Consider the following 53,650-nt stretch of genomic DNA (forward strand, 5'->3'; position numbering starts at 1 on the left):
CCGCCCGAGCGCCGCGCCGCCGATCACGGGAGGCTCAACGCGCTTCTGGGTCTGGCCGAGGCGCTCGATTGCCGCCGCCGGGTGCTCTTGGGCTATTTCGGCGAAGCGCCCGAGGCCGCCTGCGGCCATTGCGACCTGTGCGACAAGCCGCCCGAGATCTTCGATGCGACCCAGCCGGTGCGCATGGCGCTCTCCGCCGCGCTCAGGACCGACGAACGTTTCGGCGCGGGCCACCTGATCGACATCGTCATGGGCAACGCCACCGAGAAGGTACGCCAGCGCGGCCATGAGGACCTGCCGACCTTCGGCGTCGGCAAGGGGCACTCCAAGGCGCAGTGGCAGGCGATCTTCCGGCAGATCATGGGCCGCGACCTGATGCGCCCCGACCCCGAGCGCCATGGCGCGCTCAGGATGACCGAGGCGGCAAGGCCGATCCTGCGTGGCGAGGAGAGCATCACGCTGCGCAAGGACACGATCAAATCCGCACGCTCCGGCCCGAAGGTGCGCGAGATGGTGTCAGAAGAGGACGCTCCGCTGCTTTCCGCGCTCAAGGCCAAGCGGCGCGCGCTGGCCGAGGCGGCGAGCCTGCCCGCCTATATCATCTTCACCGACCGCACCCTGATCGAGATGGCCGAAAGAAAGCCCGCCACGCTCGATGAGATGGCCCGGATCGGCGGCGTCGGGGCCAAGAAGCTCGAAAGCTACGGGCGCGCCTTTCTTGCCGTGATCACCGGCGAGGCAGAGGAGGTCCACCCGGCGCGGCGCAAGCTCGCCACCCGCGGCGCGGGCTCGCTCTATGACCGGCTGATGGCGGCGCAGGCCGAGCTGCTGCGCGGGCCGGACGGGCATGACAAGCCGATGAGCTGCTCGGCCAAGGAGCTGGCGCGGGTCGCCTCCGCGCATCCGCGCGACATGGCCGACATGGAGCGGCTTCTGGGCGCGCGCCATGCCGAACGCTTCGGCGCGGCCTTCCTGCGGGTGTTCGAAGAGGCGGCCGACGAGGCCTGACCAGACCGCGCAGACGCCGCGCGATCGTGGACAGCATGGCGAAGCCCGTGCCAACATCCTGCAACCCCAGCAGGAGAGTTCCGCGATGACCGGCACCACCGTCGCCAGCGTGATCTGGCACAGGCTCGACCGCGACGGCACCGATCGCTGCCGCCTTGCCCGGCTCGACGAGGGCTGGCTGATCGTCGGCCATGCGCGCTGGGACGAGGCGGGCGAGACGGCGGCGCTCGATTACGCGCTGCGCTGCGATGCGGGTTGGCGCTGCCTTTCGGCGGATGTGACCGGGCTGCACGGCGCGCGGCCCATCGCCTGCCGGATCGTCCGGCAGGAGGAGGGCTTCGCGATCGAGGGGCAGGCACCGGTGCCCGGCACCGATCTCGATCTCGGCTTCACCCCGGCCTGGATGCTGGTGCCGCTGAACCGGCTCGACCTGCCGCAGGCGCGCCCTTTCGAAATCAAGACCGCGCGGCTGCGCGCCACGGATGGCGGGCGGCTGGAGCCGCTGGGGCACAGCTTCGCCCGTGTCCGGGAGGGCATGGATCACGCGATCCCGGCGCTGGGCCGGGATGCGCGGCTGCGGCTGCATGAGAGCGGCTTTCTCATCGAGGACCCGGGCCTGTGGCGCGGCGCGGTGACGCCGGAAGGGTGAGGCGGGCGGGGGAACCCCGGCTTGCCGGCGTCGGTTGAGCCGGGATTGTCCGAGCGTCCGAAGGATCCCCCCGATGCAACTCCAACTCGACGTCAATGGCGAGCGCCATGCGCTCGACCTCGATCCGCGCACCTCGCTGCTCGACGCGCTGCGCGATCACCTCGGCCTCACTGGCTCCAAGAAGGGCTGCGATCACGGCCAGTGCGGCGCCTGCACCGTCATCGTCGAGGGGCGGCGCATCAATTCCTGCCTGACGCTGGCCTGCATGCATGAGGGCGACGAGATCACCACCGTCGAGGGGCTGGGCGCGCCGGACGATCTTTCGCCGCTGCAGCGCGCCTTCGTCGAGCATGACGGCTATCAATGCGGCTACTGCACCCCGGGGCAGATCTGCTCGGCCACCGCCATGCTGGGCGAGATCGAGAAGGGCTGGCCCAGCAATGTCACCGAGGATCTGGAGGCGCAGGTCGAGGCCTCGATCGAGGAGATCTCCGAGCGGATGAGCGGCAATCTGTGCCGCTGCTCCTGCTACCCGGGCATCGTCGATGCGATCCGGCAGGTCGCGAAAGAGGAGGCAGGGGCATGAGGGCCTTCGATTACATCCGCGCGGGCGACACGGCGCAGGCGGTCCGCGAAGGGGCGGGGCAGGAGACGCGCTTCATCGCCGGGGGCACCAATCTTCTCGATCTTATGAAGCTGGAGGTGATGGCGCCCGAGCGGATCGTCGACATCACCCGGCTCGATCTCGGCGGGATCGAGGAGACGCAGGATGGCGGGCTTAGGATCGGCGCGCTGGTCACCAATTCCGACCTCGCCGCCGATGCGCGCGTGCGCCGCGGCTGGCCGGTGCTGAGCCGGGCGCTGCTGGCGGGCGCGAGCGGCCAGCTCAGGAACAAGGCGACCACGGGCGGCAACCTGCTGCAGCGCACGCGCTGCTATTACTTCTACGACCGGGGCGAGCCCTGCAACAAGCGCGAGCCGGGATCGGGCTGCGCCGCGATGGGCGGCACGAACCGCATCCTTGCGATCCTGGGCACCTCGGAGCATTGCATCGCCACCCATCCCTCGGACATGGCCGTCGCCATGCGGGCCTTGGGCGCGCGGGTCGAGGTCGAGGGGCAGGACGGCACGCGCGAGATCGCGCTCGATGCGTTCTACCGCCTCCCGGCCGACACGCCGCATATCGAGACGGTGCTGGCGCCGGGCGAGCTGATCACCGCCGTGATCCTGCCCGCGCCTGCCGGTGGCCGGCAGATCTACCGCAAGGTGCGCGATCGCTCCTCCTATGCCTTCGCGCTCGTCTCCGTCGCCGCGGTGGTGGAGGTCGAGAATGGCCGGATCGCCAAGGCGCAGCTCGCCTTCGGGGGCTTGGGCCCGATGCCGTGGCGCGATGCAAAGGTGGAAAAGGCGCTCGTCGGAGAGGCCCCGTCGCCCGCGCTGTTCGACCGCGCCGCCGACATCCTGCTCGCCGAGGCCAGGGGCCATGGCGGCAATGATTTCAAGATCCCCCTGACGCGGCGCACCCTCGCCGCCGTCCTGAGCCAGGCGACGGAGGCCGCAGCATGAGTTTGGAAACCACGCGCCAGCTGAAGCACGACACCCCCGACCATGACCGCCGCCTCGACGGCATGGCCCAGGGCGTGCTCGGCACCGACATGGACCGTCCCGAAGGCCCGCTCAAGGTCTCGGGCCGCGCCACCTATGCTGCCGAGAGTCGCCCCGAGGGCATGGCCCATGGCTATCTCGTGCGCGCCGCCACGATCGGGCGGATCACCGGCTCGAACGCCGAGGCCATCCGCGCCATGCCCGGCGTGCTGCATGTGCTCGAGGACGAGCGGATGATCCGCAACGCGGCGCAGGGCATGGCCGGACAATCCCCGGTGCAAAAGCAGGGGCAGTCCTGGTATGTCGGCCAGCCCGTGGCCTGCGTCGTGGCCGAGACATTCGAGCAGGCGCGCCACGCCGCGCAGGCGATGATGGTGACGATCGAGCCCGACGGCACCCATGTCTTCGACGCCGAGGCCGAAGGGGCCGAGATCGACACGCCGGAAAAGAAGCAGGTCTCGCAGGGCGATCTCGACAGCGCCATGGCCCAAGCCGCCTTCTCGATCGACCATGATTACCACACGCCCTCGATGTCGAGCGCCGCGATGGAGCCGCATGCCTCGATCGCCCAGTGGGACGATGAGGGCCGGGTGACGCTGCGCGGCTCCTACCAGCTCTTGCGCTTCAACAAGAATGAGCTTGCCGACGTGCTGGGCGTTGCGCCCGACAAGGTGCGCATCCTGTCGCCCTATGTCGGCGGCGGCTTCGGCTCCAAGCTCGGCCTTGCGCCCGAGGCGGTGGCCGCGGCGCTGGCCGCGCAGGCGCTGGGCCGGCCCGTGCGGGTGGTGCTGCACCGTCGGCAGGTGTTCGAGACGGTCACGCGCCGCTCGGAGACGAAGCAGCGCATCCGGCTCGCCTGCGACGCGGATGGCAAGCTGACCGGGATCGGGCACGAGAACCTCGTGAGCCAGCTTCCGGGTGAGGTGTTTTCCGAGCCGGTGGCGCAGGGCACGCATTTCCAATACGCGGCCCCCAACCGGGTCGTGGGCCACAACATCGCCCGCATCCGCCGCTCCGCCGCCGGATCGGTGCGCGCGCCGGGCGAGGCGGTGGGCGTCACCGCCTTCGAGATCGCGGTGGACGAACTGGCCAAATCCGCGGGCATCGACCCGCTGGAGTTCCGGCTCAGGAACGTGCCCGACAAGCACCCCGAGAACGGCAAGCCGTTTTCCTCCTCGACCATGGAGGCGACGCTGCGCGAGGGGGCGAGGCGCTTTGGCTGGCAGCACAGCCAGCCGCGCCAGCGGCGCGAGGGCGAATGGTGGATCGGCACCGGCATGGCGGGCGCGGTGCGGGTCAACATGATGATCGAGGCGCATGCGCGGGTGGTGCTGACCGGCACCGGCGCGCGGGTCGAATGCGACATGACCGACATCGGCACCGGCTCCTACGCGATCCTGACGCAGGTCGCGGCCGAGATGCTGGGCTTCGCGCCCGCGCAGGTCGAGACGGTGCTGGGCGACACCGACCTGCCGCCCGCCTCGGGCTCCGGCGGCAGCTTCGGCGCGGCTTCGACCTCCACCGCCGTCTATCTCGCCTGCATGGAGCTGCGCGAGCGGCTGGCGGCGAAGATCGGCGTCAAGGAGACCGAGCTGACGCTGAAGGACGGGGTGGCGACCCATGAGAACCGCCAGACGCCTCTGGCGGAGGTGTTGGGCGATGAGGAATGGCGCGCGCTGGGCCACCTCAAGCCCGGCCGCGCCGGGCGGGAGGTGCGGCAGGCGACATGGGGCGCGATCTTCGCCGAGGTGGCGGTGAGCGACGTGACCGGCGAGACGCGGGTGCGCCGCATGGACGGCACCTTCGCCGCGGGCCGCATCCTCAATCTCAAGACCGCGCGCTCGCAATGCCATGGCGGCATGATCTGGGGCATCGGCCTCGCGCTGACCGAGGCGCTGGAGCACGATCCGCGCGACGGCCACATGGTCAACCGCGATCTGGCCGAATACCACCTGCCGGTGAATCTCGACGTGCCGCAGCTCGGCGTGCATTTCATCGAGGAGCGCGACGACTGGGCCAACCCGCTTCAGGCCAAGGGCATCGGCGAGCTGTCGATCTGCGGCGCGGGCGCGGCGGTGGTCAATGCCATCGAGAACGCTTGCGGCGTGCGGGTGCGCCGCCTGCCCGCGACGCTCGATCAGGTGATGGAGGGGTTGATCGCGCAGGGCTGAGTCCCGGTTTTGCAAGGCGAAAATCGCCCCGTTCCGACACGATGACGTGTCGGGACGGGGATTGGATGCCCCGCTCCGGCCATATATCTGCTAGGATGATCGGAGCATCGGTCGCTTACGGGTTCAGGGGGATCTCGATGAATTGGCTGGCGCGAAGCATGGCGGTGATGGCGGGGCTGGGGCTCTGGACGATCCCGGCGCAGGCGCAGGACGCGGCCGAGGGCGAACGGCAGTTCGGCCGGCAATGCGTCTCCTGCCACGTGGTACGCACACCGGAGGGCGAGGTTCTGGCCGGGCGCAACGCGCGCACCGGCCCCAACCTGCATGGCATCGAAGGCCGGGTGATCGGATCGGTCGAGGATTTCCGCTACGGCGATGCGATGGACCGGATGCGCGAGCGGGGCGTCACCTGGACCGAAGAGCGCTTCACGGCCTATGTGCAGGACCCGACCGCCTGGCTGCGCGCGGCGCTCGACGACCGGCGCGCGCGCGGCAAGATGGCCTTCCGGGTCCGCGATCCGCAGGCCGCCGCCGACATCTATGCCTATCTCGAAACCCTCGCCTCCCGGCAGCAGGCCGAGAGGGGCGATTGAGCCGCGCTCACAGCGCGAGGCGGTGCTCGGCGAGATAGATCGCAAGCCAGGGCGTGTAGCGTTCGGGCCGCGCCGCGACATCGGCGCGCAGCGCCTCGAACGTCATCCAGGCGGTGCGCTGGACCTCGGCCGGATCGGGGGCGGGGCGGGGTTCCTCCGCAAGCTCGGCCACGAAGACCTCGACCAGCTCGTGCTCGATCAGCTCCGTGCCCACCGGGGCGCGGTATTCGATCTGCCCCAAGGGCCGCAGCGGCAGCCCCCGCAGCCCCAGCTCCTCGCCCAGGCGGCGGCTTGCGCAGTCCTGCGCGGCCTCGCCCCAGCGCGGATGGGTGCAGCAGCTGTTGGTCCACAGCCCCGGCGTGTGATACTTGCCCGCCGCGCGCTGCTGGAGCAGCGTGCGCCCGTTCCAGTTCACGAAGACGCTGATCGCCGGGTGCCGCAACCCGCGCCGATGCACCTCGATCTTGTCGACCGGCACCAGCCGGTCGCCCTCCCAGGCCGGGATCTCGATCTCGTCGCGCGGGTCGGTCATCCGGGGTCTCCTACGGGGCAGGTGATGCGATCAGAAGACCGGGGCGGTCTCGACCGGGGCGGGGCGCGTCTGCACCACCATCCGCGCAGCGGTGGCGTCGCAGGAGACGGTGACGAAATCGCCCTCGTCGCGAAAGCGCACGATCCGGCTGTCGGAGGTCTCGGCCAGCACCGCGGGCGTCTGGCCGATCCGCGCGGCGGTCTCGTCGATCCGCGACAGGCATTCGGAAAAGCCCATCGGCACCGTCTGGTCCGCCGGCGGGGGCACGAGCCTGCCTTCGCAGGCCGCCAGCACCGCCAATGCCGCAAGCCCGGCCATGCCGCGCGCCTTCGATCCGATCATGCCTCGTCTCCCTCGGGTGATACCGGCGGCAGACTGCCCCGGCTTCGCTGCGAGGTCCAGACCGGTTCGCCCAGCCCCCGCCGGGCGCGGTCAGCCCGCCGCCCCCTCGCGCAGCAGCGCCGCGAAGCTCGCCTGCACCGTGCGCTTGGTGAAGGGCTTCTTCAGGATGACCGCGCCGGGATAGGCCTCGGATATCCCGGCCGTCTCGCCATAGCCCGTCGCCAGAAGGAACGGCACGCCGCGCGCCTGCAGCGCCTCGGCCACCGGGACCGAGGTCTCGTGACCGAGATTGACGTCGAGCAGGGCGATGTCGAAGGCCCCGTCCTCGATCAGCCGCAACGCCTCGCCCACGCCGCTCGCCGTGGCCACGTCGTCGCAGCCCAACTCGGTCAGGATGTCGGCGCCATCCATGGCGATGATCATGTTGTCCTCGACGATCAGCGCCCGCCCGGAGAGCCGGATCGGCAGCTCTTCGGGCGCGGCCCGCTCGGTCGCCCCGGCGGCGGGCGCGGCCCGTTCGGGCGCGCTCGTCACGAAGCGGGCCGGCACCTTGAAGCTGGCCTCCGTCCCGGCCAGCGCGAAGCGCAGCTCCGCCGCCCCGCCCAGCTCGAAGGGGATCGCGCGCTCGATCACGGTGGTGCCGAAGCCGCGCCCCTTGGGCGCCTTCACCGCCGCACCGCCGCGCTCGCGCCATTCGATCCCGAGCGCGCCGTCTTCGTGCCGCGACAGCATCACCTCCACCCGCCCATGCGGCTGCTTGAGCGCGCCGTATTTCGCGGCGTTGGTGACCATCTCGTGCATCACCAGCGCGAGGGTCGAGAAGGCCTCGGGCGAGAGCAGCACATCCGCGCCTTTGATGCGCACCCGGTCGGCCCCGGTGGCGACGAAGGCGGTCGCCTCCGTCTCGATCAGCTCGCGCAGCGAGGCGGCCTGCCATTCCGTGCCGGTCAGCTGGTCATGCGCCCGCGCCAGCGCGTCGATGCGCCCGTCGAGGATGCGGCCGTAATCCTCGACCGAGGTGACGTTGGAGCCGCTTTGCGACACCAGGCCGCGCACGAGGTTGAGGATGTTGCGCACCCGGTGGTTCAGCTCGGCGATCAGCAGCTCCTGTCGTTCCTGCGCCCGCTTGCGCTCGGCGATCGAATCATCGGCGATCTTGAGCACCACTTCGAGCAGCGTGATGCGGATCGTCTCGGCGGCGGCGATCTCGCTGTCGCTCCATGGCACGCTCTGGTTGCGCACCGTCTCGGTCCAGGCGGCAAAGCTCTTGCGCGGGGTGAGCCTGAGCCCGTTCGGCCCCGGCTGCGCGGGCTTGTTGGGATCGCCCGCCCAGGTCACCTGCTGCACCTGTTCGCGGCGAAACAGCACGATGTAGTCGCGCGGGCCGCGGCTGATCGGCAAGGAGAGCAGCCCCGCCGCGCGCTCGACGAAGCCGTCGGCCTCGGGGTAGCTGTCGATCAGCCGGTCGGTTTCGTGCACCCGCCCCGCCGCCACGCCGTGCAGGTGGCGCAAGAGCCCCATGAACTCCTCATAGGTGGGGGTCGAGCCCTGGGCGTGGAAGCGGTCGCCGATCCAGATGGCGATGCCGTCGAAGGGGATCACCTCGCCGATCGCTTGGGCGATGGCGTCGAAATTGCGCGAGATGGCGACGGGGTCGGCCATCTGCTCGACCAGCCCGGCATGCAGCTGGCGCGCCTGCAGGGTCTGGCGGCGCTCGGTCTCGGTCTCGACGGCGGCGATCTCGTAGGCGAAGAGCTGGGTGAACAGCTCCACCGCCGAACGCTTTTCGTAATCGATGTAATGCGGCGTGTTGTTGTGGCAGGCGATCAGCCCCCACAGCTTGCCCTCGCGCAGGATCGAGACCGACATCGAGGCGGCCACGCCCATGTTGCGCAGATATTCGAGATGGATGGGCGAGACCGCCCGCGTCACCGAAAGCGACAGGTCGAGCGGCGCGCCCTCCGGGGTCTGCGGCGGCAGGATCGGCTGCGGCTCCGCATCCACGTCCTTGATCAGCCGGATCGGGTTGCGCAGGTAGAGCGCGCGCGCCTGCCGGGGGATGTCGCTGGCCGGAAAGCGCAGGTCGAGAAACGGCGTCATGCCCGGCGCGGCGGCCTCGGCGATCACCCGGCCGCTGTCATCGGGCTGGAACTGGTAGATCATGACCCGGTCGAAGCCGGTCATCGCCCGCATCGCGCGCGCCGCCTCGCGCGCCATGGCGGGGATCTCGCGGCGGCGGCGCACCCGCGCCAGCAGCGGCTGCACCAGCGACATCTCGTCATGCATCGCCCGCGTCGATTTGGGCTCGAACTCGAACAGGTAGCCCGGCCCCGACATGTGCACCGAAAGATCGAACAGCCGCCCGTCCTCGAACAGGTCGAGCCCGTAGATCCGCGCCGCCCCGGTGTCCTGACCCAGCATCTGGATCCGGCCGCGCAGGTAATGCACCACCTCGCGCGGGAACAGTTCGGGAAAGCGCGCGCCGATCGTGGCCTCGACATCGAGCCCGAGCATCTCGCCGATATTGGCCGAGACATGCCCGACGCTCCAGTCTTCGCCCACGGCGATCAGGCAGCCATAGGGCTGCACATGGCCGAGAAACTGGATCTGCTCGCGATCGCAATTGCTCAGTTCCACCGTCTCGACGGGCGCGGTCTCGGGCATTCAGGCTATCCGTTCGTTTTGGGGGGCGGGGGCGGGAGTAAGGGCAGGGGCGCTGCGCCGGGCCGCATGGCCCGCCGACAGGAAGAGTTCAAACAGCCGTCCGGCCTCGGCCAGATCGGCATCCGCCTCCGCGCCCCGGGCCGGGCGCGCCCCGGCCTCGTCGCAAAAGCCGCGCCACTGATCGGTGAGCGGCGGCAGCGACAGGTAGGCCCCAGCCGCCCGCAGGCAAGGATCGGTCGCGGCCTGCCACCTGCGGCGCAACAGCTGGCTGCCCAGCCGCGAGCCGAGCAGCACGTAGTCCTGCGCGCCGGGGCGATGCAGCACCAGCGGCGGCAGCCGCGGCGGGGCCGGGGCGTCGAGCCGGGCGAGATCCGCGTCGATCGCCGCGATCATCCGGTCGAGCAGGGGCCGGCCCGTGCGCCCGCCCGGCGCGGGACGGATCGCCGCGAAGGCGGCGCGGTGCGCCCGCAGAAACAGGCTCAGCCCGGGCCGGGACGATACATCGAGATCCGAAAAGAACCGGTCGAGCCGTTCATGGGAGGGGGCGAGATCCGCGCGCAGGCGCTGTCGCAAGCTTCGATCCGGGGTCAATTCGGTCTGCATCCTCGTCGTTTCGCCCCCCTTTGCGGGGGCATCCATGTGGATCTGGCCCGGCGGCCGCCTCATCACAAGGGCCTCCCGCCCCGCCTTCCGGGCGGGAAGCGGCGCTCGCGGCATCGCCGCTGTTTCCCGCCGCCCCGATCGGCCTAGCTAGGCCAGCATGCTGCTCGAACTGCGCGACATCAAGAAAAGCTTCACCGGCGCCGAGGGGCCGGTGCCGGTGCTGCGCGGCGTCGATCTCGCGCTCGGCGCGGGCGAAAGCCTCGCGCTGACGGGCGAGAGCGGCTCGGGCAAATCGACGCTGCTGCATCTCGTGGGCGGGCTTGATCGGCCCGATTCCGGGCGCATCACCGTCGCAGGCGAGGATGTCACCGCGCTCGATGACCGGGGCCGGGCGGCGCTCCGGCGCGGCACGGTGGGGGTGGTGTTCCAGCAGTTCAACCTCATCCCCTCGCTCGACATCGCCGCCAACATCGCCTTTCAGGCGCGGCTCGCCGGGCGGCACGATGCCGCCTTGGCGCAGGATCTGGCCGAGCGGCTGGGGCTGGCCGCGCATCTGTCGAAATATCCCGAGCAGCTCTCGGGCGGCCAGCAGCAGCGCACCGCCATCGCCCGCGCGCTTGCCGCGCGGCCGCGCCTCGTTCTGGCCGACGAGCCGACCGGCAATCTCGACGAGGCCACCGCCGAAGCGGTGCTGGGCGCGATGCTCGAGCTTGTGGCCGAGACGGGCGCGGCGCTTCTGATGGTGACCCATTCGGCCCATCACGCGGCGCGGATGGGGCGGCGGCTGCATCTGCGGGCGGGGCGCATCGCGTGAACCGGGCCGTGCTTCTCGCGCTGCTGTCGCATTGGCGCCGCGCGCCGTTGCAGCTTTTCACGCTGATCGCGGGGCTGGCGCTGGCGACGGGGCTGTGGTCGGGGGTGCAGGCGATCAATGCCGAGGCGCGCGCCAGCTACGACGCCGCGGCCGCGACGCTGGGCGAGGGGCGCTTTGCCCGGATCGAGGCGGCGGCGGGCGGGGAGATCCCGCGCGCGCGCTACGTCGCGCTGCGCCGGGCGGGCTGGCAGGTCAGCCCGGTGGTGCAGGGGCGGCTCGGGCCGCTGCGGCTGGTCGGGATCGACCCCTTGACCGCCCCGGGCGAAATCGCGCCGGTATCCGAAGGGGCCGACATCTCGGCCTTCCTGACCGGCGGCGGGCAGGTCTTCGGCCGGGCGGAGGCGCTGGAGATGCTGCCCGAAATCGACGCCGTGCCGGTGGTGGCGCCCGAGGTCGCGCCGAACACGGTGATCACCGACATCTCGGTGGCGCTGCGGCTGCTCGACCGGGAGGGGATCGACGCGCTGCTGGTGGACCCCGAGCAGCCGCAAGGCCGCCCCGCGCTGGAGGAGGTCGCCCCCGGTCTCAGCCTGCGCGCCCCGCAGGCGGGCTCCGAGGTCGGGCGGCTGACCGACAGCTTCCATCTCAACCTCACGGCCTTCGGCCTTCTGTGCTTCGCCGTCGGCATCTTCATCGTGCATGGCGCGGTGGGCCTCGCCTTCGAGCAGCGCCGCCCGGTGCTGCGCACCATGCGGGCGCTGGGCGTGCCCTTGGGCCGGCTGGTGGGGCTGATGCTGGCCGAGATGGCGGCGCTGGCGCTGATCGCGGGCAGCCTCGGCGTGGGCTTGGGCTGGCTTCTGGCCTCACAGCTGCTGCCGGACGTGGCGGCGACGCTGCGCGGGCTCTACGGGGCGGAGGTGGCGGGCGGGCTGACGCTGCGCCCCTCATGGTGGCTCTCTGGTCTCGGTCTGGCGCTGGCCGGAACCGGGCTCGCCGCCGGGGCGGCGCTGTGGCGCATCGCGACCATGCCGCTTCTGGCGGCGGGCGGGCGGCGCGCCTGGGCCATGGCCGAGGCGCGCGGCGCGCTCTGGCAGGGGGCGGCGGCGCTGGCGCTCTTCGCTCTGGCCACCGGGCTGGCGCTGTGGGGCGAGGGGCTGGTGGCGGGCTTCGCGCTTCTGGGCGCGGGGCTGGTGGCCGCTGCGCTGGCTTTGCCTCTGGTGCTGGGCGCGGTGCTGGCGGGCGCGGCGCGGCTGGCGCGCGGCGCGCTCGCGCAATGGTTCTGGGCCGACACGCGCCAGCAGCTGCCGGGGCTGTCGCTGGCGCTGATGGCGCTCTTGCTGGCGATGGCGGCGAATATCGGCGTCTCGACCATGGTGGGCTCGTTCCGCCAGACCTTCACCGGCTTTCTCGACCAGCGCCTTGCGCCCGAGCTTTATGTCGAGACCGCCGATGACGCGGAGGCCCGCGCCATCGCCGCATTCCTCGCGCCGAGGGTCCGCTCGGTGCTGCCATTGGCCTCGGTCGAGACCGAGATCGCCGGTCAGCCCGCCGAGATGAACCTCGCGCGGCCCGATCCGACCTATCCCGAGAACTGGCGCTTCCTGCAATCGGTCGAGCGGCCATGGCAGCGGCTGGCGGCGCGCGAGGGCGCGCTGATCAACGAGCAGCTCGCCCGCCGCGCGGGGCTGGGACTTGGCGATCCGCTCCGCCTCGGCCCCGACACCACGCTGCCGGTGCTGGGCATCTATGGCGATTACGGCAACCCGGTGGGGCAGGTGATCGTGACCGAGGCGCTGTTCGCCGAACTGCATCCCGGGATCGTGCCGCGCCGCTTCGGCCTGCGCCTCGATCCCGACCGCGTGCCCGAGATCCGCGCGGCGCTTGAGGGCCGGGGCCTGCCGCCCGGCGCGATCACCGATCAGGCGGCGCTCAAGCGGTTCTCGCTGCAGGTCTTCGAGCGCACCTTCGCGGTCACGGCGGCGCTCAACGTGCTGACGCTGGCCGTCGCGGGCTTTGCGATCCTGATGTCGCTGCTGACGCTGGCGGCGTTGCGGCTGCCGCAGCTCGCGCCGGTCTGGGCGCTGGGGCTGACCCGCCGCCGCCTCGCCGCGCTGGAGATGGCGCGCGCGGTGCTGCTGGCGGCGCTGACCGCGCTTCTGGCGCTGCCCTTGGGGCTGGCGCTGGCCTGGGTGCTGCTCTCGGTCGTCAATGTCGCGGCCTTTGGCTGGCGGCTGCCGATGTTCGTCTTCCCGGCGGCCTATGGCTGGCTGGGGCTTTTCGCGCTTCTGGCCGCCGCGGCCGCGGCGCTTTGGCCCGCCATCCGGCTGGCGCGCACGCCGCCGGCCGTGCTCCTGGGGGTGTTTGCCAGTGAACGCTAGGATCCTGCTTCTGCTGTGCCTGCCCGCCGCCGCGCAGGCGCAGGGCTTTGCCGGGCTGGGCGGCGCGGCGGAGGGCTTTGCCCTGCCCGAGCGGGGCCGCGCGCTGTCCTTTCCCGCCGATCACGGCGCGCATCCCGCGTTCCGGATCGAATGGTGGTACGTCACCGCCAATCTCGAAACCCCCGACGGCACCCCCTACGGGCTGCAATGGACGCTGTTCCGCTCCGCCCTCGCGCCGCGCGACACCCGAGGCTGGGACAGCCCGCAGCTCTGGCTCGGCCATGCGGCGGTCACCTCCGCCGAGACGCACCACTATACCCAGCGCCTCGCGCGCGGCGGCATCGGGCAGGCCGGGGTCGAACCCGCGCCCTTCGAGGCCTGGATCGACGATTGGCGCATGGCGGGGCCGGATTTTGACGATCTCACCCTCTCGGCCTCGGGCCCGGAATTCTCCTACGAGGTGACGCTCGACGCGCAGGGGCCGTTGGTGCGGCATGGCGAGGCGGGGTTCTCGGTCAAATCGGCCGAGGGGCAGGCGAGTCACTATTATTCGCAGCCTTTCTTCACGGCCCGGGGCACGCTGCACCTGCCCGAAGGGCCGGTCGAGGTGAGCGGCAGCGCCTGGTTCGACCATGAATGGTCCTCTCAGCCGCTGTCGGACCGACAGACCGGCTGGGACTGGTTTTCGCTGTCTTTCGAGAGCGGCGCCAAGCTCATGGGGTTTCAGCTTCGCGAGGCGGAGGCGGCGGGTTACAGTTATGCCAGCTGGATCGCGCCGGACGGGGCGCTGACCCCCTATGTCGAAGCCTTCGAGGCCGAACCGCTGGAGACGGTCGATCTCGACGGGATCGAGGTGCCGGTGCGCTGGGCGGTGCGGCTGCCGCAGGAGGGCGTCGCGGTCGAGGTGGAGGCGCTGAACGCGGGCGCCTGGAACGCGCTGTCGCCGCCCTATTGGGAGGGGCCGGTGACGGTTTCGGGGAGTCATGTGGGCGAAGGGTATCTGGAGATGACGGGCTATGAGTGACATCACGACGCTGGCGGGGCTTCTCGGCCTCGCGCGCGAGCGCATCACCGCCGGTCTGGGCGACCGCGACGCCGCCGCCCGCCTGCCGGTGCTGGCCACCCGCGACGCGCAGGGCTGGCCCTCGGCCCGGACCATGGTGCTCAGGGGCTTCGACGCGCGGGACTGGACGCTCGACATCCATTCGGATGCCGACGCGGCCAAGGTGCTGCAGCTCACCGACGGGCCGCGCGCCGCGATCCATGTCTGGGACGCGGAGGCGAGCCTGCAGATCCGCATGCGCGCCCATGTCGTGCGGTTGCCGCATGATGAGGAGAAGGGGCTCTGGGAGGAGGTGCCCGAGCCCGCGCGCGCGCAATATGGCGCGGTGCCGCCGCCCGGCACCCCCATCGCCGCCGCCGATGCCTGGCATCCCAACCCGCGCCCCGCGCGTTTCGCGGTGCTGCGCGCGCGGGTGCTGCGGGTCGAGCTTCTGCATGTCGGCGAGATCCACCGCCGTGCGCGATACGAGCGCGAGGAGGGCTGGCAGGGCAGCTGGCTGGTGCCGTGACCATGCGCCGCTCTGGCATGGCCCGGCGCGGCGGGGTAGAGCGCCGCGCATGATGCCTCTCCTCCCCCTGACCCGAGACCTCGTGCTGATCGGCGGCGGTCATACCCATGCGCTGCTGCTGCGCCGCTGGGGCATGGACCCGCTGCCCGGCGTGCGGCTGACGCTGGTCGATCCCGGCCCGCTCACCGCCTATTCGGGCATGCTGCCGGGCTATATCGCCGGGCATTACGACGCCGACGCCCCGCAGATCGATCTCGTCCGGCTGGCGCGCTTCGCCGGGGCGCGGCTGGTGATCGGCCGGGCCGAGGGGCTCGATCTTTCGGCGCGCGAGGTGGTGGTGGGCGATCGGCGGATCGGCTTCGACGTGGCCTCGCTCGACATCGGCGTGACCAGCCGGATGCCGCAGGTCGAGGGTTTTGCCGCGCATGGCGTCCCGGCCAAGCCGCTGGGGCGGCTCGCGCGCGCCTGGGAAGGTTTTCGCGCGGGCGAGGGCCGGGCTCATGTCGCGGTGATCGGCGGCGGCATCGCGGGGGCGGAGCTTGCCATGGCGGCGGCGCATGGGCTGCGCCATCGCGGCGCGCGCGTGACGGTGATCGAGCGCGACCGGCTTCTGCCCGAGGCCAGCGACGGCGCGCGCCGCCTCGTGCGCAACCGGATGAGCGAACTGGGCGTCACGGTGATCGAGGGGGCCGAGGCGGCGCGCATCGAGGCCGACCGGGTATGCCTCGATGACGGGCGCGAGATGGCCTCGAACTTCACCATCGGCGCGGCGGGGGCGCGGCCGCAGGGCTGGCTCGCGCAGACGGGGCTGTCGCTCACCGATGGCTTCGTCGATGTCGGACCGACCCTGCAAAGCAGCGCGGCGCGCGTCTTCGCGGCGGGCGATTGCGCGCATATGACCCATGATCCGCGCCCCAAGGCCGGGGTCTACGCGGTGCGGCAGGCGCCGGTGCTGTTCAACAATCTGCGCGCCGCGCTTTCGGGCGGGGCCATGCGCGATTACCGCCCGCAAGGGGACTATCTCAAGCTCGTCTCGCTGGGCGGCAAGTCGGCCATGGCCGAGAAATGGGGCCGCGCCGTGGCCCACCCGACGCTCTGGGCCTGGAAGGACCGGATCGACCGCAAGTTCATGAAGAAGCTCTCGGACCTGCCCGAGATGGCCGCGCCGAAGCTGCCCCATCCGGTGGCCGAGGGCGTGGTCGAGGCGCTGGGCGACAAGCCGATGTGCGGCGGTTGCGGCGCCAAGGTCGGGCGCGGCGCGCTGCGCGAGGTGCTGGCGGGGCTGCCCGCGCGCACCCGCGCCGACGTGCGGCCGCTGCCGGGCGACGATGCCGGGCTGATCCTCACCGGCGGGGCGCGGCAGGTGATCTCGACCGACCACCTGCGCGCCTTTGTCGAGGACCCGCAGCTGATGACCCGGATCGCGGCGATCCACGCGCTGGGCGATGTCTGGGCGATGGGCGCGAAACCGCAGGCCGCGACGGTCAGCCTAATCCTGCCGCGCATGAGCGCCGAGATGCAGCGCCGCAGCATGGCCGAGATCATGGCGGCGGCGCGCAAGGTGATGGACGCCGCGGGGGCGCATATCCTCGGCGGGCACAGCTCGCTCGGCTCGGAGCTGACGGTGGGCTTCACCGTCACCGGCCTTTGCGAGAACGAGCCGGTGACGCTGGCGGGCGCGCGCCCCGGTGCCGTGCTGATCCTGACCAAGCCGATCGGCTCGGGCACGATCCTCGCCGCCGAGATGGCGCGCGCCGCACCGGGCCGGGCAGTGGCGCGGGCCTGGGAGACGATGGTGCAGGGGCAGGCGCGCGCCTCCGAGATCCTGAAGCGCGCGCAGGCGATGACCGACGTGACCGGCTTCGGCCTTGCCGGGCACCTCTCGGGGATCTGCGAGGCCTCGGGCTGCGGCGCGGAGCTGCGGGTCGCGGATGTGCCGCTGATGGAGGGCGCGCTGGAGCTGGCCGAGGCCGGCATCCGCTCCACGCTTTTCGCCGACAACATGTCGGGCGCAGGCGCGGTGATCATGGGAGCGGGCGGCGCGCGGGCCGATCTGATGTTCGACCCGCAGACCGCGGGCGGGCTCCTTGCCGCCGTGGAGCCCGACCGGGCCGGGGAGCTGCTGGCCGAGCTGCGCGCGGCGGGCTACCCGGCGGCGCGGATCGGGCGGATGGTCGAGGGGGCGGGGCTGAAGCTGGTGTGAGCGGCCCGGCCTTGCGCCGCGCCGCGCGCGGGCCTAAGCCCTCGCGCCATGTTCACCGTCGCCGCCCTCTATCATTTCGCCCCGCTGCCCGACGCCCCCGCGCGCCGCGAGGCGCTGCTCGAATTCTGCGCCGCGCGCGGGCTGCTCGGCACGCTGATCCTCGCCCATGAGGGGATCAACGGCACCGTCGCCGCGCCCGAGCGCGCCGCGATCCTCGATCTCGTCGCGCAACTGCGCGGCTGGCCGGGCTTCGAAGGGCTCGAATGGAAGGAAAGCGCCGCCGAGACCGCGCCCTTCCGCCGTCTCAAGATCCGGCTCAAGCGCGAGATCGTCACCATGGGCCAGCCCGGCGTCGACCCGCTGGGGCAGGTCGGTGCTCATGTCGATCCCGCCGAATGGAACGCGCTGATCGCGGCACCCGACGTCGCGGTGATCGACACGCGCAATGGCTACGAGGTCGCGGTCGGCAGCTTCGAGGGCGCGGTCGATCCGGGCACGCGGAGCTTCCGCGAGTTTCCCGACTGGTGGGAGGCCAACCGCGAAGCGCTCGCCGGCAAGCGCATCGCCATGTTCTGCACGGGCGGCATCCGCTGCGAGAAATCGACCTCCTTTCTCAAGGCGCAGGGCGTCGAGGAGGTCTATCACCTCAAGGGCGGCGTGCTGAAATACCTCGAGGAGGTGCCGCCCGAAGAGAGCCTGTGGCGCGGCGAATGCTTCGTCTTCGACGAGCGCGTCGCGGTGGGCCACGGGCTCGCCCCCGGCTCCCACCTGCTGTGCCGGGCCTGCCGGATGCCGGTCTCGCCCGAGGCCACGCGCGATCCGGCCTATGTCGAGGGCATCTCCTGCCCCGGCTGCATCGAGACGCGCTCGGACGCCGACCGCGCCCGCTATGCCGAGCGGCAGCGGCAGATGGGCGGCTGACCCCCCTACACCTTGGCCCGGCGGACCGCTAAGCAGGCGGTATGGATGATGTCGTCATGTATCTGCGCGGCCTCGTGCCGGGCCGCCGCGCCGTGCTCGCCCTGGCCATCGGCGCGGTCTCGGGCTGGCTCGCGGCGCTGGCGGGCATGCCGCTGCCCTGGATGCTGGGTCCGATGATCGGCAACACGCTGGCGGCGATCCTGTCGCTGCCCATTCGCGGGCCGGACCGGCTGCGGCCGCTGGTGATCCCGGTGATCGGGGTGATGCTCGGCTCGGCCATGACGCCCGAGATGTTCGACGCCGCCGGGCGATATGCCACGAGCTTCGCGCTGCTTCTGCCGTTCCTCGGCGTGACGGCCTTCGTCTCCTACGCGATCTACCGCCGGGTGGGGCGCTACGATCCGGTCACCGCCTTCTTCTCGGCCATGCCGGGCGGGCTCAACGACATGCTGATCCTCGGCGGTGCCGCGGGCGGCAACGAAAAGCGCATCGCGCTGGCCCATGCGGCGCGGGTGCTGCTCGTCATCCTCTTCGTGGTGCTGTTTTACGGCTACGCGCTCGACGTCAGCTCGACCGAGGTGGCGCGCGGCACCGCCGCCTCGGCGCTCACGCCGCTCGACTGGGCGCTTCTGGCGGGTGCGGCCATCGCCGGCGTGCCGCTGGGCCGGGCCTTGCGCCTGCCCGCGCCGCAGATCACCGGGCCGATGGCGCTCAGCGGCGCGCTGCATCTCGCAGGGCTCGTCACCGTGGCGCCGCCGGGCTTTCTCATCGTGATCGCGCAGGTGGTGATCGGCACGGTGATCGGCTGCCGCTTCATCGGGGTGAGTGCCAGGCAGATCGGGCGCGACCTGTCGCTGGGCGCGCTGTCCTCGGTGGCGATGATCGCGGTGGCGGTGGGGTTCGCCGCGCTGCTCACCGCGATCACCGGCCTGCCGCTGTCCCTGAGTTTCCTGGGCTATTCGCCGGGCGGGCTCACCGAGATGAGCCTGCTCGCGCTCGCCATGGGGCAGGACGTGGCCTATGTCTCCGTCCTGCACCTCGTGCGGATCATGCTGGTGATCTTCGCCGCGCAGCCGGTGTTCAAGGCCACGCGGCGCAAGGATCAGAGCGGGACGAAGGCGCCGCGCTCGGGGTCGTAGCTTTCGAGCCCGCCCGCGCCGATATCGGTCCACAGCCCGTGCAGGGTGAGCTTGCCGCTCTCGACCGCTTCCTTCACGAAGGGAAAGGTCATCAGGTTCTCGAGCGAGACCAGCACGCCCTCCTTTTCGAGCGCGGCCACGCGCTCGGCCTCCGTGCCTTCGGGCAGGCGGGCATGGCCGGGGCGCAAGAGGTCCATCCAGCGGCCCACGAAGCTGGTCTTCTCGTCGAGCGCGGGGGCCTTGCCCTCGCACATGTCGTAGCAGCCCTTCACGCCGCCGCAGCTCGAATGGCCGATCACGATCAGATGCGGCACCTTGAGCGCGGTCACCGCGTATTCGATCGCCGCCGAGGTGCCGTGCTGGTTGCCGTCGGGGGCATAGGGCGGCACGAGGTTGGCGATGTTGCGATGCAGGAAGAACTCGCCCGGATCGGCGCCGAAGATCGCGGTTACATGCACCCGGCTGTCGCAGCAGGAGATGACCATGGCGCGCGGGTGCTGGCCCTCATCGGCCAGCTTGCGAAACCAGGCGCTGTTCTCGGAATAGGCGGTCGCCTTCCAGCCATGATAACGCTTCACGAGGTAGTCGGGGAGGGGTCTGGCGATGGTCATGTCGGTCTCCATGCGTCGTCATGTCGCGAATAAGCGCAATTGCAATGAGATTCGAGACATATCTCGCCCCGCGCGCAACGATTTCGGAACGGATGGCTGCCTAGGATCGGGGCATGAGCTGTCCTGACACACGCCCCGCCCCGCATGCGCTCGTGCCGCTGATGCCGCTGCCCGAGCCTTCGCCACAGGCGCTGCTGCGCGCCCGATTGCTGGCCGCGCTTGGCGGCGGGGCCCGGCGCGGCCCGCCACCCTCGGTCGAATTGCGCACCCGGATGATGCGGCTCGAGGCGCATCTCGCGGCCTGCGCCTTCGGCAGGCTGCGCGCCGATGCGCGGGGGCTGCGCCGCCTCGCCCTGCGGCTTGGCCTGTCGGAGATGGCGCGGGTCGCGGCCAGCGTCGAGGAGTGCGCGGCGCGGGGCGATGCCGCCGCATTGGGCGCCACGGTGGCACGGCTCGGCGCTGCGGCGCCGGGGCGCTGAGCGCGCTGCGCCGCTCGGGCTGACGCGCGATCCCGGTTGCGGCGGCGGTGCAGTGGGCTAGTCTCGCCCCCCATACACCGCCCCGACACACCGCCCCCAAGGAGCCGCGCCATGCCCCACCGCGATTTCGCCACCGGCGATGCCGATGCCCTGCCGCTGCGGCTCGTTGCGCCAGAGACGCTCGACGCCGCGCTCGAGGCGCTGCCCGAGGTCGCCCGGGGCTGGGCGCGGGCGCAGGGCTTCAAGGCGGGGGCGGGCGCCGTGCTGGCGCTGCCCGACGCCAAGGGCGGGCTCTGGGGCGCGCTGGTCGGCCTTGGCGACGAGACGGCCCGCAGGCGGGGGCGCTTCATCGCGGCATCCGCCGCGTCGAAGCTGCCCGAGGGAACATATGCGCTCGACCCCGCCACCGACCCCGCCCTCGCCGCCGAGACGGCGCTGGGCTGGCTGCTGGAGAGCTACCGCTTCGACCGCTATGCCGAGCAATTCGCGCCCAAGGCCCGGCTGGTGGCCCCCGAAGGCATCGATGCCGAGCGCATCCGCGCCATCGCGGCGGGCGAGGCGCTGACCCGCGACCTGATCAATACCCCGGCCTCCGACATGGGCCCCGCCGATCTCGAAGCCGCCGCCGCCGGGCTTGCCGAAGAGTTCGGCGCGCGCATGGCGGTGACGCGGGGCGAGGATCTGCTGGCGGGCAACCTGCCGCTGATCCACACCGTGGGCCGCGCCGCCGCGCCCGACCGCGCGCCGCGGCTGATCGACATGCGCTGGGGCGATCAGGGCCCCACGCTGACGCTGGTCGGCAAGGGCGTGTGCTTCGACACCGGCGGGCTCAACCTCAAGCCCGGCGGCTCGATGGCGCTGATGAAAAAGGACATGGGCGGCGCGGCCACGGTGCTGGGGCTGGCGCGGATGATCATGGCGCTGGGGCTGAAGATCCGGCTGCGCGTGCTGATCCCGGCGGTGGAGAACTCGGTCTCCGCCGATGCCTTCCGCCCCGGCGACATCCTCGCCTCGCGCAAGGGGCTCACGGTCGAGAACAACAACACCGACGCCGAGGGGCGGCTGGTGCTCGCCGACGCGCTGGCGCTGGGGGCGGAGGAAAGCCCCGATCTGATGATCTCCATGGCGACGCTGACGGGTGCCGCGCGGGTCGCGGTCGGCCCCGATCTCGCGCCCTTCTACACCGATGCCGACGAAGACGCGGCCGCGATCGCGCGGGCGGCGGCGCGGGTGGCCGACCCGGTCTGGCGGATGCCGTTTCACGACCCCTACGAGCCCCTGATCGAGCCCGGCATCGCCGATCTCGACAACGCGCCCTCGGGCGGCATGGCGGGCTCGGTCACCGCGGCGCTGTTCCTGCGCCGCTTTGCCGAGGGCACGCGCTACGCGCATTTCGATATCTATGGCTGGAACCCGAGGCCCGCCCCGGCGCGCCCCAAGGGCGGCGTCGGCATGGGGGCGCGGGCGCTTCTCGAGGCGATGCCCGATCTTCTGGGGCTGGCATGAGCGCCATGGACCGCCGCCTGACCCCTGCCAATGGCCGCGTCGCAGCGCTGGAGCTGGCGGGGCGCGTTGCGGCCGAGCGCTACGTGCCGGGGCAGGGCGCGCGGGTGCTGCGCCCGGTCGTGGACCTCCTGGCCGAACCGGGCGGCGCGCGCGAGCGGCAGCTTCTCACGGGCGAGGGCGTCGAGCTCTTCGAGACGCATGAGGGCTGGGCCTTCATCCGCGCCGCGCGCGACGGCTATTGCGGCTATGTCGAGGAAGCGGCGCTGGGCGAGGCGCGCGCCGCGACCCATTTCGTCGCCACCCCGGCCACGCATCTCTATGCCGAGGAAAGCATCAAGTCGCCCGACCTCGCGCATCTGAGCTTCGGCAGCCGGATCACCGTGCTGCACGAACGGCGCGAGCTGTTCGAGACGCCCGAGGGCTTCATCCCGAAAAAGCATTTGCGCGAGATCGACCGCCCGTTTTCGGACCCGGTGACGGTGGCGCAGATGTTCTTCGGCACGCCCTATCTCTGGGGCGGTAATTCGCGGATGGGCATCGACTGCTCGGGGCTGGTGCAGGCGGCGCTTCTGGCCTGCGGCATTCCCTGTCCCGGCGACAGCGACCTGCAGGAGGCGCTGGGCCGCGAGGTGGAAGGCGAGGCGCAGCGCGGCGATCTGTGGTTCTGGAAGGGCCATGTGGCGATGCTGGTCGATGGCGAGACGATGATTCACGCCAACGGCCACGCCATGGCCGTGACCTATGAGGATGCGAAAAAGGCCGCGCTTCGGATCGAGGCGCAGGGCGGCGGGCCGGTGACGCATCGGCGCAGGCTCTGAAGCCTATTCGATCACCCGGAAGCGGCGCGCCTCGAAGACCTTGAGCACCTGTCTCAGGTCGTCGCCGCGCCGGAGCACCTGCCCCTCGGGCCCGATCACCGAGAACTGCCCCTGCCTGTGACGCAGCTTGGGGCGTTTTTCGATCCGGTAGAGCGGCGTCTCGGCGGTGCGGCGAAAGACGGAGAAGATGGCCATCTCGCGCAAGGAGGAAATGGCGTAATCGCGCCACTCCCCGGCGGCGACCATGCGGCCATAGACCGAGAGGATCGGCCCCAGCTCGGTCCGGTGAAAGGCGACCTGCTCGGGCAGGCGGCCGGGAAACGGCGTGGGAGGCTGCAGCGTCATGAGTTCAGAGTTACGCGCGCGGGGCGGTATTTCAAGTGCGACATGCTTACCTCCGGCTGCGCCACGCGATTGCCGCGAAATCTCCGCCGGCCCGACCCGGTCGCACCGCATCCGCGCCGCGACTCGCTGGCACAAGAGGGGGCAGCGGCAGGCACCCCGCCCCTTCGTGGCGATAACAGCCCCCACCTGACCCGCGGCGGGGCGGGGCCTGTTCGCGAAGCCGACCCGTCCCGCACGCGGCGCGACCGCATGCGGGACGGTTTCGGCCCTCTCTCCTCCAAAGTCTCAGCCGCAATAGATGCGCGTGATCCGCTCCATGGCGTCGATCTCGAAATTGATCCGCTCGGGCACGAAATCCATCGTCGCCAGATCTCCGGGCCGCAGGATGCGCACTTGGCCGAGGATCAGCTCGCGCTCCAGCGCGGTGGCGGGCGCCCCGATGAGGGACTGCCGGGCTTCGGCACCGCAGGCGCCGGGATCGGCCGGGGCGGGGCGTGGATCGGGGGGCTGCGCGACAGGCGCGCAGGCGGCGAGCAGGAGGGGCAGGATCAGGTATCGCATGGGGCCGAGCCTGACGCGCGGCGCGGCCCCGCACAAGAGGGCCGGGCCATTGATCTCGCCCGCGCTTTCCGCGACCCTGCCGGCCAAAGCGCGCCGCATTCCGGCGCGCGCCATCACGGAGGTCATCCCATGCGCACACGTGCCGCCGTCGCCCTAGAGGCCGGAAAGCCGCTCGAAATCATGGAGGTCAATCTCGACGGCCCCAAGGCCGGTGAGGTCATGGTCGAGATCAAGGCCACCGGCATCTGCCATACCGACGAATTCACCCTGTCGGGCGCCGATCCCGAGGGGCTGTTCCCGGCGATCCTCGGCCATGAGGGCGCGGGCGTGGTCGTCGAGGTGGGCGAGGGCGTGACCTCTTTGAAGAAGGGCGACCACGTCATCCCGCTCTACACGCCCGAATGCCGGCAATGCCCCTCCTGCCTGAGCCAGAAGACCAACCTGTGCACCTCGATCCGGGGAACGCAAGGCCAGGGGCTGATGCCCGACGGCTCCTCGCGCTTCTCGACGCTCGATGGCGACCCGATCCTGCACTACATGGGCTGCTCGACCTTTTCCAACCACACCGTGCTGCCCGAGATCGCGCTCGCCAAGGTGCGCGAGGACGCGCCCTTCGACAAGATCTGCTATATCGGCTGCGGCGTCACCACCGGGGTCGGCGCGGTGATCAACACCGCGCAGGTCGAGATCGGCTCGACGGCGGTGGTGTTCGGCCTGGGCGGCATCGGCCTCAACGTGATCCAGGGGCTGAAGCTCGCCGGTGCGGACATGATCATCGGCGTCGATCTCAACGAGGACAAGAAGGAGTGGGGCGAGCGCTTCGGCATGACCCATTTCGTCAATCCCAAGGAGATCGACGGCGACATCGTCGCGCATCTCGTCAACATGACCAAGCGGCGCGACGACCTGATCGGCGGCGCGGACTACACCTTCGACTGCACCGGCAACGTCACCGTCATGCGGCAGGCGCTGGAGAGCGCGCATCGCGGCTGGGGCGTCTCGGTGGTGATCGGCGTGGCCCCCGCCGGGGCCGAGATCTCGACCCGTCCCTTCCAGCTCGTCACCGGGCGCACCTGGAAAGGCACGGCCTTCGGCGGCGCGCGGGGCCGGACGGACGTGCCGAAGATCGTGGATTGGTACATGGAGGGGAAGATCGAGATCGACCCGATGATCACCCATCAGCTCAAGCTCGACGAGATCAACAAGGGCTTCGACCTGATGCATGCGGGCGAGAGCATCCGCTCGGTCGTGGTCTACTGATCCCTGCCCCCGGGGGCCCGGCTTGACGCCGGGCCCCGGGGGCGCGACAGGCGGGGTGACCCGCCACAGGAGGCCCGACATGCCCGAGACCCGTCCGCTCTACGCCGTGCTGATCGACGCCGACAACATCCCCGCGCGCTTCGCCAAGCCGATCCTCAAGGAGATCACCTCCTTCGGCGAGCCGGCGCTGCGCCGCGTCTATGGCGACTGGTCGGCCGACCGGCTCAAGGGCTGGGCCGACAATGTCCGCGCGCTGGGGCTCGTCGCGCATCAGGAGACCGCCAACACCAAGGGCAAGAACGCCTCCGACATCGGCCTCGTGATCGACGCGATGGACATCCTGCACACGGGGCGCTTCGACGGCTTCGTGCTGGTCTCCTCGGACAGCGATTTCACCGCGCTGGCCAACCGCATCCGCGAGCAGGGGCTCGACGTGATCGGCATCGGCGAGGCCAAGGCGCCGGAATCCTTGCGCAATGTCTGCAACCGCTTCGTGCTGATCGAGAACATCATGGACGAGCCGGTGGCCGCCAAGCCGGGCCAGCCGCAAAGCGAGGGCGAGACGCCCGCGCCGGTGGGCAAGAAGCCGCCCCTCGAAGCGGTGCCGCTGATCCTGCGCGCGATGGACAAGATCGAGCAGGATGACGACGAGTGGTATCCGCTCGGGCCGATCGGCCAGTACATCACCGCCGACAACCCCGATTTCGACGTGCGCAGCTATGGCAAGCGCAAGCTGTCGGACCTCGTGCTCGACCTCAAGCGCTTCGAGACCCGCAAGCAGGGCAACCAGCTGCAGGTGCGGCGCAAGGACTGAGCCCCGCAGGAGGGCTTGCGGGATCCAGTCGGGAGTCTAGATTGGAATCGTTCTAAAAAGGAGCGTTGCCATGATTCCCGGCCTGCCCTCGCGCCGCCGCTTCTCGGATCTGAGCGAGCAGGAGATCCTCGCGCTGGCGATTTCCTCCGAGGAGGACGATGCGCGCATCTACCGGCTTTATGCCGAGCGGCTGCGCGCGGATTTCCCGGCTTCGGCGGCGGTCTTCGACGGCATGGCCGCCGAGGAGGACGACCACCGCCGCCAGCTCATCGCGCTGCACCGCGACCGCTTCGGCGAGGTTATCCCGCTCATTCGGCGCGAACATGTGGCGGGGTTCCATGCCCGCCGGCCGGTCTGGCTTATGGAAAATCTCGGGCTGGAGACGATCCGCGCGCAGGCCGCGCAGATGGAGCGCGAGGCGGGCGCCTTCTATGCCCGCGCCGCCGCCCATGCGCGCGACGCCGCGACGCGCGCGCTTCTGGGCGACCTTGCCGCCGCCGAGGCCGGGCATCAGGAGACGGCGCATGCGCTGGAGGAAGAGCACCTCACCGAGGATGCGCGCCATGACGAGGACCACGCGGCGCGGCGGCAATTCGTGCTGACCTATGTGCAGCCCGGCCTTGCGGGGCTGATGGACGGCTCGGTCTCGACGCTGGCACCGATCTTCGCCACCGCCTTCGCCACGCAGGACACGCATACGACATTCCTCGTCGGCCTCGCCGCCAGCGTCGGGGCGGGCATCTCGATGGGCTTCACCGAGGCGGCGTCGGATGACGGGCAGCTCTCGGGGCGCGGCTCGCCGGTGAAACGCGGCCTGGCCACCGGCATCATGACCACGGTGGGAGGCCTGGGCCACGCGCTGCCCTATCTCATCCCGCATTTCTGGACCGCGACGATCACCGCCATCATCATCGTCTTCGTCGAGCTTTGGGCCATCGCCTGGATTCAGAGCCGCTACATGGACACGCCCTTCTTCCGCGCCGCCTTTCAGGTGGTTCTGGGCGGGGCGCTGGTCTTTGCCGCGGGCGTGCTGATCGGCGGCGGGTGAGGCGGGTTGCGCCCGGCTTGGGCTTTGGCGAAACTGCCGCTTCGCAGGGGGAGGGCGCGATGAGAGACGAGACCGGAACCTACAGGCCGACCGCGCTGCCGCGCCGCCCCGAGATGGACGACGCCGCGATGCAGGCGGCGGCCCGCGCGCATCACGACGCCATGGCGACGCGCCACAGCGTGCGCGAATTTTCCGACCGCCCCGTGCCGCGCGCGGTGATCGAGACCGCCATCGCCACCGCCGGGCGCGCGCCTTCGGGGGCCAATCAGCAGCCCTGGCATTTCGTGGCGATCTCGGACCCGGCGATGAAGGCCAGGATCCGCGCCGCCGCCGAGGAGGAGGAGCGCGCCTTCTATGGCGGTGGCGCGCCCGATGAATGGATCGCGGCGCTGGAGCCGATCGGCACGGGGGCGTCCAAGCCGCATCTCGAGGTCGCGCCCTGGCTCATCGTGGTCTTCGGCCAGCGCTGGGGCACGCGCGAGGACGGCTCGCGCTACAAGCATTACTACGTCCCCGAAAGCGTGGGGCTCTCCACCGGCTTTTTGATCGGGGCGCTGCACCTGTCGGGGCTGTCGGTGCTGACCCATACGCCCAGCCCGATGAAGTTCCTCACCGATCTGTGCCGGCGGCCCGTGGCCGAAAAGCCGGTGATGATCCTCGCGGTGGGCCACCCCGCCGCCGATGCCACCGTTCCGGCCGCGGCCCGGATAAAGAAACCGCTCGAAGAGATCCTCACCGTGATCTCGGAGAATATGGAGACGACATGAAGACGATCAGCGAAAACACCTGTTTCGGCGGCGTGCAGGGGGTCTATTCCCATGCCAGCGAGGTTACCGGCACCGAAATGACCTTCGGCCTGTTCCTGCCCGTCGAGGCGCAGGAAGGCCCTGTGCCGGTGCTGTGGGTCCTGTCGGGCCTCACCTGCACCCATGAGAACGCGATGACCAAGGCCGGCGCGCAGCGCTGGGCCGCCGAGCAGGGCATCGCCCTGGTCTTTCCCGACACCTCGCCACGGGGCGAGGGCGTGGCCGATGACGACAGCTTCGACATGGGGCAGGGGGCGGGGTTCTATCTCAACGCCACCCAGGACCCTTGGGCCAAGCACTACCGGATGTGGGACTACGTCGCCGAGGAGCTGCCCGCGCTGCTCGAAGGGCAGTTCGCCATCGACGAGGGGCGCCAGTCGATCACCGGCCACTCGATGGGCGGGCATGGCGCGCTGACCATGGCGATGCGGCTGCCGGGGCGGTACCGCTCGGTCTCGGCCTTCGCGCCGATCTGCCACCCGACGCAGAGCGAGTGGGGTCGCCGCCAGTTCACCGCCTATCTCGGCGAGGACGAGGCCGCATGGGCGCGCCACGACGCGACGCTGCTGATGGCCAAGACCGGCTTCGACGGGCCGCTCCTGATCGACACCGGCACCGCCGACCAGTTCGGCGACAAGCTCGGCACCGAAGCCTTTGCCAAGGCCATGGCCGAGCGCCGCCAGCCCGGCACGCTCAGGCTGCAGAAGGGCTATGACCACAGCTATTTCTTCGTCTCCTCCTTCATGGAGGATCACGTCGATTTCCATGCGCAGGCGCTCTGGTCATGATCTATGTCGATGCCGATGCCTGCCCGGTGAAGGGGGAGTGCGAGACGGTCGGCACGCGCCACAAGGTCAAGGTGGCGATCGTCTCGAATGGCGGGCTGCGCCCCTCGCAGAACCCCTATGTCGAGACCGTCATCGTCCCCGAGGGGCCGGACGTGGCCGACATGTGGATCGCCGACCGCGCCAGGCCGGGCGACGTGGTGATCACCAATGACATCCCGCTCGCGGCGAAATGCGTGGAGGCCGGGGCGCAGGTGCTCAAGCACAATGGCGAGCCGCTGACGGCGGCCAATATCGGCAACGTGCTGGCCACCCGCGACCTGATGGCCGACATCCGCGCCGCCGATCCGTTCCGGCAGGGCGGCGGCCGCGGCTTCACCAAATCCGACCGCTCGCGCTTTCTCGACGCGCTGGAGCGGGCGCTGCGCAAGGCAAGGACCGAAGGGGCGGGCTCATGAGCGTCGAAGCGGTCGTCTTCGACATCGGCAACGTGCTGATCGAGTGGAACCCCGAGCGGGTCTATGATGCCGAGATCGGGCCGGAGGCGCGGGCCGAGCTGTTCGCCGCCGTCGACCTGCACGGCATGAACGAGAAGGTCGATCTGGGCGAGAACTTCCACGGGCAGGTCTCGGCGCTGGCCCGCGCGCATCCCGAGCGCGCCGCCGAGATCATGCTCTGGCACGACCGCTGGATCGAGATGGCGAGCCCCGAGATCCCGCGCTCCGGGCGGCTCCTGCGGGCACTCAAGGCGCGCGGCGTGCCGGTCTTCGCCCTGTCCAATTTCGGGGTCGAGACCTTCGAGATCGCCCGCGCGCATTACCCCGTCTTTTCGGAGTTCGACGCGCTCTTCGTCTCGGGCCATCTGCGCATGGCCAAGCCCGACGCGCCGATCTACGAGCGGCTGGAGCGCGAGACCGGCGTGGCGCCAAAGCGGCTTCTCTTCACCGATGACCGCGAAGACAACATCGCCGCCGCCCATGCGCGCGGCTGGCAGACGCATCACTTCACCGGCCCCGATGGGCTGGCCGAGAAGCTGGTGGCCGAGGGGCTGCTCACCGCCGAGGAGGCCGCATGACCGAGATCGTCCCATTCGAGGCCGAGGAAAAGCTCGACTGGATCGCCATGGCCCGCGCGATCGAGGCCGGGCACGATCTGCCGCCCGCGCAGGTCACCGACACCTTCCTCTACCGCGGCGAGGACACGCTGCTCAACCGCTCCGCGTGGATAGAGGGGCTGGGCATCGCCGTGAAGGTCGCGACGATCTTTCCGGGCAATGAGGGCCCGAGCATCAACGGCGCGGTGAACCTTCTTTCCGACACGGATGGCACGCTGGAGGCGGTGGTGGATTTCCATCTCGTCACCAAGTGGAAGACCGCCGCCGACAGCCTCTTGGGCGCGATGAAGCTGGCCCGGCCCGACAGCCGGGAGATCCTGATCGTCGGCGCGGGCAACGTCGCATCCTCGCTGCGCGAGGCTTACGGCACGGCCTTCCCCGAGGCGCGCTTCACCGTCTGGAACCGCTCGCGCGAGGGCGCGGAGCGGCTCTGCGCGCAGCACCCGGATATCGAGATCGCCGACGACCTCGAACAGGCCGTGGGCCGCGCCGACATCGTCACCTGCGCGACCATGGCGAAGGCGCCGGTGGTGCATGGCGACTGGCTCAGGCCCGGCACCCATCTCGACCTGATCGGGGCCTTCACGCCGCATATGCGCGAGGCCGACGACCGGGCCTTGCAGCGGGCGCGGATCTTCGTGGACAGCCGGGCGACGACGCTCGACCATATAGGCGAGCTGAAGATCCCGCTCGAGGCGGGGGCAATCGCGCGCGAGGATGTGGTGGCGGAGTTCTCCGAGCCGGAGGCGTTCCGGCGCGAAAGCGACGAGGAGATCACGCTGTTCAAGAATGGCGGCGGGGCGCATCTCGACCTGATGGTCGCGCGGCACATCCTCGATCGCTGGCGAGGCTAGTCCGCGAGCCCCGGCTCGTCGAGCAGCGTCCGGCCCATCCGGTCCTCGACCTCGATCACCCACAGATCGGGGTCGAAGCGGCGCTGCTTCTCGATGCTGGCATCGACCTCCGCCTCGTCGCCCTCGGCCAGCACAATCCATGTCCGCGCCCCGGTCATCAGGTCGAGGCTGCGCTGATGAAGCCGCGCCCGCCCGTCGAGCGTGTTGGACTTCACCAGCACCGCGCCCGCCGTCTCGTCGCCTTTCGCGGTGACGAAGACCGGGATGTCCGACAGCCTGAGCCGCGCGAGATAGGCCGAGACCCAGATGCCCGTGGCGAGCCGCGGCTCAGCCATTCCCGTCCTTGAAATCGAGCCCCATCTCGGAATAGCGCTCGCGCTCCTCGAGCCAGTTCGGGCGCACCTTCACTTGCAGGAACAGATGCACCTTGCGGCCGAGGAACTCCGCCAGCTCCTCGCGGGCGGCCTTGGACACCGCCTTGATCGTCTCGCCGCTCTTGCCCAGCACGATGCCCTTGTGGCCCTCGCGCGCGACGTAGATCATCTGGTCGACGCGGGCCGAGCCGTCGTCGCGCTCCTGCCAGCTCTCGGTTTCGACCGTGAGCTCATAGGGCAGCTCCTGGTGCAGCCTGAGCGTCAGCTTCTCGCGCGTCATCTCGGCGGCGATCATCCGCAGGGGCAGGTCGGCGAGCTGGTCCTCGGGGTAGAGCCACGGGCTCTCGGGCATCTGCTCGGCCAGCCAGGCCTTCAGGTCTGCCGCGCCATGGCCGCGCTCGGCCGAGATCATGAAGGTCTTCACGAAGGGATGCGCGTCGTTGAGATCCTGGGTGAGCTTCAGGAGCGCCTCGGATTTCACCTTGTCGATCTTGTTGATCGCGAGCGCGACGGGCTTGGAGCCGAGGCGGTCTGGCAGAGCTTCGAGGATCGCGCGCACGCCGTCGGTGATGCCGCGATGCGCCTCGACCAGAAGCACCACCATGTCGGCATCGGCCACGCCGCTCCACGCGGCGGCGACCATGGCGCGGTCGAGCCTGCGGCGCGGGCGGAACAGGCCCGGCGTGTCGACGAAGACGATCTGCGCGCGCCCCTCCATCGCGACGCCGCGGATGCGGGCGCGGGTCGTCTGCACCTTGTGGGTGACGATCGACACCTTGGCCCCGACCATGCGGTTCAGAAGCGTCGACTTGCCGGCATTGGGCTCGCCGATCAGCGCGACATAGCCCGCGCTGGTCGGGGCGTCGGTCCCGTCGCCGCCCACCGGCGCGCCGGGAAGATCGTCGCCTACCGGCGCGCCGGGCAGGTCGTCCCGGCTTTCCTCGCCCTCGGGCGTCTCGTCATGCTGGCTCATTCGCTCACCCGTTTCAAAAGCGCGGCCGCCGCCGCCTGTTCCGCCTGCCGCTTCGACCCGGCGGTGGCGCTTTCCGATGGCCCCGAGGCCAGCGTCACCTCGATCGTGAAGACCGGCGCGTGGTCCGGCCCCTCGCGTCCCGTCTCGGCATAGGCGGGCGGCGGCTCGCCGCGGGCCTGCGCCCATTCCTGCAAGGCGGTCTTGGGGTCGCGCGCGTCTTCCTCGACCCGGTTGACCCGGTCGCCCCAGAGCGTGCGCACCACGCGGCGCGCCGCCTCGAAGCCCGCATCGAGATAAACGGCGGCGATCACCGCCTCCATCGCATCCGCGAGCAGCGCCTCCTTGCGGCGACCGCCCGATTTCATCTCCGAGCGGCCCAGCCGCAGCACCGTGCCGATCTCGATCTCGCGCGCCACCTCGGCGCAGGTCTCGCGGCGCACCAGCGCGTTGAAGCGCGGGGCGATCTGCCCCTCGGTGGCGCTGCGGTCGGCTTCGAGCAGCGCTTCGGCCATGACGAGGCCCAGCACCCGGTCGCCCAGAAACTCCAGCCGCTGGTTGTCGTCGCGCATCGGCCCGGAGATCGAGCCGTGCGTGACGGCGCGCGACAGAAGCTCGGGGCGCGCGAAGTCGTGCCCCAGCCGGCCCGCGAAGGCGCGCAGTTCGGCCGAGAGCTTCACTCGACCGCCTTGAAGAAGCGGTCCGAGCGCCAGGTCCAGAAGGCCAGCATCGAGCGCCCGGCAGAGGAGAACATGATCCGGTCGGCCCGGCCGACGAGATCCTCGAACGGCACGAAGCCCACGCCGCGCGCGTTCTGCGGCACGCGGCTGTCGGTCGAATTGTCGCGGTTGTCGCCCATGAAGAACAGGTGCCCCTCGGGAACGGTGTAGACCCCGGTATTGTCGGAGGACTGGGTGCCGATGTCGAGGATGTCGTGGCTGCGACCGCCCGGCAGCGTTTCGGTGTAGCGGGTCTTTTCGCAGGTGGCGCCCATGCCGACCGCGCCGTTGCGGCAGCGCGGCAGAAGGCCTTGCGGCCCCTGCCGCTCCATCACCTCGGTAAAGGTGCCCGCGGGCTCCAGCCCGACCGCCTCGTCATTGATGAAGAGCCGCCCCTCGCGGACCTGGATCCGGTCGCCGGGCAGGCCGATGGCGCGCTTGATGAAATCCTCGCCCGTCACCGGATGGCGGAACACCACCACGTCGCCGCGCTCGGGGTATTCGCCCCACAGCCGGTCATTGTCGCCCTTGGCCCAGCCGCAGACATCCTCGGCCGAGATGTCGACGCCGAGCGAGGCCAGCCGCACCGAGGGGCACGACGCGTAGGAATAGCCATAGGCCATCTTGTTGACGAAGAGGAAATCGCCGATCAGCAGCGTGTCCTTCATCGAGCCCGAGGGGATCCAGAAGGGCTGGAAGAACAGGGTGCGGAAGATGCCCGCGATCAGCAGCGCCCAGAACACCGTCTTGACGGTTTCCCAGACGCTGTGGACGAAGCCCTGCTTCTCGGTGTCGGATCTGCTGGCCATGCGGAACGGTCCCTCGGGGTTTCGGGGCTACATGCGGGGGGCGGGGGGATGAGTCAAGAAAACCGCCGAAGGCTCCGTCTAGCGCGCGCGATGGCGCAAGGCCAGCCCCGTGACCGCCGATCCCGAAATCGCCCCCGGCGCGCGCGGCGCCCTGTGGCTCAATGCCCCGTCAATGGCCGCGCCTCGATCACCACGAAGGCCTGCGCCCAGGGGTGATCGTCGGTCAGGGTGACATGGATGATCGCCTCGTGCCCGGCCGGGGTCATGGCCGCGAGCCGGTCCTTCGCCCAACCGGTGACCTCCATCACCGGCTGGCCGGTCGCGAGGTTGGAGACCGCCATGTCCTTCCATGCGATGCCCATGCGAAGCCCGGTGCCGAGCGCCTTGGAGCAGGCCTCCTTGGCGGCCCAGCGCTTGGCATAGGTGCCCGCCACGTCGCGCCGCCGTTCGGCCTTGGCCTGCTCGACATCGGTGAAGACGCGGTTGCGGAACCGGTCGCCATGGCGCTCCAGCACGCCGGCGATGCGGTCGATATTCGCGAGATCGGTGCCGATGCCGAGGATCATGCGCCTTGGGTAGCGATTGGCGCGGCCCGAGGCAAGCGGGGCGCAATGGACGTGAAAACGCCGCCCCCCGGGATGGGGGGCGGCGCTTTCGGAACCGAAAAGGACGCGGGATCAGGCCGCGTGGCGGCTCTTTTCCGAACGGGCCTCGTTGAGCGCCTTTTCGACATCGGCGCGCTGGCTCGACAGGAAGCTCCATTCCGGCTTGCCGGCGGTCGCCTCGATCGCGTCGTCATAGACCTTCAGGAGCTGCTCTTCGCCGCTGATGATCTCGTCATAGACGGCTTCGTCATTGCCGGTCAGCGAATCCTTGAGCGACAGCCAGCCGCGATGCGCCGCCGCGGCGGTCGAGCCGCTCTCGCTCACATCGACGCCCTCGGCACCGAGCTGGCGGTGGATCACGGTGTGGAACTCCTCGCGCTCGGCGATGCGGCGGTCGAAGAAGCCGACGAAGCCGCGCTCGTCCTTCACCTCCTCGCGCGAGCGCTTGTAGCCGTCGCGGCTGTCGATGACGCGGGTGTGGAGCTTCTTGATGGTGTCGAGATGGTCGGCCATGAATGCCTCCTTGAGTGGTGGGTGCCCCCTCGGGGGCCGCTTGTCGATACAACGCAAAGCCGCCGCGATCGGTCCGTGATTCGCGGGATTTTTCGGGGTGATTCCCCATGAAAAAAAGGCGCCCGGGGGTCCCGGGCGCCTTGGCGAAGCAAAGATGATGCAGCCTGCGGATCAGTTGTTCGTCGCGGCTTCGGTGTTCTCTTCGGCCTCTTCGGCCGCATCTTCGGCGATGTCTTCCGCCTCTTCCGCGGCATCTTCGCGGGTCTCTTCGATGTCCTCGGCCGCGTCCTCGGCGGCTTCGGCCGCATCTTCCGAAACATCGTTCATGTCACTGTCACCCGTGCCCGAGGTGGCGATGCCGTTCTCGGCCGCCTGCTCCTGGGTGATCGAGCAGACGCTTTCCCCGGTGCCCTGGAAATCCCGGGCGATCACGTTGGCGTCGACGTCGCAGACATTGGCGGCCACGCCGATCGGGGCCTGAACGGTATTGCCGTCGAGCGAGAGGTTCACGAGGCCGTTCTGCTGGCCATTGTTGCCGTCGTTCGAGGCATTGTCGTTGTTGCCGTTGCCGTTGCCGTTGCCGTTGCCGTTGCCGTTGCCGTTGTTCCCGGTGTCGATGCCGTTCTGCGCAGCGGTTTCCTGGTCGATCTCGCAGGCGGTCTTGTCGGTGCCGGCGAAGTCGCTCGACAGCACGTTCACGTCGAGATCGCAGACATTGGCGGCGACATCGACGGGAACCTGCACGGTGTTGTCGTCGACCGAGAGGTTGACGAGGCCTTCCTGGCCCTGGGCGAAGGCGCCCGAAGCGGCGACGGTGAGCGCGGCGGCGGCGACGAGGCTCTTGGACTTCATGATCATGATCGTTCCTTTCCTCCGATGTTCATGACCGGCCGGGCAGGGGGGGGGGGTGAGTGGGCCCGGCCGGTCTCGGTGGGCAGAACGGCGAAGACGGGCGCATGTTCCGGGGGCGGATGGCACCGGGCGCGCGGCGCGGCGATGCTGTGCGGAAAGCCGCCACCGCCTCGGCAGATCCTTGCGAGATCGGCACTTCGGGCGGAGGGGGCGGCAATCGTGATCGCCCGGACGGGGAACAAATCTAGCGCAACACCCGCCGGGCGGCTTCCATCCGGCGGCGCATTTCGGCGATGGCGGGGGAGAGCCCGCGAAAGATCGCCTCGCCGATCAGGAAATGCCCGATATTGAGCTCGCGGATCTCGGGCAGCCCCGCGACGGGGCCGACCGTGTCATAGGTCAGCCCGTGGCCGGCATGCACCTCCAGCCCGAGGTCGTGGGCATGGGTCGCCATCTCGGTGATCCTGGCCAACTCGGCGTCGCGCGTGGCGATGTCGCCCGCGGCATGGGCGTCGCAATAGGCCCCCGTATGCAGCTCCACCACCTGCGCGCCGATGCGCGCGGCGGCGTCGATCTGCGGCCGGTCGGCGGCGATGAAGATCGACACCCGGCAGCCCGCATCGCGCAAGGGCGCTATGAAATGCGCCAGCCGGTTCTCGTCCTTCGCCACTTCGAGCCCGCCCTCGGTGGTGCGCTCCTCGCGCTTTTCGGGGACGATGCAGACGGCGTGCGGGCGGTGGCGCAGCGCGATGGCCTGCATCTCCTGCGTAGCGGCCATCTCGAAGTTGAGCGGCAGCTTCAGCGCCGCCATCAGCGCCTCAATATCGGCGTCCGAGATATGGCGGCGATCCTCGCGCAGATGCGCGGTGATGCCGTCGGCGCCCGCCTCCTCGGCCAGCTTGGCGGCCCGCACGGGCGAGGGGGTGTCGCCGCCGCGCGCGTTGCGCACCGTGGCCACGTGGTCGATGTTCACGCCGAGTCTGAGGTCCGTCATGGGCAGGTCTCCTTCGGGCGCGAGCCTATCCCGGTCCGGGGCCCTCGTCAGCCGCGGATTCGGGATTTTTTCCCAAGGCTTGAAGCTTGGTGCGCAGCTTGCGGCGGCGGCGGTTCTGATAGGCGGCGATCACCGGCACGAAGAGCCAGTAGCAGGCGAAGGCCGAGATCAGACCGGGCAGGATGCCGCCCACGAGATAGGGCAGGAACACCTGGTGATAGAACAGCCCCAACCCGTGCCAATCGGCGCGTTCGGGGCCGAACAGCGCCCCGAAATTATGCCACAGATCCTCGCCCGCGGCGGCGAACTTGCCCATCAGCGAGGTTTCGATCCCGCGGCCGGGCGGATGGCCGAGGATGAAATGGCCGGTCTGCAGCGCCACCACGCCGATCGGCACATAGGTGAGCGGATTGCCGAAGAAGGTGCCCAGAAGCGAGGCGAACATGTTGCCCCGCCCGATCTTGGCGAAGATCAGGGCGATCACGAAATGCAGCCCGTAGAAGGGGGTCCAGCTGGCCAGCACGCCCGCGAAGATGCCGCGGCCGATCTTTTCGGGCGTGTCGGGCAGGCGCTGCAGCCGGTGCTTGACGTAGCCGAAGGCGCGGCGCCAGCCGCCGCGCGGATAGAGGACCTCGGCCACCGCGCGGCCCACCGATCGCCTGTCGCGCCGCTTGAAGACCATAGCGCCCCCGATCAGCCCTCGGCCGGAGCCGGGGGCACCTGTTGATGGGTCTGGGATTGCGTCTGGGTCTGGGGCAGGGCGCGGGACGGATCGCGGTGCCGTTCGATCGAGGAGACATGGGTCTCGGCTTCGAGCGCGGTCATCACCCGGTGCAGATGCTCGGCGTCGCGCAGGTCGATATCGACGAGGATGCGGTAGAAATCGGGCTTGCGGTCGAGAAAGGTCATGTCGGAGATATTGGCCGACTGCTCGCCGATCAGCGTGCAGATCCGCCCCAGCACGCCCGCATCGTTGGTCAGCGTCAGGTCGAGGCTGACTGTGTTGACGGCGGCATGGGTGCCCTCCTGCCAGCGCAGGTCGACCCAGCGCTCGGGCTGCTCCTCGTAATGGGCGAGCGCGGGGCAGTCGATGGTGTGGATCACCACGCCCTGACCGCGGAAGGTGATGCCGACGATCCGCTCGCCCGGCACCGGCTGGCAGCAGGGCGCGCGGCGAAAGCTCTGCCCCGCGGCAAGACCGGCGACGGCGCGCTCCTGCGCGATCTCGTGCGCATCGCCATTGGCGACGAGCTCGGGATAGAGCGCCTGCACCACCTCGCGGGTGGTCAGGTCGGCCGAGCCGAGCCGCGCCAGAAGCTCGGTGGCGCTTTCGAGCCCCAGCGTCTTGGCGGCGGTGCGCAGCGCCTTGTCGGTGGCGCGGCGGCCGACATTCTCGAAGGCCACGCGGATGAGCTCGGAGCCAAGCTTGACGAAGCGCTCGCGGTCCTCCTCGCGCAAGCTCCGGCGGATCGCCGCCTTGGCGCGCCCGGTGACCGCGATCTCGATCCAGCTCGCCTGCGGGCGCTGCCCGTCGGCGGTGATGATCTCGACCGACTGGCCGTTCTTGAGCCTCGTCCAGAGCGGCACGCGCAGACCGTCGACCTTGGCGCCGACGCAGGCGGAGCCGATCCGCGTATGGATCGCGAAGGCGAAGTCGATCGGCGTCGCGCCGCGCGGCAGCTTGATCACCTCGCCCTTGGGCGTGAAGCAGAACACCTGGTCCTGATACATCTCGAGCTTCACGGCCTCGAGGAAATCCTCGTCGTCATGGCCTGTCTCCAGCCGCTCGGTCAGCTGCGCGATCCAGCGCGCGGGATCGACGGCAAAGCGGTTCTCGACCCGAAGACCGTCGCGGTAGGACCAATGCGCCGCCACCCCCGTCTCGGCCACCTCGTGCATCTCGCGGGTGCGGATCTGCACCTCGACGCGCTTGCCGTCGCGGCCCGAGACGGTGGTGTGGATCGAGCGGTAGCCATTGGATTTCGGCTGGCTGATGTAATCCTTGAACCGGCCCGGCACGGCGCGCCAGCGCTGGTGGATCACGCCGAGGACGCGGTAGGCGTCGGCCTCGCTGTCGGTGATGACGCGAAAGCCGTAGATGTCGGAGAGCCGCGAGAAGCCCTGATCCTTCTCCTGCATCTTGCGCCAGATCGAATAGGGCTTCTTGGCGCGGCCGAAGAGATCGGCGCGGATGCCCGCGCGGTCGAGCTCCAGCCGCATGTCGGTGGTGATCCGCTCGACGACGTCGCCCGCTTCCTTCTGGAGCATGATGAAGCGGCGGATGATCGAGTTGCGCGCCTCGGGGTTGAGCACCTGGAAGGAGAGGTCCTCGAGTTCCTCGCGCATCCACTGCATGCCCATCCGGCCCGCCAGCGGCGCGTAGATCTCCATCGTCTCGCGCGCCTTCTGGGCCTGCTTCTCGGGCTTCATCGAGCGGATGGTGCGCATGTTGTGAAGCCGGTCGGCGAGCTTGACCAGCGTGACCCGCAGATCGCGCGAGGTCGCCATGAACAGCTTGCGGAAATTCTCGGCCTGCTTGGTGCGGGTCGAGGAGAGCTGCAGGTTGGTCAGCTTGGTGACGCCATCGACCAGCTCGGCGATCTCGCGGCCGAAGCGCTTTTCGACATCCGAAAAGGAGGCGCGGGTGTCCTCGATCGTGTCGTGCAGGAGCGCGGTGACGATCGTGGCGTCGTCCATCTGCTGCTTGGACAGGATCACCGCGACGGCGACGGGATGCATGAAATAGGGCTCGCCCGACTTGCGGAACTGCCCCTCATGCATCTCTTCGCCGAAAGCGTAGGCGTCGCGGATCAGCGCGTCGCGGGTGACCGGGTTGTAGCTGCGGACCAGAGCGATCAGCTCGTCTGCGGTTGTCATCTGGGCATCCTACCCCCCGGCCTTGGCGGGCTGCGTTCAGCCCTCTTTTTGCACCTGCATGAGCTCGCGCAGCAGGCGCTCTTCGCTCATGTCGTCCTGGGCCGGCTTGTCGGCCTCCTGGCTCATCAGGAGCGACATCGAATCGGCCTCGGGCTCGTCGACCTCGATCTGGGTCTGATGCGCCTCGATCATCCGCTCGCGCAGATCGTCGGCCTGCTGGGTCTCGTCGGCGATCTCGCGCAGCGCGACGACGGGGTTCTTGTCGTTGTCGCGGGCGACGGTGAGCGGCGCGCCGGAGGTGATTTCGCGGGCGCGATGCGCGGCGAGCATCACCAGCTCGAACCGGTTCGGAACCTTGTCAACGCAATCTTCGACTGTCACGCGGGCCATCGGACGACTCCCATCTGAGGTTGGGCAAAGGACCGCCGCACGCGGAATCGCGCGGCTCGGCCTCGAAAGCGCACGCATACCGCTCCCGGCGGGGAAAGACAAGCCGGAGGCTCAGCCGAGCGGCTCCAGCCCCTCATGCGCCGCGGCGGGCAGCCCGTCGCGCATCCGCGTCACCGTAAGCCCGGTGACCGGGTGACGCCAATCGGGCGCGACCTCGGCCAGCGGCACCAGCACGAAGCCGCGATCCTGAAGCCGCGGATGCGGCAGGATCAGCGCCTCGGGCGTCTCGCGCATCTGTCGCTCCAGCGGCAGATCGCGCCAGCGCGCCCAACCGGCGCGGTCGGGCAACACCTCCTCGCCATGCGCCAGAAGGTCGAGATCGAGGCTGCGCGCTCCCCAGCGGCGCTGCCGTTCGCGGCCAAAGCGCGCTTCGATGGCGTGCAGGGCCTCGAGCAGCGCGGGCGCCGAAAGCGGCGTGTCCAGCGCCATGGCGGCATTGACGAAATCGGGGCCGCTGCCGGCGGGAAAGGCGGGGCTGCGCCACAGCCGGCTGCAGCGCGCATTGCGGCCCAGCGCCGCGATCTCGACCATCGCGGCGCGCAGGCTCGCTGCCGGGCCGCCCTGCGGGGCGGGGGCGTTGGCGCCCAGCGCGATCAGGGCCGGGCGGGCCGGTGCGGCGGCATCCTGCGCGCCGGGGGGGAGCATGCTCATGCGATGCGATCCTTGTTCTCGAATGCGAAGCCGGGCAGGAAGAGTTTGCGCCTGCCTGCCATTTTGCAGGCCGGGCCCAGCCATGGCCCGCCATGGCGATATTCAGCAAGGGATTTTCGCGCAATGTTTTATCACGACGAACGCCTCGCGCTTTTCATCGACGGCGCCAACCTGCACGCGACGGGCAAGGCGCTGGGTTTCGACATCGACTACCGGCTGCTGCGGCAGGAATTCATGCGCAGGGGCCGGCTGGTGCGGGCCTATTACTACACCGCGCTTCTGGAGGGCGATGAATACTCGCCGATCCGGCCATTGGTGGACTGGCTGCAATATAACGGCTTCACCATGCGCACCAAGCCCGCGCGCGAGTTCACCGACGCGCAGGGCCGGCGCAAGATCAAGGGCAACATGGATGTCGAGCTGGCGGTCGACGCGCTCGATCTGGCGGAACGGATCGACCATGCGGTGCTGTTCTCGGGCGACGGTGATTTCCGCCCGCTGGCCGAGGCGCTGCAGCGGCGCGGCGTGCGGGTTTCGGTGGTCTCCTCGGTGCGATCGAGCCCGTCGATGATCTCCGACGAACTGCGCCGACAGGCCGACAATTTCATCGATCTCGAAGAGCTGCGCGACGTGGTGGGCCGGGCCGCGCGCCCGCACCAGCCGCGCGACCGGGCCGAGCAGGGCGACTGACCGCCGCCCTTCGAGAGCGGGCGCTGGACCTCGGGCCGGGGAATGCTTAGCTGTGCGGGGCAACGCATGCGACCGGCCAAGCGCGCCCCGGAGGCTCTTCGATGACCGACACCACACTGCCGCCCCTGACCTTGCACCTCGCCGCGCCGCGCGGCTTTTGCGCGGGCGTGGACCGCGCGATCAAGATCGTCGAGATGGCGCTCGAGAAATGGGGCGCGCCGGTCTATGTGCGCCACGAGATCGTGCACAACCGCTATGTCGTCGACGATCTGCGCGCCAAGGGCGCGGTCTTCGTCGAGGAGCTCGACGAGGCGCCGGACGACCGGCCCGTCATCTTCTCGGCGCATGGCGTCGCCAAATCCGTGCCCGCCGAGGCCGCGCGGCGCGAGATGATCCAGGTGGATGCCACCTGCCCGCTGGTCACCAAGGTCCATAACGAGGCGGCGCGCCATTCGGCCGAGGGGCTGCAGATGATCATGATCGGCCATGCCGGTCACCCCGAGACGGTCGGCACGATGGGCCAGCTGCCCGAGGGCGAGGTGCTCTTGGTCGAGACCGAGGCCGATGTCGCCACGGTCGAGGTGCGCGATCCCGAACGCCTCGCCTTCGTGACCCAGACCACGCTTTCGGTCGATGACACGGCGGGCATCGTCGCGGCGCTCAGGGCGCGTTTTCCGGCGATCAAGGGGCCGGGCAAGGAAGACATCTGCTACGCCACCACCAATCGGCAGGAGGCGGTGAAGGCGATGGCCCCCGATTGCGACGCGCTTCTCGTGGTCGGCGCGCCCAATTCCTCGAACTCCAAGCGCCTCGTCGAGGTCGGCGCCAAGGCGGGCTGCGGCTATGCGCAGCTGGTGCAGCGTGCCGCCGATATCGACTGGCGCGCGCTGGGCGGCATCCGCTCCCTGGGGGTGACGGCGGGGGCGAGCGCGCCGGAGGTGCTGGTCAACGAGGTGATCGACGCCTTTCGCGCCCGCTACGACGTCACCGTGAATCTGGTCGAGACGGCGCAGGAGAATGTCGAGTTCAAGGTGCCGCGCATCCTGCGCGCGCCCGCGTGATCCCGCGCGCGCCACTGCTCCTTGGCCTTGCCGGGGTGCTGCCCTTCGCTTGGGGGGCGCTGACAACATGGTTTCCGGGTCTCGCCCCCGGCTGGCTGCCCCAACGCCTCGTCGGGCCCTATGCGCAGGTCTTCTACGGCAGCGTGATCCTGAGTTTCATGTCGGGCGTCTTGTGGGGTTTCGCCACCAAGGCCGAAACCCGCATCGCCGCGATCGGCTACGCCGTCTCGGTGATCCCTGCGCTCTGGGTGGCCTTCTTCGTCGGCGGCGGCTGGGAGCGGTCCAGCCTCGTGCTGATCGCGGGCTTCGTCGGGCTTCTGGCGCTCGATGCGGGCTTCCAGCGCCGCGGCCTCGCGCCGGAATGGTGGCTGCGCCTGCGGCTGCTGCTCACCGGCCTCGTCGTGATCTGCCTGGCGCTGCCGCTGCTCTGAAGGCGCGCCCCTATGGTTCATCTTTCTTCAAATACGCAAATCCGGCGCTGACCGCGTGCGCAGGGCCACAAGTGGCGCCTGCCGGCAGCGGCGGGATCTGCGTATTTCAGGAAAGATGAAGGGGAAGGGGCGCGCCCTGAGGCCCGCCCCGCCCTGTCTTACTGCTGTTCGGACTGGGCGCCGGATTTCGGCTTGGCCTTGCCGAGATCGGGCTTCTGGCCCAGCGGCTCGGGCTTGTCCTTCTTCGAAAAGGTCCCGCGCCCGTCGAGCGAGGGGCCCGAGGTCCAGCGGCCCTCGGGGGTCGGCTCGTCGAGCGAGGTGTTGAGGAAGTAGTAGCTGTGCTCGGTCGCCTCGTGCTCGGTCGGGGTGGAGTTCGGGATCGGCAGGGCGCTTTCCCAGCCGCCCAGCTCCTCGATCACCGCGAGCCATTGCTGCTGGTGCATGGTGTCGCGCGCGATCAGGAAGGAGAGCATGTCCTTCATGCCCGCGTCGTCGGTCATGTTGTAGAGCCGCGAGGCCAGCACCCTTCCGCCCGATTCGGCGGTGGCGTTGGCCATCATGTCGGCGGCAAGGTTGCCGGTGGCGTAGACATGGCTCATGTCGAAAGGCACGCCATTGGCGTTGACCGGCATCGCCGAAAGGCCCGAGGACAGGATATGGCGCGGGTTCATGCCGCCCAGGATCGCGTGGACGACCGGGTCCTTGGCGGCCTCGTCCTGCACCTCCACGGGCGCGCCTTCGAGGTTGAGCGCCACGGCATGGCCGAGAAACTCGATATGGCTCAGCTCCTCGGTCGCGGTCATCATCAGCATGTCGCGGTACTTGGCATCGCCGCGCGCGCCCATCGCCTGAAAGAAATACTGCATGGCAACGCGAATTTCGCCCTCGATGCCGCCGATCGCCTGCTGGAGATGCTTGGCGAAGGCGGGCGAGGGCTTGTCGACGCGGACGTTGTACTGGAGCTTGGAGGAATGGTGGAACATGGGAATGGCCTCGGGTTTCGGTTAAGTCACCGGGCGGAAACGACCGATGGGGGAGGGTGGGTTCCCCATGGCGCGTTGCCGGACGGCGAAGCTTCGCCTAAAGGGGACGCCCGATCCCCCCTGACCAAGGATGCCGCGCATGGCCAAGATCTTCGCCTTCACCGATGGCGCCTGCTCGGGCAATCCCGGCCCCGGCGGCTGGGGCGCGCTGTTGCAGACCAAGGAGGGCGAGGCCGTCAGCAAGGAGCGCGAGCTCAAGGGCGGCGAGGCGATGACCACCAACAACCGCATGGAGCTGATGGCCGCGATCTCGGCGCTCGAGGCGCTGGCCAAGCCCACGCGGCTTACCGTCGTGACCGACAGCGCCTATGTGAAGGGGGGCATCACCGAATGGATGGCGGGATGGAAGCGCAAGGGCTGGAAGACCTCGACCGGCAAGCCGGTGAAGAACGAGGATCTGTGGCGCAGGCTCGACGAGGCGGCGGCGCGGCACGACGTGACATGGCAATGGGTCAAGGGCCATGCCGGCCATCCCGAGAACGAGCGCGCCGACGCGCTGGCGCGCGCGGGCATGGCGCCCTTCAAGCCGGGCCGCGCCAAAGCCTGAACCCTGACCTGAACCCTGACCTGAGACGCGCATGATCGAATGGCGCGAGGAGGGCGCGCTTTTGCGGGTGCGCCGCCATGGCGAGGGCTCGGCCATCGTCGAGGTCTTCACCCGCGGCCACGGGCTGCATGCGGGCGTGGTCCGCGGCGGCGGCTCGCGCCGCATCGCGCCGCTGTTGCAGCCCGGCGCGCAGCTCGACCTGACATGGAAGGCGCGGCTGGGCGAGCATCTGGGCAATTTCACCTTCGAGCCCCTCCGCTCGCGCGCGGCGCAGGTGATGGGGGATCGTCTGGCGCTGTCAGGGCTCAATGCCGTCGCAGCACTTCTCGTCACCGTGCTGCCCGAGCGCGACCCGCATGCGCCGCTCTACGACCGGACCATGGCGCTGCTCGACCTTCTGGGCGAGAGCGAGGTCTGGCCGCTGGCCTATCTGCATTGGGAGCTGGCGCTTCTTGAGGAGATGGGCTTCGCGCTCGATCTTGGCCGCTGCGCCGTCACCGGCGCGACCGAGGGGCTGGAGCTGGTCAGCCCCAGATCGGGCCGCGCGGTCAGCCGGGCGGGGGCGGGGGAATGGGCGTCGAAGCTGCTGCCGCTGCCGCCGGTGCTGCGCGGCGAGGGGGATGCGGGGGCGGCGGACATCGTGGTGGCGCTGCGCACCACCGGCTGGTTCATCGAGCACCGGCTTGTGCCGGGCTCGGGCGACCGGCCTTTGCCGCCCGCGCGCGGGCGGCTGATCGAGGCGATCGAAAGGGCGGGCTGAGCCCCCTTGCCGGGGCCGCGCTTTCCGGCCACCACTGCGGCGACCGGTAATTCCATGAGAGCCGCATGTATCCCTTCGCCGAGCTGATGCCGCCGCAGCTTTTGCTGCTCTCGACCCTCGTGGGCGTCGGCGCGGGCATCGTGAAGGGCATGGTGGGCTTCGCCATGCCGATGATCATGATCTCGGCGCTGTCGCTGTTTTTGCCGCCCGAGCTGGCGCTCGCCGCGCTGATCGGGCCGACGCTGGTAGCCAATGGCATGCAGGCGCTGCGGCAGGGCGGGCGCGCCGCGCTCTCCACCGTGAAGCGGTTTCGTACCTATCTCGTCGCGGGCGGGCTGATGCTGGCGCTTTCGGCGCAGCTCGTCCGGGTGCTCTCGGCCGAGGCGCTGTTCTTGCTGATCGGCGCGCCGGTCTCGGCCTTTGCCCTCCTTCAGCTTTCGGGCTGGAAGCCCAAGGTGCCGGAAAAGTCCCGCGCGCTCGAAGCCGCGATCGGCGGGTTTTCGGGCTTTGTCGGGGGCGTCTCGGGCGTCTGGGGGCCGCCGACGGTGGCCTATCTCACCGCGATCGACACGCCCAAGGGCGATTCGATCCGGGTGCAGGGGGTGATCTACGGGCTCGGCGCGGTGGCGCTGTCTGGCGCGCATCTGCAATCGGGGGTGCTCAATGGCGCGACGCTGCCGTTTTCGCTCTTCATGATCCTGCCCGCAGTGGCGGGGATGTGGCTCGGCGGGCTGGCGCATGACCGGATCGACCAGAAGGCGTTCAGGCATGTGACGCTGATCGTGCTTCTGGTCGCCGGGCTGAACCTCGTGCGGCGCGCGGTGTTCTGAAGCGCGGTCCTCAGAGAACGAAGACGCGGTTGGGATGCAGCTCCGGCCCCATCATGCGGCCCACCGCCACGGCGCGGCCCTCATGCGCGGCCCAGGCCTCTTCGCCGTAATCGAGGCCCGAGGCGATCACCGGCGCCGGGTTGCCGTTCCTGAGCCGCCCCGCGGCCTCGGCCGAGCAGGTGACGCGCGGCAGGTCGGCGAGCCCGTCTTCGAGCGGGCGCAGGAAACGGTCGAGCGCCTCGGATTTCGCCTCCGCCTCGATCTCGCGAAGCGTCACGCCATCCCCGGCGGCGAACGGCCCCGACCAGACCCGGCGCAGCTCGCGCACATGGCCGAGGCAGCCGAGCTTTTCGCCCAGATCGCGCGCGATGGAGCGCACATAGCCGCCCTTGCCGCAGACCATTTCCAGCTTGGCGTGATCGGCATCCGCGCGCTCCAGAAGGATCAGGCTCTCGACCCAGAGCGGACGCGCGGCCAGCTCCACCTCCTCGCCCGCGCGCGCCTTGGCATAGGCGCGCTGGCCGTCGATCTTCACCGCCGAAAAGGCGGGCGGCACCTGTTCGATATCGCCGACGAAGGAGTGCAGCGCCTCCTTGATCTCGGCATCCGTGGGACGGGCGTCGGAGCGCGCGATCACCTCGCCATCGGCATCGTCGGTGTTGGTCGCCGCACCGAAGGTCACGGTGAACTCGTAGGCCTTGAGCGCATCGGTGATGAAGGGCACGGTCTTGGTGGCCTCGCCCAGCGCCACGGCGAGCACGCCGGTGGCATCCGGGTCGAGCGTGCCGGCATGGCCCGCCTTCTTGGCGTCGAAGGCCCATTTGACCTTGTTGACCACCGCCGTGGAGGTCATGCCCGCGGGCTTGTCCACCACCAGCCAGCCCGAGATGTCGCGGCCCTTGCGCTTGCGTGCCATAAAAGGCCCCCTTCGTTCCTGCGAGGCGCGCGGCCTAGCCGCCGGGGCGGTCCGCGTCAACGGGCGAGAGCACGCCGACGATCGGCCCCATGGCAAAGCCGAAATCCGACCGGTTCAGCCCCGGCGCGTGCAAGCGGCTGACATTGCCGTCGAAATAGAGCGCCTGCGGCAGATCGAGGCGGTCGCGGAAGAACGAGCCGAACTCGTAAAAGGTCACCGGCTGGTTGGCGATGACAAAGACCGCGCGGTCGCCCTCCTCGGTGGTGCCGACGCCGTTGCGGACATGGCGCGAGGTGCTGTCGGGCAGAAAGCGCGGATGCAGCTCGCCATCGATCACCAGCATCGGCCCCGATTGCGTGGCATAGCGGCATTCGGGCGCCTCGGCCTCGTAGGCCAGCGTCTCGATCGCGCGCGCGGTGCCCTCGCCGATGCAGAACACGCCGTTGGGCAGCATGCCGAAATTGCCCGGACCGGCATTGGTGACGAGGCGCATCACCTCCTCGCCCTCTTCGAGATACTGGCCCACGGGGCGGCGGTCGGGGTGATACATGCCCGCATTCATCGCGAAGGTCAGCGCCCGCCCCTCGGCCTGCCGGTCGATCTCCTGAAAGCTGCCGTAAAGCCCGCCATTCTCGTCGGTGAGAAACAGCCGCAGATCGTCGGTCGCGGGATCGACCTCGCAGACCGTGTAGGACAGCCCCTCATGGTCGACATCCTCGCAAACCTGCGCCTGGCCGGCCAGCGGCCACGTGCAGGCGGCGGCGAGCCCCAGCGCGGCCAGCCCGAGGCGCGGGGTCATTCCCCGTCCTCCTCCGGGGCGCGGTCGGCGGCCTCGACGTCGCGGCGGACCTTTTCGTCCGACAGAAGGCGGCGGGTCTCGTCCATCCGGTCGAAGGTGCGGTCGATCTCGAATTTGAGATCGGGCGCGTGCTTGAGCTTCATGGTCCGCGCCAGCTGGTGGCGGATCTCGGGCTTGGCGCGCCTGAGCGCGTCGAGCATCACCGTCTCGTCGCCGCCGCCCAAGGGCAGCACGAAGCAGGTGGCGCGCTTGAGATCGGGCGTGGCGCGCACCTCGCCCACGGTGATCGACATGGCCGAGAGCTCGGGCTCGTGCAGGTCGCCCCGGCTTAGAAGCTCGGACAGGCTGCGGCGGATCAGTTCGCCCACGCGCAGCTGGCGCTGCGAGGGGCCACGGGGCTCGGAGGAACGGGATTTGCTCATGCGGCTCCATCTAGTCTTCGCAAGCGGGCTTGCCAAGCGGGCGCGGGCCGCGCGAGACAGGGGCGGGCTTTGAGAGGACAGGCGCATGACCGAGACGACACCGGGGATCGTGATCATGGGGGCGGCGGGCCGGATGGGCCGGATGCTGGTGCAGGCGGTCTGCGACAGCGACCAGGCCCGGCTTGCCGGGGCCGTGGTGCGCGAGGGGCATGACTGGGTCGGGCAGGATGTGGGCCACGCCATGGGCGGCCCGGCGATGGGGGTGATCGCCACCTCCGATCCGCTCGAGGCGATGGCCCGCGCGCAAGGGGTGATCGACTTCACCACGCCGGAGACCACGCTCGAGATCGCGCATCTGGCGGCACAGGCCCGCGCGGTGCATGTCATCGGCACCACCGGCTTCACCGACGCCCAGATCGAGAAGCTGGTGCCGGCCTCGCGGCATTGCACGCAGATCCGCGCCGGCAATATGAGCCTCGGGGTGAACCTGCTGACCGGTCTGACCGGCATGGTCGCCGCCGCGCTGGACGAGGGCTGGGACATCGAGGTGGTCGAGGCGCATCACAACCAGAAGGCCGACGCGCCCTCGGGCACGGCCCTGATGCTGGGCGAGGCGGCGGCCAAGGCGCGCGGCGTGACGCTGTCGCAGGTCGCCGACCGGGGCCGCGACGGCATCACCGGCGCGCGAACCGAGGGGCATATCGGCTTTTCGGCGATTCGCGGCGGCGACATCGTCGGCGAGCACGACGTGATCTTCGCCGGAAAGGGCGAGCGGATCGTGCTGCGCCACATGGCGACCGACCGGATGATCTTTGCGCGCGGCGCGCTGCGCGCCGTGCTGTGGGGGCAGGGGCGGCCGCCGGGCCAGCACGACATGATCGACGTGCTGGGGCTCGGCCGCTGAGCCTTCAGAAGTCGATGGCGAGGCCCTGCTTTTCCCAATCGCCGTAGCGCACCGGCTCGGGGCCGTCGCGGCCGCCGAGCTCGGTCGGCAGCTGCGCGGCCTTGTCGAGCGCCTCGCGGCGGGCGCGGGCCTCCTCGAGCGCCCGGCGGGCGGCGGGCGGCAGATCGGTGGCAGAGGTCTGGTCGGCCATGGCGGCTCTCCTGATGCGCGCCGGGCAGGGCGGCGCTTGTGCGGCGGATGCTCGGGATATACGTGCTGAGCCGTCTCCAACAACCCCCGGACCCGCCATGACACAGCCCCGCACGGCCCCAGATGACGGCATCGCCGCGCGCCGCGCCGCGCTGCATCTCGTCGAACAGGCGACGGGCGGCCAGCGCCTCCTGTCGGAAACCATCGGCGCGGGCGCGCTGGAGCGGCTCTCGCCGCCCGACCGTGCCCGCGCCCAGCGCCTCGCCACCGCGACGCTGCGCCAGCTGCCGCGCGCCGACCGGGCGCTGAAGCCCTATCTCGCGAAGCAGCCGCCGCTGGCTGTGCGCAACGCGCTCAGGCTCGGCGTGGTCGAGATCATGGAGGGCGCCGCCCCGCACGGGGTGGTCAACGCCATGGTGCAGATCATGTCCCGCGGCAAGCGCACCCAGAGCTACAAGGGCCTCGTCAACGCGGTGCTGCGCAAGCTTGGCGACCAGCCGCCCGAGGCCTTCGCCAAGCTGCCGGTGCCCAAGCTGCCGAACTGGCTGCGCGGCCCGCTTGTCGCGGCCTGGGGGCGCCGGGCGGTCGAGGCGATGGAGGCGGTGCAGGCCGAGACCCCGCCGCTCGACCTGACCGCGAAGGGCGATCCGGCGGCGCTGGCCGAGGCGCTGGGCGGCGCGCTCCTGCCCACGGGCGCGGTGCGGCTGCATGATGCGGGGCAGGTCTCGGCGCTGCCGGGCTTCGAGGCGGGCGAGTGGTGGGTGCAGGACGCCGCCGCGGCGCTGGCGGCGCGGGTGCTCGACGCCAGGCCCGGCGAGCGCGTGCTCGACATGTGCGCGGCACCGGGCGGCAAGACCATGCAGCTCGCGGCCACGGGCGCGGAGGTCACCGCGCTCGATCTGTCGGAGACGCGGCTCGGGCGGCTGCGCGAGAATCTCGACCGCACCGGCCTTGTGGCGCGGGTCGTGCAGGGCGATGCGCTGGAGTTCGACGAGGCAGGCTATGACGCGATCCTGCTCGACGCGCCCTGTTCGGCCACCGGCACGATCCGCCGCCACTCGGACCTGCCGCATGCCAAGGACGGGGCGGAGTTCGGCGCGCTGATCGAGTTGCAGGCCGAGATGATCGACCACGCTCTGGGGCTCTTGAAGCCCGGCGGGCGGCTGGTCTTCTGCACCTGCTCGCTGCTGCCCGACGAGGGCGAGGTGCAGGTCGAGGAGGCGCTGGAGCGCCATGCGGGGCTGCAAAACGACCTCGCGGCGCTGGAGCGCCCGGGCATCGAACCCGGCTGGATCGGCGCGGAGGGGCTGCGGCTGCGGCCCGATTACTGGGCCGAGCGGGGCGGCATGGACGGCTTCTTCATCGCCTGCCTGAGGCCCGGCGCGCGCGACGGGTGACAAGCCACCCCGCCGGGGCCTAGCATGGCGCCGAACGGGGCGAGGGGGGTGATGGCCGATGGGGCGCCTGCAGCGCGGATGGGGGATCGAGCGGCTGCGCTGGCACGCCGACGCCCGCGCGCCCGTGCCCGAGGCGCTGGCCCGCCCGGCCCCGCCGGACGGGCGCGGCCTCGCGTCGCGGGGGCGCGAACTTCTGGCCGAGCGTCACCTGCGCGGCGGGCAGATCGTGGCGGCGCAGGGGCGCATGATCTGGACGCTCGGCCCCGAGACCGACCCCGACGGCATCGCGCTGCACCGCTTCGGCTGGCTCGAAGACCTCGCGGCGCTGGGCGGGCCGGCGGCGCGCGATCTCGCATGGAACTGGCTGCGCGACTGGATCGCGCGCTACGGGCAGGGGCGGGGGCCGGGCTGGGCGCCGGACATCGTGGCGGCGCGGCTGTCCTGTCTCGTCGCACAGGCGGGCTGGCTGTCGGAGGGGGCTTCCCCGCGCGCCGACATGCCGGCGCTCCTGCGCAGCATGACGCTGCAATCGCGCTGGCTGGCGCGGCATTGGCGCCGCGCCGAGGCCGGGCCCGACCAGATCCTCTGCCTCGTGGCGCTGCTGCGGGCGGAAACGGCGCTGCATGGCGCACCGCGCCAGCCCGCGCGCTGCGCGCCGATGCTGGGGCAGGCGGCGGCGCGGGCGATCGGACCCGATGGCGCGATCGCCTCGCGCAACCCCGAGGCGCTGTCTGAGCTGCTGGGCGGGCTGGTCGAGGCGGCGGCGCTGCTCGGGTCGGCCACCACCCCCGCCCAGCGCGAGGCCATGGCGCGCGCGGCGCGGCTCTTGCGGGCGCTGCGCCATGCCGATGGCGGGCTCGCGCGGTTTCACGGCGGCGGGCGCGGGACCGAGGGGCAGCCCGAGCGCGCGCTTCTGGGCGCGGACGTGGCACCTGGCCCGCCGCCCGCGGGGCTCTGCATGGGCTTTGCCCGGCTCGCGGCGGGGCGCAGCACCGTGATCCTCGACGCGGCGCCGCCGCCCAGCGGGCCGCGCGCCTGGGCGGCCCATGCCTCGACGCTGGCCTTCGAGATGACCAGCGGGCGGCGGCCCCTGATCGTCGGCTGCGGCGCGGGCGCGCATCACGGCCCCGACTGGCGCCGCGCCGGGCGGGCGACGCTGTCGCATTCGACGCTCTGCCTCGAAGGGCTCTCCTCGGCCCGGCTCGGGCGCGGCCCGGAAGGGACGGAGCCGCTGACGGAGGGGCCGCGCGAGGTCTTGGCGCACATGACCCGCGCCGACGGGGTGCCGCGCATCGAGGCCAGCCACGACGCCTGGCGCGCGGGCTTCGGGCTGACCCATGACCGGCGGCTCGGGCTTGGCCGGGGCGGCCAGGCGCTGGTGGGCGAGGATCTCCTGACCACGCTCGGCCCCGCCGATGAGCGCGCCTTCGACGCGGCGAGCCGCGCGGGCCCCGATCCGGGCGTGGCCTTCACCATCCGCTTTCACCTGCATCCCGATGCCGAATGCGAACTCGACCCGAAGGGCCGGCAGGCGCGGCTGCGGCTGCGCTCGGGCGAGCTTTGGGTGCTGTCGCATGATGGCGGCGCGCGGCTGGCGCTGGCGCCGTCGGTCTATCTCGAAAAGAGCCAGCCCCGGCCGGTGCCGACGCAACAGGTGGTTTTATCCGGCCGCGCGATGGCCTATGCGACCCTCGTCCGTTGGTCGCTCCTGCGATCGGGCGATGCCGTGCCGACCTTGCGCGACCTGTGGCGCGCGAAGGGCGATCCGGCATGAGACCGGCGGATCAGGACCAGGAAGGACGATCCATGACCTCGCTTGCCCCGCTGCGCCGCGCGCTGCTCTCCGTTTCCGACAAGACCGGCCTCGTCGAGCTGGCCCGCGCGCTCGATGCCCGCGGCGTCGAGCTGCTCTCCACCGGCGGCTCCGCGCGCACGCTGCGCGAGGCGGGGCTGCCCGTGCGCGACGTGGCCGAGGTCACCGGTTTTCCCGAGATGATGGATGGCCGGGTCAAGACGCTGCACCCCAAGGTGCATGGCGGCCTCCTGGCCGTGCGCTCGGATGAAGGCCATGTCGCGGCGATGCAGGAGCACGCCATCCCGGCGATCGACCTGCTGGTGGTGAACCTCTACCCCTTCGAGGAGACGGTGGCGAAGGGCGGCGATTACGAGACTTGCATCGAGAACATCGACATCGGCGGCCCGGCGATGATCCGCGCCGCCGCCAAGAACCACGCCGATGTCTGCGTGGTCACCGATGTCGAGGATTACGAGGCGCTGCTTGCGGAGCTTGAGCGCAACGACGGCCAGACCGATCTGCCCTTCCGCAAGCGCCTCGCCCAGACCGCCTATGCCCGCACCGCCGCCTATGATGCCGCCGTCAGCACATGGATGGCCGCGGCCATCGGCGAGGAAGCCCCGCGCCGCCGCGCCTTTGCCGGCACGCTCGCCCAGACGCTGCGCTATGGCGAGAACCCGCATCAGAACGCGGCCTTCTACACCGATGGCACGAACCGCCCCGGCGTCGCCACCGCCGCCCAGATCCAGGGCAAGGCGCTGAGCTACAACAACATCAACGACACCGACGCCGCCTATGAGCTGGTGGCCGAGTTCGGCGGCGACGCGCCTGCCTGCGCCATCATCAAGCACGCCAATCCCTGCGGCGTCGCCACCGGCAAAACGCTCAAGGAAGCCTATGCGCGCGCCTTCGACTGCGACCGCACTTCCGCCTTCGGCGGCATCGTGGCGCTCAACCGCCCGCTCGACGGCGCGACCGCCGAGGAGATCGCCAAGATCTTCACCGAGGTGGTCATCGCGCCCGGCGCCGATGACGACGCCCGCGCCATCTTCGCCGCCAAGAAGAACCTGCGGCTTCTCGTCACCGACGCGCTGCCCGATCCGCGCAGCCCCCGGCTGGCCTACCGGCAGGTCGCAGGCGGGCTTCTGGTGCAGGACCACGATTCGGGCTTCGTGACGCGCGAGGACCTGAAGGTCGCCACCAAGCGCGCGCCCTCGGCGCAGGAGCTCGACGACCTGATGTTCGCCTGGACCGTGGCGCGCCACGTGAAATCCAACGCCATCGTCTATGCCAAGGACGGCCAGACCGTCGGCGTCGGCGCGGGCCAGATGAGCCGGCTCGATAGCGCGCTGATCGCCGCCGCCAAGGCGGGCCGCATGGGCGAGGCGCTGGGCCTCGCCGAAAGCCCGGCCAAGGGTTCGGTCGTGGCCTCGGACGCCTTCTTCCCCTTTGCCGATGGGCTGATGGAGGCGGCGGGCGCGGGCGTGACGGCGGTGATCCAGCCCGGCGGCTCGATGCGCGACGCCGAGGTGATCGCGGCGGCGGACGAGGCGGGTCTGGCGATGGTGCTGACCGGCATGCGGCACTTCCGTCATTGAGGAGCGCATGATGCGGCTGACCCTCTGGACCGGCTTTTGGGTGTTTCTCGTCGATCAGGCGACGAAATACCTCGTGGTGCACGCGCTGGGGCTGATGGACCGGCTCCACCTGGACGTGATCCCCGGCGTGCTGAGCTTTCGCATGGCCTGGAACAAGGGCGTCAATTTCGGCCTCTTCGCCGGGTTCGACATGCGCTGGGCGCTGATCGGCCTCGCGCTGGCGATCTCGGCGGCGGTGCTGGTCTGGATCGCGCGCGATG

Annotated in this window: 59 protein-coding genes (2 of these 59 cut by a window edge); 35 read left to right on the forward strand and 24 right to left on the reverse strand. The window is 70.4% G+C overall.

Annotated features, from left to right (window positions below):
• The 6 genes from recQ to CJ301_RS06605 all read left to right on the forward strand — a co-directional run.
• Positions 1-1,008: the 3' portion of a DNA helicase RecQ gene (gene recQ, locus CJ301_RS06580; RefSeq protein ID WP_099275527.1), read on the forward strand. 1,041 nt of this gene lie to the left of the window's left edge; the window shows 1,008 of its 2,049 coding nt (coding positions 1,042-2,049); its start codon lies beyond the left edge, outside the window; its stop codon occupies positions 1,006-1,008.
• An 85-nt stretch (positions 1,009-1,093) separates the two neighbouring features.
• Positions 1,094-1,657, forward strand: a complete 564-nt coding sequence (locus tag CJ301_RS06585) for a putative glycolipid-binding domain-containing protein (protein WP_162620440.1) — start codon at positions 1,094-1,096, stop codon at positions 1,655-1,657.
• 73 nt (positions 1,658-1,730) lie between these two features.
• Positions 1,731-2,243 (forward strand): 2Fe-2S iron-sulfur cluster-binding protein, encoded by a 513-nt coding sequence (locus CJ301_RS06590; protein ID WP_099275534.1) that lies wholly within the window; start codon positions 1,731-1,733, stop codon positions 2,241-2,243.
• Positions 2,240-3,223 (forward strand): FAD binding domain-containing protein, encoded by a 984-nt coding sequence (locus CJ301_RS06595; RefSeq protein ID WP_099275536.1) that lies wholly within the window; start codon positions 2,240-2,242, stop codon positions 3,221-3,223. The genes CJ301_RS06590 and CJ301_RS06595 overlap by 4 nt, the downstream gene beginning before the upstream one ends.
• Positions 3,220-5,433, forward strand: coding sequence for a xanthine dehydrogenase family protein molybdopterin-binding subunit (locus CJ301_RS06600; protein WP_099275539.1), 2,214 nt, complete (start codon positions 3,220-3,222; stop codon positions 5,431-5,433). The genes CJ301_RS06595 and CJ301_RS06600 overlap by 4 nt, the downstream gene beginning before the upstream one ends.
• Positions 5,434-5,570: 137 nt before the next feature.
• Positions 5,571-6,026 carry a c-type cytochrome gene (locus CJ301_RS06605; RefSeq protein ID WP_099275542.1) on the forward strand — a complete coding sequence of 152 codons (456 nt, stop codon included), beginning with the start codon at positions 5,571-5,573 and terminating at the stop codon, positions 6,024-6,026.
• 7 nt (positions 6,027-6,033) lie between these two features.
• On the opposite strand, the gene idi is transcribed toward CJ301_RS06605, so the two are convergent.
• The 4 genes from idi to CJ301_RS06625 all read right to left on the reverse strand — a co-directional run bounded on the left by idi (position 6,034) and on the right by CJ301_RS06625 (position 10,137).
• Entirely contained in the window at positions 6,034-6,558 is a 525-nt protein-coding gene (gene idi, locus CJ301_RS06610; RefSeq protein WP_099275544.1) for an isopentenyl-diphosphate Delta-isomerase, read from the reverse strand.
• A 30-nt stretch (positions 6,559-6,588) separates the two neighbouring features.
• Positions 6,589-6,900: a hypothetical protein gene (locus CJ301_RS06615; protein WP_099275546.1), complete on the reverse strand. Its 312-nt coding sequence runs from the start codon at positions 6,898-6,900 to the stop codon at positions 6,589-6,591.
• A 90-nt stretch (positions 6,901-6,990) separates the two neighbouring features.
• Entirely contained in the window at positions 6,991-9,564 is a 2,574-nt protein-coding gene (locus CJ301_RS06620; RefSeq protein ID WP_099275548.1) for an HWE histidine kinase domain-containing protein, read from the reverse strand.
• On the reverse strand, positions 9,565-10,137 hold the full coding sequence (locus tag CJ301_RS06625; protein WP_216823252.1) for a hypothetical protein: 573 nt from the start codon (positions 10,135-10,137) through the stop codon (positions 9,565-9,567). It lies immediately after the preceding gene.
• 187 nt (positions 10,138-10,324) lie between these two features.
• On the opposite strand from CJ301_RS06625, the gene CJ301_RS06630 reads away from it, so the two are divergent.
• The 7 genes from CJ301_RS06630 to CJ301_RS06660 are packed head-to-tail and all read left to right on the forward strand — an operon-like array spanning position 10,325 to position 19,193.
• Positions 10,325-10,981, forward strand: coding sequence for an ABC transporter ATP-binding protein (locus CJ301_RS06630; RefSeq protein ID WP_099275552.1), 657 nt, complete (start codon positions 10,325-10,327; stop codon positions 10,979-10,981).
• Positions 10,978-13,359 (forward strand): FtsX-like permease family protein, encoded by a 2,382-nt coding sequence (locus CJ301_RS06635; RefSeq protein WP_099275554.1) that lies wholly within the window; start codon positions 10,978-10,980, stop codon positions 13,357-13,359. Before CJ301_RS06630 ends, CJ301_RS06635 begins: the two co-directional genes overlap by 4 nt.
• Positions 13,349-14,383: a lipocalin-like domain-containing protein gene (locus CJ301_RS06640; RefSeq protein WP_099275556.1), complete on the forward strand. Its 1,035-nt coding sequence runs from the start codon at positions 13,349-13,351 to the stop codon at positions 14,381-14,383. Before CJ301_RS06635 ends, CJ301_RS06640 begins: the two co-directional genes overlap by 11 nt.
• Positions 14,376-14,930, forward strand: coding sequence for a pyridoxamine 5'-phosphate oxidase family protein (locus tag CJ301_RS06645; protein ID WP_099275558.1), 555 nt, complete (start codon positions 14,376-14,378; stop codon positions 14,928-14,930). Before CJ301_RS06640 ends, CJ301_RS06645 begins: the two co-directional genes overlap by 8 nt.
• Before the next feature lie 49 nt (positions 14,931-14,979).
• Positions 14,980-17,133 carry a selenide, water dikinase SelD gene (gene selD, locus CJ301_RS06650; protein ID WP_099275560.1) on the forward strand — a complete coding sequence of 718 codons (2,154 nt, stop codon included), beginning with the start codon at positions 14,980-14,982 and terminating at the stop codon, positions 17,131-17,133.
• 48 nt (positions 17,134-17,181) lie between these two features.
• Positions 17,182-18,054 (forward strand): oxygen-dependent tRNA uridine(34) hydroxylase TrhO, encoded by an 873-nt coding sequence (gene trhO / locus CJ301_RS06655; RefSeq protein ID WP_099275562.1) that lies wholly within the window; start codon positions 17,182-17,184, stop codon positions 18,052-18,054.
• A 41-nt stretch (positions 18,055-18,095) separates the two neighbouring features.
• Positions 18,096-19,193 carry an AbrB family transcriptional regulator gene (locus tag CJ301_RS06660; protein WP_254050089.1) on the forward strand — a complete coding sequence of 366 codons (1,098 nt, stop codon included), beginning with the start codon at positions 18,096-18,098 and terminating at the stop codon, positions 19,191-19,193.
• Here the strand turns inward: CJ301_RS06660 and CJ301_RS06665 are convergent.
• Complete coding sequence (locus tag CJ301_RS06665; RefSeq protein ID WP_099275719.1) at positions 19,157-19,804, reverse strand: carbonic anhydrase; 648 nt, start codon at positions 19,802-19,804, stop codon at positions 19,157-19,159. The two genes, CJ301_RS06660 and CJ301_RS06665, sit on opposite strands and share 37 nt — an antisense overlap.
• A 113-nt stretch (positions 19,805-19,917) precedes the next feature.
• Here CJ301_RS06665 and CJ301_RS06670 point away from each other — a divergent pair, with 113 nt between their 5' ends.
• From CJ301_RS06670 to CJ301_RS06680, 3 genes are all read left to right on the forward strand, one after another.
• Positions 19,918-20,283 carry a hypothetical protein gene (locus tag CJ301_RS06670; protein ID WP_099275566.1) on the forward strand — a complete coding sequence of 122 codons (366 nt, stop codon included), beginning with the start codon at positions 19,918-19,920 and terminating at the stop codon, positions 20,281-20,283.
• Positions 20,284-20,394: 111 nt separating this feature from the next.
• Entirely contained in the window at positions 20,395-21,789 is a 1,395-nt protein-coding gene (locus CJ301_RS06675; protein WP_099275568.1) for a leucyl aminopeptidase family protein, read from the forward strand.
• A gap of 5 nt (positions 21,790-21,794) precedes the next feature.
• Positions 21,795-22,607, forward strand: coding sequence for a C40 family peptidase (locus tag CJ301_RS06680; RefSeq protein ID WP_099275570.1), 813 nt, complete (start codon positions 21,795-21,797; stop codon positions 22,605-22,607).
• A gap of 3 nt (positions 22,608-22,610) precedes the next feature.
• On the opposite strand, the gene CJ301_RS06685 is transcribed toward CJ301_RS06680, so the two are convergent.
• Together CJ301_RS06685 and CJ301_RS06690 are read right to left on the reverse strand one after the other, a co-directional pair.
• On the reverse strand, positions 22,611-22,952 hold the full coding sequence (locus CJ301_RS06685; RefSeq protein ID WP_099275572.1) for a DUF2794 domain-containing protein: 342 nt from the start codon (positions 22,950-22,952) through the stop codon (positions 22,611-22,613).
• A 285-nt stretch (positions 22,953-23,237) separates the two neighbouring features.
• Positions 23,238-23,513 carry an I78 family peptidase inhibitor gene (locus tag CJ301_RS06690; RefSeq protein WP_099275721.1) on the reverse strand — a complete coding sequence of 92 codons (276 nt, stop codon included), beginning with the start codon at positions 23,511-23,513 and terminating at the stop codon, positions 23,238-23,240.
• Positions 23,514-23,642: 129 nt separating this feature from the next.
• Here CJ301_RS06690 and CJ301_RS06695 point away from each other — a divergent pair, with 129 nt between their 5' ends.
• The 8 genes from CJ301_RS06695 (at position 23,643) to CJ301_RS06730 (ending at position 30,194) form a co-directional block, all read left to right on the forward strand.
• Positions 23,643-24,773 carry an S-(hydroxymethyl)glutathione dehydrogenase/class III alcohol dehydrogenase gene (locus CJ301_RS06695; RefSeq protein ID WP_099275574.1) on the forward strand — a complete coding sequence of 377 codons (1,131 nt, stop codon included), beginning with the start codon at positions 23,643-23,645 and terminating at the stop codon, positions 24,771-24,773.
• A 79-nt stretch (positions 24,774-24,852) separates the two neighbouring features.
• Complete coding sequence (locus tag CJ301_RS06700; RefSeq protein ID WP_099275576.1) at positions 24,853-25,587, forward strand: NYN domain-containing protein; 735 nt, start codon at positions 24,853-24,855, stop codon at positions 25,585-25,587.
• A gap of 70 nt (positions 25,588-25,657) precedes the next feature.
• Positions 25,658-26,635, forward strand: a complete 978-nt coding sequence (gene mbfA / locus CJ301_RS06705; protein ID WP_099275578.1) for an iron exporter MbfA — start codon at positions 25,658-25,660, stop codon at positions 26,633-26,635.
• Between the two features lie 59 nt (positions 26,636-26,694).
• A complete protein-coding gene (locus CJ301_RS06710; protein WP_099275580.1) occupies positions 26,695-27,402 on the forward strand; it encodes a nitroreductase family protein in 708 nt (235 codons plus the stop codon).
• Complete coding sequence (gene fghA / locus CJ301_RS06715; protein ID WP_099275582.1) at positions 27,399-28,229, forward strand: S-formylglutathione hydrolase; 831 nt, start codon at positions 27,399-27,401, stop codon at positions 28,227-28,229. Before CJ301_RS06710 ends, fghA begins: the two co-directional genes overlap by 4 nt.
• Positions 28,226-28,684: a YaiI/YqxD family protein gene (locus tag CJ301_RS06720; protein ID WP_099275584.1), complete on the forward strand. Its 459-nt coding sequence runs from the start codon at positions 28,226-28,228 to the stop codon at positions 28,682-28,684. Before fghA ends, CJ301_RS06720 begins: the two co-directional genes overlap by 4 nt.
• Entirely contained in the window at positions 28,681-29,301 is a 621-nt protein-coding gene (locus CJ301_RS06725) for an HAD family hydrolase (protein WP_099275586.1), read from the forward strand. The genes CJ301_RS06720 and CJ301_RS06725 overlap by 4 nt, the downstream gene beginning before the upstream one ends.
• The gene (locus CJ301_RS06730; RefSeq protein WP_099275588.1) at positions 29,298-30,194 is read left to right on the forward strand and encodes an ornithine cyclodeaminase family protein; all 897 of its coding nucleotides are present in this window, start codon (positions 29,298-29,300) and stop codon (positions 30,192-30,194) included. The genes CJ301_RS06725 and CJ301_RS06730 overlap by 4 nt, the downstream gene beginning before the upstream one ends.
• Here CJ301_RS06730 and CJ301_RS06735 read toward each other — a convergent pair.
• The 12 genes from CJ301_RS06735 to folK all read right to left on the reverse strand — a co-directional run bounded on the left by CJ301_RS06735 (position 30,191) and on the right by folK (position 40,008).
• Complete coding sequence (locus CJ301_RS06735; protein WP_099275590.1) at positions 30,191-30,529, reverse strand: DUF1491 family protein; 339 nt, start codon at positions 30,527-30,529, stop codon at positions 30,191-30,193. The two genes, CJ301_RS06730 and CJ301_RS06735, sit on opposite strands and share 4 nt — an antisense overlap.
• Entirely contained in the window at positions 30,522-31,541 is a 1,020-nt protein-coding gene (gene era, locus CJ301_RS06740; protein WP_254050090.1) for a GTPase Era, read from the reverse strand. Before era ends, CJ301_RS06735 begins: the two co-directional genes overlap by 8 nt.
• Positions 31,538-32,218, reverse strand: coding sequence for a ribonuclease III (gene rnc, locus CJ301_RS06745; RefSeq protein WP_099275592.1), 681 nt, complete (start codon positions 32,216-32,218; stop codon positions 31,538-31,540). The genes era and rnc overlap by 4 nt, the downstream gene beginning before the upstream one ends.
• A complete protein-coding gene (gene lepB, locus CJ301_RS06750; RefSeq protein ID WP_099275594.1) occupies positions 32,215-33,066 on the reverse strand; it encodes a signal peptidase I in 852 nt (283 codons plus the stop codon). The genes rnc and lepB overlap by 4 nt, the downstream gene beginning before the upstream one ends.
• Before the next feature lie 158 nt (positions 33,067-33,224).
• Positions 33,225-33,632 carry a holo-ACP synthase gene (gene acpS, locus CJ301_RS06755; RefSeq protein WP_099275596.1) on the reverse strand — a complete coding sequence of 136 codons (408 nt, stop codon included), beginning with the start codon at positions 33,630-33,632 and terminating at the stop codon, positions 33,225-33,227.
• A 111-nt stretch (positions 33,633-33,743) separates the two neighbouring features.
• A complete protein-coding gene (locus tag CJ301_RS06760) occupies positions 33,744-34,184 on the reverse strand; it encodes a PA2169 family four-helix-bundle protein (protein ID WP_099275598.1) in 441 nt (146 codons plus the stop codon).
• 171 nt (positions 34,185-34,355) lie between these two features.
• Positions 34,356-35,042 (reverse strand): hypothetical protein, encoded by a 687-nt coding sequence (locus tag CJ301_RS18655; protein ID WP_162620441.1) that lies wholly within the window; start codon positions 35,040-35,042, stop codon positions 34,356-34,358.
• A 238-nt stretch (positions 35,043-35,280) separates the two neighbouring features.
• A complete protein-coding gene (locus CJ301_RS06775) occupies positions 35,281-36,030 on the reverse strand; it encodes a pyridoxine 5'-phosphate synthase (RefSeq protein WP_099275604.1) in 750 nt (249 codons plus the stop codon).
• 25 nt (positions 36,031-36,055) lie between these two features.
• Positions 36,056-36,712, reverse strand: a complete 657-nt coding sequence (locus tag CJ301_RS06780; RefSeq protein ID WP_099275606.1) for a DUF2062 domain-containing protein — start codon at positions 36,710-36,712, stop codon at positions 36,056-36,058.
• 11 nt (positions 36,713-36,723) lie between these two features.
• Positions 36,724-38,907, reverse strand: a complete 2,184-nt coding sequence (locus CJ301_RS06785) for a RelA/SpoT family protein (RefSeq protein ID WP_254050091.1) — start codon at positions 38,905-38,907, stop codon at positions 36,724-36,726.
• Positions 38,908-38,943: 36 nt separating this feature from the next.
• Positions 38,944-39,297 carry a DNA-directed RNA polymerase subunit omega gene (rpoZ, locus tag CJ301_RS06790; protein WP_021692332.1) on the reverse strand — a complete coding sequence of 118 codons (354 nt, stop codon included), beginning with the start codon at positions 39,295-39,297 and terminating at the stop codon, positions 38,944-38,946.
• A gap of 111 nt (positions 39,298-39,408) precedes the next feature.
• Positions 39,409-40,008 (reverse strand): 2-amino-4-hydroxy-6-hydroxymethyldihydropteridine diphosphokinase, encoded by a 600-nt coding sequence (gene folK, locus CJ301_RS06795; RefSeq protein ID WP_254050092.1) that lies wholly within the window; start codon positions 40,006-40,008, stop codon positions 39,409-39,411.
• Between the two features lie 123 nt (positions 40,009-40,131).
• Between folK and CJ301_RS06800 the strand changes: the two genes are divergently transcribed.
• The 3 genes from CJ301_RS06800 (at position 40,132) to CJ301_RS06810 (ending at position 42,190) form a co-directional block, all read left to right on the forward strand.
• Positions 40,132-40,698, forward strand: a complete 567-nt coding sequence (locus CJ301_RS06800; protein ID WP_099275608.1) for a LabA-like NYN domain-containing protein — start codon at positions 40,132-40,134, stop codon at positions 40,696-40,698.
• 101 nt (positions 40,699-40,799) lie between these two features.
• The gene (ispH, locus tag CJ301_RS06805; protein ID WP_099275611.1) at positions 40,800-41,759 is read left to right on the forward strand and encodes a 4-hydroxy-3-methylbut-2-enyl diphosphate reductase; all 960 of its coding nucleotides are present in this window, start codon (positions 40,800-40,802) and stop codon (positions 41,757-41,759) included.
• The gene (locus tag CJ301_RS06810; protein ID WP_099275613.1) at positions 41,756-42,190 is read left to right on the forward strand and encodes a DUF3429 domain-containing protein; all 435 of its coding nucleotides are present in this window, start codon (positions 41,756-41,758) and stop codon (positions 42,188-42,190) included. Before ispH ends, CJ301_RS06810 begins: the two co-directional genes overlap by 4 nt.
• Positions 42,191-42,348: 158 nt before the next feature.
• On the opposite strand, the gene CJ301_RS06815 is transcribed toward CJ301_RS06810, so the two are convergent.
• Positions 42,349-43,173, reverse strand: a complete 825-nt coding sequence (locus tag CJ301_RS06815; RefSeq protein WP_099275615.1) for a manganese catalase family protein — start codon at positions 43,171-43,173, stop codon at positions 42,349-42,351.
• A 139-nt stretch (positions 43,174-43,312) separates the two neighbouring features.
• On the opposite strand from CJ301_RS06815, the gene rnhA reads away from it, so the two are divergent.
• From rnhA to CJ301_RS06830, 3 genes are all read left to right on the forward strand, one after another.
• A complete protein-coding gene (gene rnhA, locus CJ301_RS06820) occupies positions 43,313-43,780 on the forward strand; it encodes a ribonuclease HI (protein ID WP_099275617.1) in 468 nt (155 codons plus the stop codon).
• A 31-nt stretch (positions 43,781-43,811) separates the two neighbouring features.
• Entirely contained in the window at positions 43,812-44,540 is a 729-nt protein-coding gene (gene recO / locus CJ301_RS06825) for a DNA repair protein RecO (RefSeq protein WP_099275619.1), read from the forward strand.
• Between the two features lie 65 nt (positions 44,541-44,605).
• On the forward strand, positions 44,606-45,370 hold the full coding sequence (locus CJ301_RS06830) for a sulfite exporter TauE/SafE family protein (protein ID WP_099275621.1): 765 nt from the start codon (positions 44,606-44,608) through the stop codon (positions 45,368-45,370).
• A 10-nt stretch (positions 45,371-45,380) separates the two neighbouring features.
• Here CJ301_RS06830 and truB read toward each other — a convergent pair whose 3' ends face one another.
• The 3 genes from truB to rbfA are packed head-to-tail and all read right to left on the reverse strand — an operon-like array spanning position 45,381 to position 47,507.
• Positions 45,381-46,286, reverse strand: a complete 906-nt coding sequence (gene truB / locus CJ301_RS06835) for a tRNA pseudouridine(55) synthase TruB (RefSeq protein WP_099275623.1) — start codon at positions 46,284-46,286, stop codon at positions 45,381-45,383.
• Positions 46,287-46,320: 34 nt separating this feature from the next.
• Positions 46,321-47,085 (reverse strand): phosphodiester glycosidase family protein, encoded by a 765-nt coding sequence (locus CJ301_RS06840; RefSeq protein ID WP_099275625.1) that lies wholly within the window; start codon positions 47,083-47,085, stop codon positions 46,321-46,323.
• Entirely contained in the window at positions 47,082-47,507 is a 426-nt protein-coding gene (rbfA, locus tag CJ301_RS06845; protein WP_099275627.1) for a 30S ribosome-binding factor RbfA, read from the reverse strand. The genes CJ301_RS06840 and rbfA overlap by 4 nt, the downstream gene beginning before the upstream one ends.
• Before the next feature lie 85 nt (positions 47,508-47,592).
• On the opposite strand from rbfA, the gene dapB reads away from it, so the two are divergent.
• Entirely contained in the window at positions 47,593-48,411 is an 819-nt protein-coding gene (gene dapB / locus CJ301_RS06850; RefSeq protein WP_099275629.1) for a 4-hydroxy-tetrahydrodipicolinate reductase, read from the forward strand.
• 4 nt (positions 48,412-48,415) lie between these two features.
• On the opposite strand, the gene CJ301_RS06855 is transcribed toward dapB, so the two are convergent.
• A complete protein-coding gene (locus tag CJ301_RS06855) occupies positions 48,416-48,601 on the reverse strand; it encodes a DUF1674 domain-containing protein (protein ID WP_099275631.1) in 186 nt (61 codons plus the stop codon).
• Positions 48,602-48,698: 97 nt separating this feature from the next.
• Between CJ301_RS06855 and CJ301_RS06860 the strand changes: the two genes are divergently transcribed.
• The 4 genes in view from CJ301_RS06860 to lspA are tightly spaced (at most 58 nt apart) and all read left to right on the forward strand, a layout consistent with a single transcriptional unit that may run on beyond the window.
• Positions 48,699-49,997, forward strand: coding sequence for an RsmB/NOP family class I SAM-dependent RNA methyltransferase (locus CJ301_RS06860; protein ID WP_099275633.1), 1,299 nt, complete (start codon positions 48,699-48,701; stop codon positions 49,995-49,997).
• A 58-nt stretch (positions 49,998-50,055) separates the two neighbouring features.
• Complete coding sequence (locus CJ301_RS06865) at positions 50,056-51,771, forward strand: heparinase II/III family protein (RefSeq protein WP_099275635.1); 1,716 nt, start codon at positions 50,056-50,058, stop codon at positions 51,769-51,771.
• Positions 51,772-51,803: 32 nt separating this feature from the next.
• Complete coding sequence (purH, locus tag CJ301_RS06870; protein WP_099275637.1) at positions 51,804-53,390, forward strand: bifunctional phosphoribosylaminoimidazolecarboxamide formyltransferase/IMP cyclohydrolase; 1,587 nt, start codon at positions 51,804-51,806, stop codon at positions 53,388-53,390.
• Between the two features lie 10 nt (positions 53,391-53,400).
• Positions 53,401-53,650, forward strand: partial view of a signal peptidase II gene (gene lspA / locus CJ301_RS06875; RefSeq protein ID WP_099275727.1) — the start only. The gene runs 275 nt beyond the window's last position; only the first 250 of its 525 coding nucleotides appear in the window; the start codon lies at positions 53,401-53,403; the stop codon falls past the right edge of the window.

The organism is Limimaricola cinnabarinus, from assembly GCF_002723615.1.
Taxonomy (GTDB): Bacteria; Pseudomonadota; Alphaproteobacteria; order Rhodobacterales; family Rhodobacteraceae; genus Limimaricola; species Limimaricola cinnabarinus_B.

Excerpts from the sequence above, each read along its gene's own strand:
- lepB (WP_099275594.1), bottom strand. The coding sequence starts at position 33,066 with ATGGCCAGCAGATCCGACACCGAGAAGCAGGGCTTCGTCCACAGCGTC.
- fghA (WP_099275582.1), top strand. The coding sequence starts at position 27,399 with ATGAAGACGATCAGCGAAAACACCTGTTTCGGCGGCGTGCAGGGGGTC.
- purH (WP_099275637.1), top strand. The coding sequence starts at position 51,804 with ATGACCTCGCTTGCCCCGCTGCGCCGCGCGCTGCTCTCCGTTTCCGAC.
- trhO (WP_099275562.1), top strand. The coding sequence starts at position 17,182 with ATGTTCACCGTCGCCGCCCTCTATCATTTCGCCCCGCTGCCCGACGCC.
- CJ301_RS06730 (WP_099275588.1), top strand. The coding sequence starts at position 29,298 with ATGACCGAGATCGTCCCATTCGAGGCCGAGGAAAAGCTCGACTGGATC.
- CJ301_RS06600 (WP_099275539.1), top strand. The coding sequence starts at position 3,220 with ATGAGTTTGGAAACCACGCGCCAGCTGAAGCACGACACCCCCGACCAT.
- CJ301_RS06735 (WP_099275590.1), bottom strand. The coding sequence starts at position 30,529 with ATGGCTGAGCCGCGGCTCGCCACGGGCATCTGGGTCTCGGCCTATCTC.
- rnhA (WP_099275617.1), top strand. The coding sequence starts at position 43,313 with ATGGCCAAGATCTTCGCCTTCACCGATGGCGCCTGCTCGGGCAATCCC.
- mbfA (WP_099275578.1), top strand. The coding sequence starts at position 25,658 with ATGATTCCCGGCCTGCCCTCGCGCCGCCGCTTCTCGGATCTGAGCGAG.
- CJ301_RS06865 (WP_099275635.1), top strand. The coding sequence starts at position 50,056 with ATGGGGCGCCTGCAGCGCGGATGGGGGATCGAGCGGCTGCGCTGGCAC.
- CJ301_RS06585 (WP_162620440.1), top strand. The coding sequence starts at position 1,094 with ATGACCGGCACCACCGTCGCCAGCGTGATCTGGCACAGGCTCGACCGC.
- CJ301_RS06760 (WP_099275598.1), bottom strand. The coding sequence starts at position 34,184 with ATGGCCGACCATCTCGACACCATCAAGAAGCTCCACACCCGCGTCATC.
- CJ301_RS06700 (WP_099275576.1), top strand. The coding sequence starts at position 24,853 with ATGCCCGAGACCCGTCCGCTCTACGCCGTGCTGATCGACGCCGACAAC.
- CJ301_RS06590 (WP_099275534.1), top strand. The coding sequence starts at position 1,731 with ATGCAACTCCAACTCGACGTCAATGGCGAGCGCCATGCGCTCGACCTC.
- CJ301_RS06855 (WP_099275631.1), bottom strand. The coding sequence starts at position 48,601 with ATGGCCGACCAGACCTCTGCCACCGATCTGCCGCCCGCCGCCCGCCGG.
- CJ301_RS06800 (WP_099275608.1), top strand. The coding sequence starts at position 40,132 with ATGTTTTATCACGACGAACGCCTCGCGCTTTTCATCGACGGCGCCAAC.
- CJ301_RS06840 (WP_099275625.1), bottom strand. The coding sequence starts at position 47,085 with ATGACCCCGCGCCTCGGGCTGGCCGCGCTGGGGCTCGCCGCCGCCTGC.
- CJ301_RS06690 (WP_099275721.1), bottom strand. The coding sequence starts at position 23,513 with ATGCGATACCTGATCCTGCCCCTCCTGCTCGCCGCCTGCGCGCCTGTC.
- CJ301_RS06720 (WP_099275584.1), top strand. The coding sequence starts at position 28,226 with ATGATCTATGTCGATGCCGATGCCTGCCCGGTGAAGGGGGAGTGCGAG.
- truB (WP_099275623.1), bottom strand. The coding sequence starts at position 46,286 with ATGGCACGCAAGCGCAAGGGCCGCGACATCTCGGGCTGGCTGGTGGTG.
- CJ301_RS06710 (WP_099275580.1), top strand. The coding sequence starts at position 26,695 with ATGAGAGACGAGACCGGAACCTACAGGCCGACCGCGCTGCCGCGCCGC.
- CJ301_RS06780 (WP_099275606.1), bottom strand. The coding sequence starts at position 36,712 with ATGGTCTTCAAGCGGCGCGACAGGCGATCGGTGGGCCGCGCGGTGGCC.
- CJ301_RS06815 (WP_099275615.1), bottom strand. The coding sequence starts at position 43,173 with ATGTTCCACCATTCCTCCAAGCTCCAGTACAACGTCCGCGTCGACAAG.
- CJ301_RS06830 (WP_099275621.1), top strand. The coding sequence starts at position 44,606 with ATGTATCCCTTCGCCGAGCTGATGCCGCCGCAGCTTTTGCTGCTCTCG.
- recO (WP_099275619.1), top strand. The coding sequence starts at position 43,812 with ATGATCGAATGGCGCGAGGAGGGCGCGCTTTTGCGGGTGCGCCGCCAT.
- CJ301_RS06680 (WP_099275570.1), top strand. The coding sequence starts at position 21,795 with ATGGACCGCCGCCTGACCCCTGCCAATGGCCGCGTCGCAGCGCTGGAG.
- selD (WP_099275560.1), top strand. The coding sequence starts at position 14,980 with ATGATGCCTCTCCTCCCCCTGACCCGAGACCTCGTGCTGATCGGCGGC.
- acpS (WP_099275596.1), bottom strand. The coding sequence starts at position 33,632 with ATGATCCTCGGCATCGGCACCGATCTCGCGAATATCGACCGCATCGCC.
- CJ301_RS18655 (WP_162620441.1), bottom strand. The coding sequence starts at position 35,042 with ATGATCATGAAGTCCAAGAGCCTCGTCGCCGCCGCCGCGCTCACCGTC.
- CJ301_RS06685 (WP_099275572.1), bottom strand. The coding sequence starts at position 22,952 with ATGACGCTGCAGCCTCCCACGCCGTTTCCCGGCCGCCTGCCCGAGCAG.
- era (WP_254050090.1), bottom strand. The coding sequence starts at position 31,541 with ATGAGCCAGCATGACGAGACGCCCGAGGGCGAGGAAAGCCGGGACGAC.
- CJ301_RS06775 (WP_099275604.1), bottom strand. The coding sequence starts at position 36,030 with ATGACGGACCTCAGACTCGGCGTGAACATCGACCACGTGGCCACGGTG.
- ispH (WP_099275611.1), top strand. The coding sequence starts at position 40,800 with ATGACCGACACCACACTGCCGCCCCTGACCTTGCACCTCGCCGCGCCG.
- CJ301_RS06785 (WP_254050091.1), bottom strand. The coding sequence starts at position 38,907 with ATGACAACCGCAGACGAGCTGATCGCTCTGGTCCGCAGCTACAACCCG.
- CJ301_RS06660 (WP_254050089.1), top strand. The coding sequence starts at position 18,096 with ATGGATGATGTCGTCATGTATCTGCGCGGCCTCGTGCCGGGCCGCCGC.
- CJ301_RS06725 (WP_099275586.1), top strand. The coding sequence starts at position 28,681 with ATGAGCGTCGAAGCGGTCGTCTTCGACATCGGCAACGTGCTGATCGAG.
- CJ301_RS06645 (WP_099275558.1), top strand. The coding sequence starts at position 14,376 with ATGAGTGACATCACGACGCTGGCGGGGCTTCTCGGCCTCGCGCGCGAG.
- CJ301_RS06860 (WP_099275633.1), top strand. The coding sequence starts at position 48,699 with ATGACACAGCCCCGCACGGCCCCAGATGACGGCATCGCCGCGCGCCGC.
- CJ301_RS06670 (WP_099275566.1), top strand. The coding sequence starts at position 19,918 with ATGAGCTGTCCTGACACACGCCCCGCCCCGCATGCGCTCGTGCCGCTG.
- CJ301_RS06620 (WP_099275548.1), bottom strand. The coding sequence starts at position 9,564 with ATGCCCGAGACCGCGCCCGTCGAGACGGTGGAACTGAGCAATTGCGAT.
- idi (WP_099275544.1), bottom strand. The coding sequence starts at position 6,558 with ATGACCGACCCGCGCGACGAGATCGAGATCCCGGCCTGGGAGGGCGAC.
- CJ301_RS06605 (WP_099275542.1), top strand. The coding sequence starts at position 5,571 with ATGAATTGGCTGGCGCGAAGCATGGCGGTGATGGCGGGGCTGGGGCTC.
- CJ301_RS06675 (WP_099275568.1), top strand. The coding sequence starts at position 20,395 with ATGCCCCACCGCGATTTCGCCACCGGCGATGCCGATGCCCTGCCGCTG.
- folK (WP_254050092.1), bottom strand. The coding sequence starts at position 40,008 with ATGAGCATGCTCCCCCCCGGCGCGCAGGATGCCGCCGCACCGGCCCGC.
- rpoZ (WP_021692332.1), bottom strand. The coding sequence starts at position 39,297 with ATGGCCCGCGTGACAGTCGAAGATTGCGTTGACAAGGTTCCGAACCGG.
- CJ301_RS06665 (WP_099275719.1), bottom strand. The coding sequence starts at position 19,804 with ATGACCATCGCCAGACCCCTCCCCGACTACCTCGTGAAGCGTTATCAT.
- CJ301_RS06615 (WP_099275546.1), bottom strand. The coding sequence starts at position 6,900 with ATGATCGGATCGAAGGCGCGCGGCATGGCCGGGCTTGCGGCATTGGCG.
- CJ301_RS06630 (WP_099275552.1), top strand. The coding sequence starts at position 10,325 with ATGCTGCTCGAACTGCGCGACATCAAGAAAAGCTTCACCGGCGCCGAG.
- rbfA (WP_099275627.1), bottom strand. The coding sequence starts at position 47,507 with ATGAGCAAATCCCGTTCCTCCGAGCCCCGTGGCCCCTCGCAGCGCCAG.
- CJ301_RS06595 (WP_099275536.1), top strand. The coding sequence starts at position 2,240 with ATGAGGGCCTTCGATTACATCCGCGCGGGCGACACGGCGCAGGCGGTC.
- dapB (WP_099275629.1), top strand. The coding sequence starts at position 47,593 with ATGACCGAGACGACACCGGGGATCGTGATCATGGGGGCGGCGGGCCGG.
- CJ301_RS06695 (WP_099275574.1), top strand. The coding sequence starts at position 23,643 with ATGCGCACACGTGCCGCCGTCGCCCTAGAGGCCGGAAAGCCGCTCGAA.